Annotated in this window: 39 protein-coding genes; 23 read left to right on the top strand and 16 right to left on the bottom strand. The window is 41.3% G+C overall.

Annotated elements, in window-relative coordinates:
- The first annotated feature begins 38 nt into the window (after positions 1-38).
- Complete coding sequence (locus tag EYW48_RS16230) at positions 39-6,212, top strand: cadherin-like domain-containing protein (RefSeq protein WP_277432676.1); 6,174 nt, start codon at positions 39-41, stop codon at positions 6,210-6,212.
- A gap of 97 nt (positions 6,213-6,309) precedes the next feature.
- Here EYW48_RS16230 and EYW48_RS16225 read toward each other — a convergent pair whose 3' ends face one another.
- Entirely contained in the window at positions 6,310-7,503 is a 1,194-nt protein-coding gene (locus EYW48_RS16225; RefSeq protein WP_171981816.1) for a class I SAM-dependent methyltransferase, read from the bottom strand.
- A 267-nt stretch (positions 7,504-7,770) separates the two neighbouring features.
- Here EYW48_RS16225 and yccX point away from each other — a divergent pair, with 267 nt between their 5' ends.
- Positions 7,771-8,046: an acylphosphatase gene (gene yccX, locus EYW48_RS16220; protein ID WP_277432675.1), complete on the top strand. Its 276-nt coding sequence runs from the start codon at positions 7,771-7,773 to the stop codon at positions 8,044-8,046.
- A 30-nt stretch (positions 8,047-8,076) separates the two neighbouring features.
- Here the strand turns inward: yccX and EYW48_RS16215 are convergent, their stop codons facing one another.
- The 6 genes from EYW48_RS16215 to EYW48_RS16190 all read right to left on the bottom strand — a co-directional run bounded on the left by EYW48_RS16215 (position 8,077) and on the right by EYW48_RS16190 (position 13,605).
- Positions 8,077-8,406: a TusE/DsrC/DsvC family sulfur relay protein gene (locus EYW48_RS16215; protein ID WP_053311585.1), complete on the bottom strand. Its 330-nt coding sequence runs from the start codon at positions 8,404-8,406 to the stop codon at positions 8,077-8,079.
- Positions 8,407-8,524: 118 nt separating this feature from the next.
- Entirely contained in the window at positions 8,525-9,193 is a 669-nt protein-coding gene (locus tag EYW48_RS16210; protein WP_053311584.1) for a Bax inhibitor-1/YccA family protein, read from the bottom strand.
- A 220-nt stretch (positions 9,194-9,413) separates the two neighbouring features.
- On the bottom strand, positions 9,414-10,181 hold the full coding sequence (locus EYW48_RS16205) for an amino acid ABC transporter ATP-binding protein (protein WP_053311583.1): 768 nt from the start codon (positions 10,179-10,181) through the stop codon (positions 9,414-9,416).
- Between the two features lie 21 nt (positions 10,182-10,202).
- Positions 10,203-11,300, bottom strand: coding sequence for an amino acid ABC transporter permease (locus tag EYW48_RS16200; RefSeq protein ID WP_277432674.1), 1,098 nt, complete (start codon positions 11,298-11,300; stop codon positions 10,203-10,205).
- 1 nt (position 11,301) lies between these two features.
- Positions 11,302-12,507 carry an amino acid ABC transporter permease gene (locus EYW48_RS16195; RefSeq protein ID WP_053311581.1) on the bottom strand — a complete coding sequence of 402 codons (1,206 nt, stop codon included), beginning with the start codon at positions 12,505-12,507 and terminating at the stop codon, positions 11,302-11,304.
- A 69-nt stretch (positions 12,508-12,576) separates the two neighbouring features.
- Positions 12,577-13,605 (bottom strand): amino acid ABC transporter substrate-binding protein, encoded by a 1,029-nt coding sequence (locus EYW48_RS16190; protein WP_053311580.1) that lies wholly within the window; start codon positions 13,603-13,605, stop codon positions 12,577-12,579.
- Positions 13,606-14,063: 458 nt separating this feature from the next.
- Here EYW48_RS16190 and EYW48_RS16185 point away from each other — a divergent pair, with 458 nt between their 5' ends.
- Complete coding sequence (locus EYW48_RS16185; RefSeq protein WP_277432673.1) at positions 14,064-14,984, top strand: NAD(P)-dependent oxidoreductase; 921 nt, start codon at positions 14,064-14,066, stop codon at positions 14,982-14,984.
- A gap of 92 nt (positions 14,985-15,076) precedes the next feature.
- Positions 15,077-17,032 (top strand): diguanylate cyclase, encoded by a 1,956-nt coding sequence (locus tag EYW48_RS16180; protein WP_277432672.1) that lies wholly within the window; start codon positions 15,077-15,079, stop codon positions 17,030-17,032.
- 31 nt (positions 17,033-17,063) lie between these two features.
- On the opposite strand, the gene EYW48_RS16175 is transcribed toward EYW48_RS16180, so the two are convergent.
- Together EYW48_RS16175 and EYW48_RS16170 are read right to left on the bottom strand one after the other, a co-directional pair.
- Positions 17,064-17,546, bottom strand: a complete 483-nt coding sequence (locus tag EYW48_RS16175; protein WP_176313115.1) for a YajQ family cyclic di-GMP-binding protein — start codon at positions 17,544-17,546, stop codon at positions 17,064-17,066.
- 15 nt (positions 17,547-17,561) lie between these two features.
- Positions 17,562-18,623 (bottom strand): 3-deoxy-7-phosphoheptulonate synthase, encoded by a 1,062-nt coding sequence (locus EYW48_RS16170; protein ID WP_274683633.1) that lies wholly within the window; start codon positions 18,621-18,623, stop codon positions 17,562-17,564.
- Positions 18,624-18,831: 208 nt separating this feature from the next.
- Here EYW48_RS16170 and EYW48_RS16165 point away from each other — a divergent pair, with 208 nt between their 5' ends.
- Together EYW48_RS16165 and EYW48_RS16160 are read left to right on the top strand one after the other, a co-directional pair.
- Complete coding sequence (locus EYW48_RS16165; RefSeq protein WP_168522256.1) at positions 18,832-19,722, top strand: putative PEP-binding protein; 891 nt, start codon at positions 18,832-18,834, stop codon at positions 19,720-19,722.
- Positions 19,723-19,839: 117 nt separating this feature from the next.
- Complete coding sequence (locus tag EYW48_RS16160; RefSeq protein WP_053311574.1) at positions 19,840-20,319, top strand: DUF4442 domain-containing protein; 480 nt, start codon at positions 19,840-19,842, stop codon at positions 20,317-20,319.
- Between the two features lie 22 nt (positions 20,320-20,341).
- Here EYW48_RS16160 and EYW48_RS16155 read toward each other — a convergent pair whose 3' ends face one another.
- Positions 20,342-21,694 carry a hypothetical protein gene (locus tag EYW48_RS16155; protein ID WP_168522254.1) on the bottom strand — a complete coding sequence of 451 codons (1,353 nt, stop codon included), beginning with the start codon at positions 21,692-21,694 and terminating at the stop codon, positions 20,342-20,344.
- A gap of 100 nt (positions 21,695-21,794) precedes the next feature.
- Between EYW48_RS16155 and EYW48_RS16150 the strand changes: the two genes are divergently transcribed.
- Positions 21,795-22,628 carry a S1-like domain-containing RNA-binding protein gene (locus tag EYW48_RS16150; RefSeq protein WP_053311572.1) on the top strand — a complete coding sequence of 278 codons (834 nt, stop codon included), beginning with the start codon at positions 21,795-21,797 and terminating at the stop codon, positions 22,626-22,628.
- 175 nt (positions 22,629-22,803) lie between these two features.
- Here the strand turns inward: EYW48_RS16150 and rsmF are convergent, their stop codons facing one another.
- From rsmF to EYW48_RS16130, 4 genes are all read right to left on the bottom strand, one after another.
- A complete protein-coding gene (gene rsmF / locus EYW48_RS16145; RefSeq protein WP_277432671.1) occupies positions 22,804-24,228 on the bottom strand; it encodes a 16S rRNA (cytosine(1407)-C(5))-methyltransferase RsmF in 1,425 nt (474 codons plus the stop codon).
- 105 nt (positions 24,229-24,333) lie between these two features.
- The gene (locus EYW48_RS16140; RefSeq protein WP_277432670.1) at positions 24,334-26,973 is read right to left on the bottom strand and encodes an MlaD family protein; all 2,640 of its coding nucleotides are present in this window, start codon (positions 26,971-26,973) and stop codon (positions 24,334-24,336) included.
- Entirely contained in the window at positions 26,966-28,222 is a 1,257-nt protein-coding gene (locus tag EYW48_RS16135; protein ID WP_176313112.1) for a paraquat-inducible protein A, read from the bottom strand. Before EYW48_RS16135 ends, EYW48_RS16140 begins: the two co-directional genes overlap by 8 nt.
- A 27-nt stretch (positions 28,223-28,249) precedes the next feature.
- Positions 28,250-30,052 carry an ABC transporter ATP-binding protein gene (locus EYW48_RS16130; protein WP_176313111.1) on the bottom strand — a complete coding sequence of 601 codons (1,803 nt, stop codon included), beginning with the start codon at positions 30,050-30,052 and terminating at the stop codon, positions 28,250-28,252.
- 92 nt (positions 30,053-30,144) lie between these two features.
- Here EYW48_RS16130 and EYW48_RS16125 point away from each other — a divergent pair, with 92 nt between their 5' ends.
- The 14 genes from EYW48_RS16125 (at position 30,145) to rmf (ending at position 51,065) form a co-directional block, all read left to right on the top strand.
- Positions 30,145-30,618 carry a GAF domain-containing protein gene (locus tag EYW48_RS16125; protein ID WP_176313110.1) on the top strand — a complete coding sequence of 158 codons (474 nt, stop codon included), beginning with the start codon at positions 30,145-30,147 and terminating at the stop codon, positions 30,616-30,618.
- 99 nt (positions 30,619-30,717) lie between these two features.
- The gene (proQ, locus tag EYW48_RS16120) at positions 30,718-31,341 is read left to right on the top strand and encodes an RNA chaperone ProQ (protein ID WP_053311566.1); all 624 of its coding nucleotides are present in this window, start codon (positions 30,718-30,720) and stop codon (positions 31,339-31,341) included.
- 17 nt (positions 31,342-31,358) lie between these two features.
- On the top strand, positions 31,359-33,353 hold the full coding sequence (prc, locus tag EYW48_RS16115) for a carboxy terminal-processing peptidase (RefSeq protein ID WP_171979905.1): 1,995 nt from the start codon (positions 31,359-31,361) through the stop codon (positions 33,351-33,353).
- Between the two features lie 141 nt (positions 33,354-33,494).
- A complete protein-coding gene (locus tag EYW48_RS16110) occupies positions 33,495-34,169 on the top strand; it encodes a hypothetical protein (RefSeq protein WP_176313109.1) in 675 nt (224 codons plus the stop codon).
- A gap of 185 nt (positions 34,170-34,354) precedes the next feature.
- On the top strand, positions 34,355-36,961 hold the full coding sequence (gene pepN, locus EYW48_RS16105; RefSeq protein ID WP_277432669.1) for an aminopeptidase N: 2,607 nt from the start codon (positions 34,355-34,357) through the stop codon (positions 36,959-36,961).
- Between the two features lie 48 nt (positions 36,962-37,009).
- Complete coding sequence (locus EYW48_RS16100) at positions 37,010-37,228, top strand: DUF2835 domain-containing protein (RefSeq protein ID WP_053311562.1); 219 nt, start codon at positions 37,010-37,012, stop codon at positions 37,226-37,228.
- Positions 37,229-37,410: 182 nt separating this feature from the next.
- Complete coding sequence (locus tag EYW48_RS16095) at positions 37,411-42,252, top strand: NAD-glutamate dehydrogenase (RefSeq protein WP_274683642.1); 4,842 nt, start codon at positions 37,411-37,413, stop codon at positions 42,250-42,252.
- A gap of 46 nt (positions 42,253-42,298) precedes the next feature.
- Complete coding sequence (pyrD, locus tag EYW48_RS16090) at positions 42,299-43,309, top strand: quinone-dependent dihydroorotate dehydrogenase (RefSeq protein WP_171979908.1); 1,011 nt, start codon at positions 42,299-42,301, stop codon at positions 43,307-43,309.
- A gap of 179 nt (positions 43,310-43,488) precedes the next feature.
- Positions 43,489-44,034, top strand: a complete 546-nt coding sequence (locus EYW48_RS16085; protein WP_261917772.1) for a cell division protein ZapC — start codon at positions 43,489-43,491, stop codon at positions 44,032-44,034.
- A gap of 499 nt (positions 44,035-44,533) precedes the next feature.
- Positions 44,534-46,663: a bifunctional 23S rRNA (guanine(2069)-N(7))-methyltransferase RlmK/23S rRNA (guanine(2445)-N(2))-methyltransferase RlmL gene (rlmKL, locus tag EYW48_RS16080; RefSeq protein WP_277432668.1), complete on the top strand. Its 2,130-nt coding sequence runs from the start codon at positions 44,534-44,536 to the stop codon at positions 46,661-46,663.
- A gap of 9 nt (positions 46,664-46,672) precedes the next feature.
- Positions 46,673-46,915, top strand: coding sequence for a glutaredoxin family protein (locus EYW48_RS16075; RefSeq protein ID WP_141652889.1), 243 nt, complete (start codon positions 46,673-46,675; stop codon positions 46,913-46,915).
- On the top strand, positions 46,893-48,809 hold the full coding sequence (locus EYW48_RS16070) for an ABC transporter ATP-binding protein (RefSeq protein ID WP_053311556.1): 1,917 nt from the start codon (positions 46,893-46,895) through the stop codon (positions 48,807-48,809). The genes EYW48_RS16075 and EYW48_RS16070 overlap by 23 nt, the downstream gene beginning before the upstream one ends.
- Positions 48,810-48,815: 6 nt before the next feature.
- A complete protein-coding gene (locus tag EYW48_RS16065) occupies positions 48,816-50,723 on the top strand; it encodes a DUF3466 family protein (RefSeq protein ID WP_277432667.1) in 1,908 nt (635 codons plus the stop codon).
- 168 nt (positions 50,724-50,891) lie between these two features.
- Positions 50,892-51,065 (top strand): ribosome modulation factor, encoded by a 174-nt coding sequence (gene rmf, locus EYW48_RS16060; RefSeq protein ID WP_010320553.1) that lies wholly within the window; start codon positions 50,892-50,894, stop codon positions 51,063-51,065.
- A 132-nt stretch (positions 51,066-51,197) separates the two neighbouring features.
- Here rmf and fabA read toward each other — a convergent pair whose 3' ends face one another.
- Positions 51,198-51,716, bottom strand: a complete 519-nt coding sequence (fabA, locus tag EYW48_RS16055) for a bifunctional 3-hydroxydecanoyl-ACP dehydratase/trans-2-decenoyl-ACP isomerase (protein WP_053311554.1) — start codon at positions 51,714-51,716, stop codon at positions 51,198-51,200.
- A gap of 71 nt (positions 51,717-51,787) precedes the next feature.
- Entirely contained in the window at positions 51,788-53,431 is a 1,644-nt protein-coding gene (locus tag EYW48_RS16050; protein ID WP_261926821.1) for a Lon protease family protein, read from the bottom strand.
- 163 nt (positions 53,432-53,594) lie between these two features.
- Between EYW48_RS16050 and matP the strand changes: the two genes are divergently transcribed.
- Together matP and EYW48_RS16040 are read left to right on the top strand one after the other, a co-directional pair.
- Positions 53,595-54,044, top strand: coding sequence for a macrodomain Ter protein MatP (matP, locus tag EYW48_RS16045; protein WP_053311553.1), 450 nt, complete (start codon positions 53,595-53,597; stop codon positions 54,042-54,044).
- Positions 54,045-54,053: 9 nt separating this feature from the next.
- A complete protein-coding gene (locus tag EYW48_RS16040) occupies positions 54,054-54,371 on the top strand; it encodes a DUF3634 family protein (RefSeq protein ID WP_274672123.1) in 318 nt (105 codons plus the stop codon).
- Positions 54,372-54,552: the final 181 nt, after the last annotated feature.

Here is a 54,552-nt window from a genome sequence, read left to right as displayed (position 1 = left end):
TGACACTGACCATCAGCAATGGTGGCAGCGCAAGCACAGTGACGCTGAGCCTGAATGAAGACGGCGAGATAAGCGACAGCAACTACAGCTACAACAATGGCACCATCACGTGGACAGAAACCGTGGCAGAGGGCGCAAGCATCAAGGTCGATGCAACGCAGACCGACCGCGACGGCAACGTGTCGAAGGAAGGCAGCGACGAAGCGAAAGTGGATACCATTGTCCTAGCTGAAATCGATATTCTCAATATTGCAGAAGATCATAGAATTAGTGCTTCAGAGGCAAATGGTGATGTTTTAGTTGTGGGTTTTGCGAATAAAGATGCTCAACCAGGTGACAAAATTGATTTTTACATCGGTAATAAATTGATCGGTTCTGGTGTTGTGTCAAACGTCCCACATTTAGATAGTAGTAATAACCAAATTGGTTACAAGTTTGAATCTATAGTCAAAGGTTCAGATCTCATTCCAGAAAATATCACTGAAGGTAGTGCAATTCTAACAGCCAAACTAACGGTTACAGATACTGCAGGTAACACTACTGTAGCGACTACAACTGAGCCGTACTTCTTTGATGTCATTGCACCTGATTCACCGACGATAACTAAGGTGACGGATGACTCTGTCGCTTCAGATTACTCGACTGTCACTTTACATGGTACTGGTAGTGAGCCGGGCAATACCATTGAAGTGTTTGCTAAAGATGCCAACGGCAATTATGTTTCTATTGGAACTGCGCAAGTTGTTGATGGAAATCCTGAACCTACTTGGACTTTGGATATTTCGAATGAAGCTGCGATTCCATTGAATGATAACGAGTTCCTGTATGCTAAAGAAACCGACACCTTTGGTAATACCAGTGAAGCATCGAAAATTGTTCATTACTACCATGGTACTTATGATCCGGCTCTTTCAGAGGTGACGGATGACTTCGTTTTACTTGGTAAGGGTGATGATTTACTGAAAGTCGACCAAGATGATGCTAACGATATGTTAGTGGCTGATGGTGGTGCAGGGACTGATACCGCTCAGTTTAATTTCGCTTCTGATGCAGCAACATTTATGCTTAACAGCGACGGCTCTGTGACTATTACTGAAAATAATGGTGACGTTAATACCTTTATCGAGTTTGAGCAGTTTAAATTTACAGACGGTACTAAGAGCTTCTCTGAACTCTTCGCTCCAATAGTCACTCTCGAAAGAGACAATGACGAGATTATTGACAGTAATAGAGACAGCGTTGGATTCACTGTCAAACTTCCGATTGGTGCGATTGTTGGTGCTACTTTATTACTTGTTATCGAAGGGAATCAAACGTCTATAGAACTTAATGCTTCACATATTGCCGCAGGAGTAATCACTCAGAGCATTTTAACTTCGGATATTGAAGGTGATGAATTAACGATTTCTGCCGAACTTCAATATCCGGGTCAAGATAGTGGTATTGAGTTTAAAGATAGTGATGCACTTGGTGTCAATACATTACCAGTGGCAAAAAATGATGATGTTGCGACTGATGAAGATAAGACGATCACGATTAATGTTTTAGGTAATGACAGCGATGCGGATAATGATGCATTAACCGTTACTGCGATAGTCCCGGCTGAACAAGGTTCGGTTAGTATTGTTAATAATCAAGTTGTGTTTACGCCAGCAGAAAACTTCACAGGTAAAGCGACGATCAGTTACACCATTACGGATAGCCAAAAAGGTTCCTCTGCTGCTGTTGTGGAAGTGGCTGTAAATTCTATTAACGATGCACCTGAGCTTACTGGTGATCTGAGTGCAAGCATGGATGAGGCGGGGACATATACTCTTACTGCTGCTGATTTAGGCTTTAAAGATGTCGACGACAATGCAGATGGCGTTGTATTTACCATTAGTAATTTAAGCAGCGGCTTGGTTTATGTTGATGGTGTGGAAGCTACTATTTTCACGGGAACCCAGCTTCAAGCCGGTTTAGTGACCTTTGTTCATGATGGTTCTGAAACCTTAACTGCTTCGTTTAGTGTGAATGTTGAAGATGGTAATGAAGACAACAGTGAACCAGTAAATAGTACGTTTGAGTTTACCGTTAATCCGGTTAACGATGCACCTACAGCTGCGGGTGGAAATGTTGATGCTCTAGAAGATTCAGTTACCAATATTCAGTGGGCGTCTCTTGGTGTATCAGATGTTGATTCTGCAGAAGCTGCTCTTGGTGTAATAATCACGTCGCTACCAATTAACGGTATTCTCGAATATAAAGATGGTGATAATGGTTGGAAGCCAGTACAGGAAGAGCAAACCCTCGATAAAGCGACGTTCGATTCGAATCAAGTAAGGTTCATTCCTGCTGCTAATGAATCAGGTAGTGATGTCTACAATGAATCAGGCATTGGAGATCAGAATAATGATTATGTGCATATTGGTTTTAAAGCAACAGATGGTCAGATTAATAGCATTACAGAATCAACCTTAATCATTGATATTAAACCAGTGGCGGATGCTCCCAACTTAGATATTGTTGAACCTGATCTTGTGTTACCGCAACAGGTATTTAACGTATCAACTTGGGATAATGTCGTAATTGCTGCTAAGTATGATCTTGGTAATGGAGTCTCTGGAGCTGAGCTTATCGCACACTTATCTGCCCTAGACGCATCGGTAGCTAGTCAGAGTACCACTGCAAATGCGGAAGATAGTGCAAGTAATGCAACATCACCTAACCAAGCCGTTCTCCTAACAGGTCTAGTTTATCTTGAAGCTGGTACCAGTTATGATTTCGTGGGACGAGGTGATGATAGCCTTGCGATTACCATTGGTGGGCAGTTGGTTGATCAGGCTCGTTGGGGCGTTTCTAGCGGGCAGATCATCGGTAGTGAATTTACTCCACAAATATCCGGTTATTATCCAATTTCTATCTATCACCATAATCAGAATGGACAAGGTAATTTTGATGTTAATGTCTCTATTGATAATCAATCTGCTGTAAATTTAAGTAATAGTAACCTTTCTATAGTTACTAATGTTGATGCTTTAGAAGCTTCTGAGCTAAGAATTTCAGGACTGCAAGTCGATGAAAATGGCGTAGAGTACTACGATGTTTACCAGGTTAATGAAGGTCGACAAGATAGCGCAATACCTCTCTCAGAGATTGATGCTTCACTGAGTGATATTGATGGTTCAGAGTCTCTGGCTATCTTACTCAGTGGTTTACCGCAAGGAGCAATAATCAGTGATGGTACACATAGTGTTACGATCAGTACTCAAGGTAATGTTGATGTCTCAAATTGGTCTCTTGACTCATTAGTGGTAACACCGCCACTGGGTAGCCATGATGATTTTACCATCACAGTTACTGCGACCAGCACAGAAAAAGCGAATGGTGATCAAGCTCAGTCGACACAAGATATCCATGTGGTTGTACATGAACAGTCTCCGACGGTTACACAGAGCGATCATTATAGTGGCAACGAAGATCAAGTTATCACGGGTAATGTACTTCTCAATGATAGTGATGAAGATGATGCGTTGAGTATCACTAAAATCTCCGTTGAAGGTCAAGAGCATCAGGCTGGTCAGTTTATAGAGATTGATGAAGGTATTTTGGTCGTTAGTGTTAACGGTAACTTTAGCTTTGAGCCAACGCAGAATTGGTCTGGAACAGTACCGACGATTGTATATACAACGAATACAGGTAAAACAGATACCTTAACGATAGAGGTTAAGCCTGTTGCTGACGCGCCAAATGTTACGGCAGTATTCGGGGATACAATTAACAATAATGTATCTTTGAGTAGCGAATTACATCTAAAGTTGGTTAATGCAGACTCTTCTACGACATTTACAGCAGAAGAGTTAAATGAGCTTGGGCAGTCTTTAAATGGTTCATTTATGGGGGCCAATATCGTTGGTTCCGGCTTAAATGACATTATTATTGGTACTAATGATGGTGATTCATTATCCGGTGAACAAGCTTATTGGAATGGTAAAGATTGGGTAACAACAGGTAATGATATCTTTATCGGTGGGGCTGGCAATGATGCTATTTTTGGCGGAAACGGCTCTGCAACTGATTTAGGGCTAGATACGGTCGTATATAGCGGTAATCTCGCTGACTACACTCTTGATTTTTACACTAATCACGGGAATTCATCAAAACCGTATTGGCATGTTAGTGACAGTAATGAACATGATACTCAGAATACCAACAATCCATATTCAGAAGGCGAGCATCTTTACGAAATTGAACGCCTTATCTTTGCTGATGCCATAGTCGAGCTTAATCAAGATGGTACCTATACCGTTGTTCAAGAAGCAGAAACTGAATTTAATCTTGCAGCATCTTTGGCAGATAGAGATAGCAGTGAATTCCTCGATGAAATTCAAATCAACGGTCTTCCTGATGATGCAAAAATTATCAACAAAGATACAGGTGAAGTGCTAGGTCGTTTCCAGGAGGTTGATGGGGAGCACATTTGGATTATTGATGTTCAAGGTATAGCAACTCAACATATCAATTACGATAACCTCGTAGTGCGTTATTCATCAGCAGACCCACTGGATGTTGATGTTACTGTAGTGGCGAAAGAGACTGCTCTTGCCGATTCTGATTTAGGTGCAAGCACAACAGTTAATGTAGCATCAAGCAGTGATGTCAATGCCGATCAGGGAGGAGCTGCTCCTACAACTCTTATTACACTGGCTCTTGATTCATCAGGAAGTATGAATACAAAACCACTAGTCAGTGACTTAGATCAAGATGACCCGGATAGACACAAAACTCGAATGGAGTTGGTACTTGAAGCATCTATTTCGCTATTGGAAAATGTTCAATCTCAACAAGGCTCAGATAAAGCACTAGTCCAGTTAGTGGACTTTGATAACCAATATACTGAAAAATCTGATAGTCACGCTGTTTCATTAGGTTGGTATACGGTGGACAATGCACTTGCTTTGCTACGGGATGTCATAAAAGGAATGGATAAGGCAAACGGTAATAGCTACTCAGGCTTGTTTGACCCTGAAGGTGGTACTGATTATGAAGAAGCTGTATATGCCATCATGAATGGATATAAAGATAGTCAATTCCCTTCAAATATAATTGGTCAAACTAATGACGTAATTTACGTCATTAGTGATGGAGAAAATAACAGTGGTTGGAGTTCTCAGGTTAACCAACTATGGAATGAGTTTATTGAAGGCAAGCTAGTAACAGCGGTTGGTGTCGGAAGTGAAGATAGTATCCCTAAATCGGGTCTAAACGAGTTGGCAGGTGCAAATGGGGAAGTGGTATTCATCCCAGACTCTGAAATAAAAGCGACACTACCACAACTGCGCCCAACTATCGGCCACATAGGTTCACTATTACTTGCAATATCTGGTATGGATGCAAATGAAGTTGTGATTGATGCGACTAAGGCTCAGATACTTCAGACAATAGACAGTAATGGTAACGTAGAAAATCAACCGTCTGGGTTAGATTTTCTTGTTGATAATATAGGTAAAGAGCTTGTTGTTGAGACTCAATATGGTGATTTCCGAATTGGACAAGATGGTTCTTACTTCTTCCAACCAAATCAAGGTGCACCAACCATTGAATCTGGTAAGTCAGTTGCATTTGAAGTATTAATTACTGTGAAAAATGCAGCGGGTATTGAATCAGAACAACTCGTTACGCTTAACGTTAACCATAATGGAGAAATCAATCCATCAACAACTTCATCATTTAATGCATCTACTGGGGATGACCAATTTCGAGGAACAGATAATCATGACATTATCCTTGGTCATGAAGGAAACGACGTATTGGATGGTAGTTTAGGTGACGATATTCTATTTGGTGGAGCCGGTGATGATATCTTAATTGGAGGCTATGGTAACGACATCCTAACTGGTGATGAAGGTGCTGATATCTTCAAATGGGTTGATATGGATACGGCGACTGATAGAGTGACGGATTTCAATGCCGCGGAAGGTGATCAGTTAGATCTGTCTGATTTGTTTTCTGATATGGAAAAAGACGATATTACGGCTTTGCTTAACGATTTGAGTTCTGGAGATAATGAAGGCCATGTAAATGGTGTCGACGTGATTATTACCCAAGATAGCTCGGCTGCGACCTTGAGCATCAGTAAAGGTGGTGAAAAACTCACTATTGATTTCGATGGAGCATCCGCCGTCGACATTACTTCTAATTTGATGGATAACTTAAATCATTTAAAGGATTAAAATAAGAAAACCGGAGCTTGAAAGGGCTCCGGTTTTTTATGTTGTCTGGATATCTTTGGTTACTGCTAGAGTGAATAGTTGTTTGCTGTGCTTGGTATTATAAAACCTTACAAGCAAACCCTTTCAAATAAAAACCTTCAGGATAGGCTGAATCTGTAAGGTGGTCGGCAGCTTGCTCGAATCTCTCTACAAACTTAACGCTGCGGCCTGCATCCAAGGCGGCATCAGCAATTATTTTTTGAAATAGGTCGGTTCCCATTAAGCCAGAGCATGAGTAGGTAAGCAGTGTTCCGCCTGGCTTTAAAATTTGCATGGCGAGCATGTTAATATCTTTATAACCATTTGCCCCTGATGTTAAGTTATTTTTGCTCGATACAAATTTTGGTGGGTCCATGATGACCACATCAAATTGTGTACCTTGATCACGGTACTCACGTAGCAATTTAAAAACATCGGCATTCAGGAAAACGGCTCGTTTTTTAGAAATATCAAAATTGTTAATTTCAGCATTATATTTAGCGGTATCTAGTGCTGGCTGAGATACGTCGGCATTGATAACACGCTGTGCACCACCTTTTAGGGCGTATAGGCCAAAACCTCCCGTGTAGGAAAAGCAGTTAAGAACCTCTTTATTTTTAACATATTTTAAAGATTTTTGGCGGCTATCTCGTTGATCAAGGTAGAAACCAGTTTTGTGTCCACCAATAATATCGACGCTTATTTTTACCCCATTTTCTTCAATGATGATTGATTTTGGCGGTTCTTGACCGTGAAGCACACCGGTTGTTTCATCAAGACCTTCTTTTTTACGCACCGCGACATCTGAGCGCTCGTAGATACTGCATTCAGGGAAAACTTGGATAAGAGCATCAACGAGCGAGGATTTGTGGAACTCGGCACCAGCACTAAGTAGTTGGCAAACTAGGTAGTCTTGATATTTATCGATGGTTATCCCAGGTAAGCCATCTGACTCAGCAGCAATAAGTCTAAAACCTGTCAAGCCATCTCGCGCGATAATATCTTCACGTACTAGTAAAGCGTCTTTGATTCGTTGAACAAAGAAATCCGTATCAATTTCTCTTTTGTCAAAGCTCCACACGCGCGCTCTAATTTGAGAGGTGGGGGAATAGGCTGCTTTAGCTAACCACTGGCCGTCATGGGTAAGTACATCTACCGTTTCACCGAGGCCAGGTTCACCTTCAACCTTATTGATTCCTCTCGAGAAAATCCAAGGATGTTTACGGCGTAAAGACTTTTCTCGGCCTTTTACTAGATAAATTGCAGGTGTCATAGGTTACTCGATGAAATATTCAAAATGGGGGCGTATTTTCATAGAAAAGGTTATGGAAAGCAAATAAAGAAACAGAGATACGCTATATGTTGGATTGCTAATTACTTGATCTTTAAAAGTCATCATTCATTACGATTTTTAATCAATGGGATATCCATCAATTCAACAAGCATTTATCTATTCCATAATATTAAATAAATGGTAGGTTTGTTGGGTTTAGGTTCAAATTACCAATGTATATGGTTTAGATGAGATAGCGAGGTATTCATGGCGACGCAATGCGATAAATTTGTAGTCTCAGGAATAGTGCAAGGGGTTGGTTTTCGTTACCACACAGCACATTATGCCTTGAAACTAGGTTTAACAGGGTACGCTAAAAATTTAAATAATGGTGATGTAGAAGTGATAGCCGTTGGAGATAGCGACAACATAGAACAGCTTTACCAATGGATTAAACAAGGACCAAAGACTGCGCAGGTTAAGTTTGTGATGCGTGAAAGTGGTTTTGCTTCTGAAAGTTTTAAAGGTTTTGAAATACGATAAGGCTATTTAGTGAGCCTTATCGTATATATCTTATAAGCACTTCGCGGGTTTAGGCAGGCCTGCAAGTTTGGTTGCTTGTTTAGCTGGGCCTTGTTTAAATAGCTTAAACAAATACTTACTATTACCTTTTTCTGGTCCATGTGCTTTTTCCATGGCTTTTACAAGCATGCGTACAGCAGGGGACGTATTAAATTCTTCATAAAATTGGCGAACAAAGTGAATGACTTCTAAATGCGCATCCGTCAATTCGATCTCTTCATGATTAGCTAAAATTTGGATCATGCCTTCTTCCCACTGAGTGTGGTCAAGCAGGTAACCTTGAGCGTCAGTTTCGATGATTTTACCGTTGTATTCGAACATGTGAGTTCCTCAAATAACGATTTGCCGCTAGGGTATATCACGGTATGGCTGATCTCAACTATTTAGAAAGTAAAAAGCCCGAAAGCGTTCGCTTCCGGGCTTTTTCTAAACGGCTAGATTAGTCGTCGTTCATGATACCTAGAATGCTCAGTAAGCTGATAAACAGGTTCAAAATATTCAAATACATTGAGATAGTTGCATTGATGTAGTTAGTTTCTTCACCTCGCACGATACGGCTTGTATCAAACAAAATAAAGCCAGAAAATACGAGCGCTGAAATGCTACTAATAGCAAGTTGAGCTACTGTTGAGCCAACAAAGATATTAATAAGTGCCGCAACAATAACGATGATAAGGCCAGCCATTAAGAAACTTCTCATGAATGAAAAGTCTTTTTTAGTCGTTATGGTATAAGCGGATAGACCCATAAAAACTAGGCCAGTCAAACCTAAAGCTTGAGCAATAATGCTTGGACCATTTGGAATCGCCACATAATGGTTCAGCATTGGCCCCAAGGCACCACCCATTAATGTAGTAAATACAAACGTCCAAACGATACCTGAAGAAGAGTTAACTGCTTTAGGCATCACAAAGAAAAGGATTCCGATGGCGGCTAGTTGCATAACTAACGCCATCATTGATGATATTTGCATAGCCATGGTAGCCATTGCTGCAATAGCACTGGTCATTAGCGTCATTGAAAGTAAGAAGTATGTATTCTTCAATACTTTATTCGTTTGTAATGTGCTCTCTAAACTTGCTGAGCGAGTAAACATAGGGCTGTTCATAATCTTCCTCGTAAGGGTTTATGTCTTTAAGTACATTTATGGGGCTGAAAGTTCCATAAATCAAGCCCGATGTACCATTTCTTTCGTTCCATAATAGTAAAAATAGTCACGGACATGTAAATGAATGTGTAACATGATGTGTCGGTTAACATAAAAGAAAAAGAGGTGAAAAACACCTCTTTTATCAATTGGTTAGTAATTAACAATCAAAGCTTGTTAATTAATGATGCAGAATTTGAGAAAGGAAGTTTCGTGTTCTGTCTGATTGCGGGTTTTCAAAGAACTCAACTGGGTTGTTTTCTTCAATGATTTCACCCGCATCCATAAAGATAACTCTATCGGCGACTTCTTTAGCAAAGCCCATTTCATGCGTCACACAAAGCATAGTCATGCCTTCTTCAGCCAACTCGACCATTACATCCAGTACTTCCCTAACCATCTCTGGGTCAAGCGCCGATGTTGGTTCATCAAATAACATGACTTGTGGGTTCATACATAATGAGCGAGCAATGGCAACACGTTGCTGCTGACCACCAGAAAGTTGACCTGGATATTTGTCCGCTTGATCTGGGATCTTCACCCTTTCTAAATACTTCATTGCGATAGCTTCGGCTTCGCCCTTAGGCATTTTCTTGACCCAAATAGGAGCTAGGGTGCAGTTTTCCAATACAGTTAGGTGAGGGAATAAATTAAAGTGTTGAAAACACATGCCGACTTCGCGGCGAACGGCTTCGATATTTTTTAAATCTTCAGTTAACTCATTGCCTGCAACGATAATTTGACCTTTTTGATGCTCTTCAAGTCGATTAATACAGCGAATCATGGTCGATTTACCTGAGCCGGAAGGGCCACAAATAACGATTTTTTCGCCTTTTTTCACCGTTAGATTGATGTTTTTCAGTACGTGAAACTCTCCGTACCATTTATTCATATCATTAATCTGAATCATGACTTCTTCAGAGGGAGCTAGTTTGTGTTGTTGCGTCATAATACGTCCTTGAATTCTTGATTATCGTTTGTGACCAGTGTGGAGTTTATTTTCGAGCCATATCGAGTATCTCGACATACCAAAACAAAACACCCAGAACACTAACGCGACAAATATATAACTTTCGGTCGCAAAGCCTAACCATTCAGGGTCAGTATTTGCTGCTTGTCCAATGCCTAAAACGTCGAACATACCGATAATGAGTACCAAACTGGTATCTTTAAATAAACCAATGAAAGTATTCACAATTGATGGAATGGTGATTTTTAGCGCCTGAGGCAAAATAATTAAACTGATTTTTTTCCAGTAGCTCAAGCCAAGCGCATCTGCTGCTTCATATTGACCTTTTGGTATCGCTTGTAGGCCACCACGAATCACTTCAGCCATATAAGCCGCACTGAACATCACGACCCCAATCAGTGCGCGGATCAGCTTGTCTGTTTCTGAGCCTTCGGAAAGGAACAGCGGTAGCATAACCGACGCCATAAACAGTACAGTAATCAGAGGAACGCCACGCCAAACTTCAATATATACAGTACATAAGCTACGTATAATTGGCATGTCTGAACGACGACCTAAAGCCAAGGCAACACCGATTGGTAATGACACCACAATACCGACTAAAGCGATGATCAATGTTACGAGTAGGCCACCCCACTTATGCGTATCAACAACTTCTAATCCAAAAAAACCACCGTACAGCAAAGCTGCAACCATAAATGGATAGATATTGACAAAGAATAACCATATCCATGTTTTTTTAGGCGTTTTTTCATACGCAAGTAGTACAGTGAAAATCGCTAGTGTGAAATAGAAAAGGCGAGGGCGCCAAAGTTCAGCTTCAGGGTAAAAGCCGTACATGAACTGATCCCATCTAACACTGATAAACACCCAACAAGCACCGTCACGAGTGCAATCATTACGTGTACTGCCTATCCAATCGGCATTGAATATTGCCCAATTAAAGACATACCAAATCAAGGATAGAGCTATATAACCGAGGACTAATGTAAGAATCGAGTTTACGGCGTTGTTAAAAAGGTTTTTTCGTAACCAACCGACCAGACCAACAGTATTAGCAGGAGGCGGAAGGCTAGGCTGAAATTGATGTACTTTCATCTTATCTCTCCACCAAAGCAACTTTACGGTTATAAATGTTCATTAACGCTGAGGTAACCAAGCTTAGTGTCAGGTAAACCCCCATCGTCATCGCGATAATTTCAATGGCTTGCCCAGTCTGGTTGAGTGTTGTTCCTGCAAAAACAGATACTAAATCTGGATAACCTATTGCCATAGCTAACGATGAGTTTTTCGTTAAGTTTAAGTACTGGCTGGTTAACGGTGGGATGATGATGCGTAGTGCCTGTGGAATCACAACCAGTTTCAATGTTTTTGATCTTGGTAAGCCAAGAGACATGGCTGCTTCTGATTGACCGTGATTGACGGCATTGATACCAGAACGAACGATCTCAGCGATGAAGGCGGCTGTATAAATACTAAGTGCGACAAGTAAAGCGGCCAATTCGGGGATAATACTTATACCACCCTGGAAGTTGAACCCTTTTAGTGCGGGATATTCCGCAGAGATAGGTCGACCCATAATAAAATAAACAACGACTGGTAAAATGACACACAGAGCGAAAATTATCCTGCCCATTGGTGTTTGTTGGCCGGTTAAACTTTGTCTGTTTTTAGCCCATATACCAATAATGATTGAAGTTATCAACCCGGCGATGAAGGTAAAAAATATCGCTGAACTGCCTGCTTCAAAAACTGGTGAGGGAAAGAATAGGCCTCGAACGTTAAGGAAAATTGAATCTCCTAACTGCATGCTTTGTCTTGGTGAAGGCAGTGCTTGTAAAACGGCAAAATACCAAAAGAAAATTTGTAACAGCAAAGGAATATTACGGAATGTTTCAATGTATACAGCAGCTAATCGACTCACCAGCCAGTTCGATGACAAACGAGCAATCCCAATAAAGAAACCAAGGATGGTTGCTAGAATAACACCAAGCAATGAAACCAAAGCCGTATTTAAAAGACCAACAACAAAGGTGCGTCCATAAGAGAATGTTTCATCATATTCAACAAGAGTTAGGCCAATCCCAAAGCCAGCCTCTTGATCTAAAAAATCAAAGCCGGTCGCGATACCGCGAGCGTCTAAGTTGGAAAGTGCGTTTGACACAATGGTATAAAAGAAAAAGATCAATGCCGATACTGCAATGACTTGAAATACGACTGATCGAAAGGTGGGATTATAGAACAGGTTTGCGCTTTTCGCCGAGGGAGCCTCAGACTTAGCCGCAATAGTATTAGTAGGTTTCATACAACTATAACCTCAAATCCATTTTCTAAAAAAGGCGGCCGAAACCGCCCATTTGGGTTTGTTTCACTATTAACGGAGTGGTGGAGCGTACATAAAGCCGCCAGCGTTCCACAAAGCATTTACACCACGTGAGATTTGCAGTGGTGAGCCAGTACCAACGGTGCGCTCAAAACTTTCACCGTAGTTACCAACTTGTTTCACGATTTGGTAACCCCAGTCATCACGAATACCTAAACCTTTACCTTTAGGTCCATCAAGGCCAAGGATACGTTTGATGTTTGGATCATTTGACTTGAGCATTTCATCAGCATTTTTAGACGTGATGCCGTATTCTTCAGCGTTAATCATTGCATTCAACGTCCATTTTGCAACGTTGAACCATTTGTCATCGTCTTGACGTACTACTGGACCAAGAGGCTCTTTAGAAATAATTTCCGGAAGTACAACCGCTACATTAGGGTCTTGTAAATTTAGGCGAAGGGCGTATAGGCCTGATTGGTCAGTTGTTAACACATCACAGCGACCAGCATCGAAACCTTTCGAAGTTTGAGCGGCAGTATCAAATACAACTGGCTTATAGCTCATACCGGTATTACGGAAGTAATCGGCTAAGTTAAGCTCTGTTGTGGTACCTGACTGAACACAAACAGATGCACCATCAAGTTCTTTGGCACTCTTGATACCAAGATCTTTCTTGACCATAAAGCCTTGACCGTCGTAGTAGTTTACGCCAACGAAGTTAAGACCTAGGGCGCTATCACGTTGTAAAGTCCATGTTGTGTTACGTGAAAGAACATCGATTTCACCAGACTGAAGTGCTGTAAAACGTTCTTTAGCGGTTAGTGGCACATATTTTACTTTTGACTTGTCACCAAGAACTGCAGCTGCAAGTGCTTGACAATATTCAACATCAATTCCTTCCCATTCACCTTTAGAGTTTGGGTTTGAGAAGCCCGGCAGACCAGTACTTACGCCACAAGTCAAAACGCCTTGTGAAAGAACTTTATCTAGGGTGCTGTCTGCAGCAGAAGCTGTTGTCGCCATCATGGCAGTAGAAGCCGCTACAACTGAAGCAAGAAGTGTTAGTTTATTCGCCATTTGTATCCTTCCTGTATGATCCATGTTAAACCAGGTGACACCTGATACAACGTAGTAAAAATGTTGTGTTTCTTATTTAATTTGGCTGTATTTGCACACAAGAGCACATTTATAAATCAACCAGTTATAAGCGTAGATAAGGATTTGTATTTTCTCAAATGCATAATTTGAAAAGATTTTTGATTAGAGTCACAAACCTAAGCTGTGGTTAGAATGACTAAATGTTAAGTGAATGTAAATAGTGCAACAGTGATCAAGAGTAGGGCAACAGATGGAAGCAGTATCTTTATCTTTTAATATGAAATTAACATTTGTATCATTAGTTGGTTGTGGAGTTTTTCACTGGAAACTGTTGAAAATTTAGTCAATAATTATTTTGCAGTGGATATTTGGTGTCGTCGTTGCCCTATTTTTGGTAGCATCTAGCGAATAGTTATTTACTTTATTCATGGAATGAAATGCAGTATTTTCCCCTGTTTCTAAATTTGAACGATAAACCGGTGTTGGTTGTTGGTGGTGGTGAAGTTGCGTGTCGAAAAGTCGATGCTTTAATCCGAGCTGGCGCTCTTGTCACGATTGTATCGCCTAAAATAGAGCCATACTTGTTAGAACTCGTTGAGCAAAAGCGTTGTCAATGGGTGCAAAATTTCTACTCATCCGAGTTACTCACTAACGATTATTTGCAAGTATGGGCAACGACGGATAACCCTTCGCTGAATCATCAAGTGCATAAAGATGCGAAAAATTCTCGAATTTTAGTCAATGTAGTTGACGATCAACCGTATTGTGATTTCATTACCCCTTCGATGATCGAGCGTGGGCGAATTCAAATTGCGATCTCAAGTGGGGGAGCATCTCCAGTTTTAGTTCGTAATATCCGAGAAACACTAGAGGCAGTGTTACCACAAAACTTATCATTATTGGCAGATTTTGGCTCATCTAAGCGAAATTCGATCAAACAGTCGTTAGCTTCTGTGTCGGAACGACGTAAGTTTTGGGAAGAGTTTCTCGGTGAGCCTAAAGTTGAAAATGCAAAAAATAGAGAGGATTTGGAGGCTCTATACCAGCAAGCTCTGAAACAACCCATTGATAATGAAGGGCAATGTACATGGATAGGTTTTGGTGATGATGTAGAGTTATTACCAATTAAAGCGCTTCGCTATATGCAGCGAGCAGAGATCGTATTTTTTGAAGAAAACTGTCCATTTGAGTTTATTGACCTCGTCCGTCGGGATGCGGAAAGGAAAAGTTTCCAAGATGCAGCGCAGCTTGCAGAAAAATTAAACCAAGCAAGAGCAGAAAAACGACGAATTTGTGTGTTGATGCCTAAGCAGGCAACAGATTACACACTGTTAATAGGGGCAGATTTAACCTTATAGTTGGCGAATTGTAAAAAAACATAGGCATTGGTCGGTAATTTTGTTCAGTTTTTTGTAATATAGTTGATGACGATAACGAAAGAAGATATTTGATGGCAAAACTAATACCACATCCATACACGACGTTTATGAGCGCTATTTTTCTTATCGCGTCATTCCTTTTTATTACATTACAAAGCCATGCTAAAGATATAAAAGTTGTTGAGTGCGATGATTTTTTAGCCTGTACTATCAATAACGCGGATCAAATCTATCTTCAGCTTTATCAAAATTCATTTGAATTTCCGGAGAAAATTAAAGACAATTTTCCTGTTTGGCCAAGTAATGCTTCTCCTCGAGCGCAAGCATTGTACATTTTTGCACAGAAGAATTTACAGAAATTTTCAGGGATTGAGCCACAGTTTTTTCATAGTGCCCTCGATCTTGGTAAAGAGCATGAAGTAGATTGGATCATTGCTGAATCCTATTTATTTGAAGCTCAAGCTCTTTTGTACTCACAACGATTAATACAAGCTGAAGCAATGATTAATGAAGTTATTGAGATGGCGGAAGGTATTGGTTACAAAGCATTGATAGCAAAGTCGTATAATATTTTAGGAAATATTGCTTTTGATCGTGGTAATTTTACACAGGCATTAAAGAACTATCAATTTTCTTACCAAATATTTCAGGATATAGCGGATGAATTTCAAATCACCATCATCTTGAATAATATATCTACGATCTATATACAGTTGGAAGATTGGAAAAATGCAGATTTTTACTTAAAAAAAGCTCTTTCACTTTATCAAGATAATGAGTTTTCTAATATTTTAACTGAGGCGATTCTTTATACGAATGCCAGTGTCATCGATAGTGCCGTAGGTCGAATGAAATCACAGCAGCGCAATGTAGAATTTGCATTTTCTCGTGCTATGAATACGGGTTCTAAACCATTAAAGTTTAAGTCAATGATGAACTTGGCTGACAGCTTGTTGAACCAAGGACAAGTTGAAGATGCACTTGATATTGCAGAACGTTGCTTATCTCTTGCAAAAGAAGAGTCAGAGGCAATATATGTCGCATATTGTCATGAGGTCTTAGCTGAAGTTTATCTGGTGCAAGAAAGATTAGAATTAGCACTCTTGAGCAGTAAGTTGGCTCTAACGATCTTCGAGCAATTTGATGATATACGTAGAATTATTTACACCACTGAAATCTTATCTCGTATTTTTGAGAGTCAAGGTGACTATCCTAAAGCGTTATCTGAATACAAGAAAATGGCAATGCTTGAAAAAGACTTATTGCTTAAATCTAGAGATAAAGAAGCATTAAGTCTCAAAGTGCAATTTAATAATAAACTGAACGAGCAAGAATTGTTACTTTTGAGCGCAAATAACAATATTCAAAAATTGCAATTGGAAACTCAAAATACTAGAGAGTGGTTGTATAGATTACTATTTGTAATAGTTGTCATCTTATCATACTTATCTTATCGGAAATATAGATACATAAAATCAAAGCATTTAATCCTTGAAAAATCACACGCTCAATTAGAGGTTGATTCAACACGCGATCCTTTAACCAATTTATATAATCGTCGCTACCTGAGTACATGGTTCTTAAAGCAAAAGGGAACTGAAACTTCATCGTGTGTTTTAGCCATTATTGACATTGATTTTTTTAAGAAGATTAATGATAAATATGGTCACGAAGGGGGGGATGAAGTATTAAGAAAGCTCTCAAAAATATTACACGAACAAGTTCGCCCTGATGACTTAGTAATGAGGTGGGGTGGTGAAGAGTTTGTTATGATCATTAAGAGCCCTGATACCAACGTCAAACAACTCTTAGAACGAATTCGAACTCAAGTGGAAAAGACTATTTTTATTGCCAATGAGTGCTCTGTATCTGTCACGGTATCTATCGGTGCTAAAAACGAAGAGTCTATTGAACAGTTGGAGTTGTCATGGAAAGAAGCTATTGATAAAGCCGACCAAGCATTATATCAAGCAAAATCTGAGGGGCGAAACCGCTGTATTATAGCTGTTTCTTCCGATGTGGATTAAAAATGCCACCGGTATGCGGTGGCATTTTAAGTTAGTCTCGGAAATTCTCGTATTGGAAGGGTTGCCCCATATCCGATTCACGCATAAGTGCGATTACCGACTGTAAGTCGTCTCTCTTCTTACCTGTGACTCGCACTTTATCACCTTGGATTGATGCTTGAACTTTTAGCTTTGCATCTTTAATCGCTTTCACTACTTTCTTCGCTGTTAAGGTATCCACTCCTTGCTTAAACTGGACATCTTTGTGCCAGCGTCTGCCTGTACCAACGGCTTCTTTAGCATCTAAAGAGTTTGCATCTACACCTCGTTTTGCAAGGTTTCCGCGTAAGATATCCATCATCTGGTTCAGTTGGAAATCATGCTCTGCAGAGAGTTTCACGGTTTCATCTTTGAGTTCAAAACTGGCATCAACATTTCTAAAGTCAAAGCGAGTAGCCAGTTCACGGTTTGCATTGTCGACAGCGTTACGAATTTCAACATTATCGACTTCTGAAACGATATCAAAAGAAGGCATGGTAGTTCCTTATGTTTATTTTAAGTTGCGGCGGTCTGCGATTGCTTTAGCAAGCATATCAAGCATAGTCACTGTTTCATCCCAGCCTAAGCAAGGGTCAGTGATGGATTGGCCGTAAGTTAGGTTATCTAGGTCGTGCATTGGTTGATTGCCTTCAATAATAAAGCTCTCTGCCATAATGCCTGCGACAAAATCTTGTCCTGTTCTAATTTGCGTACAAATATCAGCGGCAACCTCGATTTGTTTGCTGTGCTGCTTCTGGCAATTGGCGTGACTAAAGTCGACAACAAGTCGTTGCGGTAAACCAAATTCGGCCAATTGCTGACAGGCGTGTGCTACGGAATCTGCATCAAAATTAGGTCCAGTATCGCCACCGCGTAAAATGACATGACCATAAGGATTACCAGTGGTGCGATATACTGTCATACGGCCATTTTTATCTGGTGAGTAAAAATAGTGCGAAGCCTGTGCTGCACGAATAGCATCAATAGCAATTTTGATATTACCATTGGTACCATTTTTAAAACCAACCGGACACGAAAGCGCAGAGGCCATTTCACGGTGAATTTGAGATTCAGTTGTACGCGCACCTATCGCTCCCCAAGTGATGAGGTCTGCAATATATTGACCGGTGATCATATCGAGAAATTCAGTGGCTGTTGCTAAGCCTAGCTTATTGATATCAAGTAATAGCTGGCGTGCTTTATTAAGACCGGTTTCTAGTGCGTATGAACCATCTAAGTTTGGATCGGTAATTAAGCCTTTCCACCCAATTACAGTTCTTGGTTTTTCAAAATAGGTACGCATAACAATGAAAAGCTCATTATCGTATTGAGCTTGAATTGAACTTAAACGGCGTGCGTAATCTAAAGCGGCTTCAGTATCATGAACTGAGCATGGTCCAACGATAACGAGTAGACGATCATCTTGACCTGTGAGGATGTTTTCAATTTGACGACGTGAGTTGGCAATACGCTCAGCAACATCATTTGTGATCGGATGCGCATTTCCAAGCTCTGCTGGTGTTGGCATTGGACCCATTGCTTGAGTTCTTAATTCATCTGTTTTTAATGGCATACTAAAGCCTGTACTCTTATTGCGAAGCGCTAAAGATAGCGGAATTGGCAAGAGGAATAAACTGTAAAACGGAAAACTTATTATCGACAATGCGTAAAGTGAAAATTTATTCAGTATATTTTCATAAATATTTACTTTTATTCTTGTATTCGATCCTCGCTATAGGTATTTTCCAGATTAAGATAATAAAAAGTGTTAGGGAGCAGTAATGAGTTTGACACAAAACAGCACGATGCATGCACAGTTAGTTCTTGGTGATGCTCTTCCAGCGGCCATTGAAACGAGTGGAAACGCTCAACATCTTTATGTCTCACTGTCAGATATTATATTGGATTCGCTATTTTATCACCCATCGATTGAGCAACATTTTGCGAACTTATCAGAACTAGAACAAGAATCGGCGCAGTCGATTCTCAATGATAAAGAGGTTTCTGAGCACTTTACCGCGACGATAGTGGATAAGGTATTGTCAGCGGTGCAAGAATCACATCAAACGATTCGAGTTTGCTTAAGTGATGCTGATAGCTATGCATACAAAGCATTGCTTGGTGGCTCGGTTGAACCCGAGGAAGTCAACCCAGCGATGGGAGTGAGAGGCGTCTCTCGCTTTGCTTCTCAACAGTACGCAAAAGCATTCTCCTATGAGTGCTCGGTGGTTAAAGCTCTACGCAATGCGGGTGTGAATGTAGAAATTGTCGTGCCTTTTGTTAGAACATTGAGCGATGCGGCTACGATCATCGACCGTCTTGCAGAGCAAGGATTACCGCGTGGTTTGCAAGGTTTGAAAGTACATTACTCTTGTGATGTGCCTTCGGCGGCGTTGTTAGCAGAGCGTTTAATGCACTATTTCGATGGCATCACAATTAATATTGATAATCTAACGCAATACACTTTGGGCATCGATAAGAACAATGCTGCACTTGCGCATCTATTTAATCCTGAAAGTGAAGCCGTTGTTGCACTATTAGACTTAGCCGTCAAAGCTGCTTGCCAAGCCAAAAAGCCGATTCTAGTGGTTACGCAATCTCTAGCCGACTATCCAAAACTTCAAGAGCATTTAGTGGAAAACACACAAGCAGATGTTGTGGTAAAAATATAATGAATTCAGCTGAGCGTAGAATAGTTACGCTCAGCTCTTACTTTTAGTAACAATTTATTGACATTTATCGCGCTGTAATTTGAACTGGTCCGACAACTATGTAAAAGGTCAGTTTATATGCTCTCCCCACTTACCAAAGCAAACCTCTACTTAAGCCTATTTGGCTTTTTCAAAGTACCACTTATTTGGTCATGCCGTCCCAAAATTTTGCAGTTGAATGATCAGTCGGTTGAGATCAGAATTCCTTTAAAGCGGCGCAATAAAAACCACTTAAATAGTATGTATTTTGGTGTGCTTGCGGTTGGTGCTGATGTAGCAGGTGGTTTTATGGCCATGCATAAAGCTGAACAACGGGGCAGCAAAGTTTCTTTGGCTTTTAAAGCCTTACAGGCTGAATTCTTAAAACGTCCTGAGGCCGATGTGCATTTTCATTGTCATGACGGTCAGCTCATTGACAGCATGCTGGATGAAACAATAGCCACTGGGGAGCGTGTTAATCAGATAGTGAAAATTACCGCAACATGTCCTACTTTACATGGTGATGAAGTTATGGCTGAGTTTCTTTTGACGCTATCTCTAAAGCGAATAGGGAAGTAAAACCATTAGATTGAATTGGACGTTACCCATCCAATTCAATTTGTTCAACATCGACAATTTTGCTGCGATTAAGCACTATTTTCCAACGATAGTAGCGCGCTTTACCTTGGTGGTTATCTTCTTTAATGATCAAGTTTAGTAAGTGCCGTTTTTCAACGGACTCGCGGCTGACTTGTCCACCGTTTAATTGGTAGATTCTGTTTGAGCCTTTGTCTATTAAACGAGTGATGGGGCGAAGATCAACCTGTAACGTTTCACGTGTTTCTTCATAGCCGCTCATAAAACGAGAAGTCGACATTTGCGTTTCGGATCGATAATGCAGTACCTGCTCCTCACGTTGGACTACTCTCTTTTTGCGTATCGCTTTGATTCTATCGGGTAACTTATTGAGGTTCGTATAGTCTAGCCACTCTAGCTTATGTCCTACCGTTTTTCCTGTGGTTGGGTCTATGTAACGGCGTTTCCACTTAGGTTTACCCCGACGAATCCAACGCCATAGTATGTCTCGTAAGTCGTCTTTAAATATTTCGCGAAGCGCATAAACAAATGACATGGCGATGATGAAGGAAGCCGTAATTTCTCCCCAATAATCGCGAGCGGTAATCGCAATGATGGTAACAAAAAGCATGACTAATCCTGTTGCGATGCCTTTTACTGCCCGTTTCATATTGCTACCCAAAGACGTTACTTTCTCATTGAGTACGATTGGGTGCTCAATCAACCGTCTAAGCAGACGCATTTTATTGCTTAACCGAGTGATGTCATCGCCAGCTTTTGCTGAATTGTAGTTATTTAGCTTACGGTGTGCTTGTTCTTTCTCGACTAAAGTAATTAAACGCTCTTTGATGGTTTTATAATCGCCATCACGATTCATATGTGCCACCAGCGAGAGAAACTTTTGTTCTGTGTACCAAGATAGGTAGTTATCGATGTTGGCGTAATAGCGCTTTAAGTTTTCTTCGTAAGGAATGCTTCGACGTAACTTTTTAAGGATGTCCAAAGAGAGCTCAATGACGCTATCCACCTCATCCTCTGTGACGCTGTCACTCGTTGTGGTCAAATGAACCACTGCTTTGTCCAATGCAATCACATATTGATAAGCGAATAGGCTTAAACTGACACGGTATTGAGTCGAGGAGAGCCGACCGCGCTGAGCAAGGCGGCTATGTACCAAAGGCAGTAAAGTTTTATCACTGTAATAGGCACGTTTTTGATGGATAGAGCTATAGTAGAATTCTGACTCAGGCAGAATTTCGGGAGTTAAACCTAAATCACCAGGAATGAATAGATAAATGTCCAGATCAACCTCTTTGCTCTGGGACGTGGCATGTGAAATTTTAAGCGTAATCGCGTCTTGTTTATCTACATTAACCAAAGAAAGCTCCTGAAAAAATTACTTATTTTTCTCCTTCAATGGGGGAAAGGATAACAGAGATCACGTATAATCTCTGTAAAATTGAGGTGAGACAAAGTAAATGATTAATGTTGGTCAAATAAACAGTTTAGAAGTCGTAAAAATTGCCGATTTCGGCGTGTTTTTAGATGCAAGTGATTTTGGTACGACGTTACTACCGAATCGATTTGTACCCGAAGGTGTTGAGTTAGGGCAACAAATTGATGTGTTTTTGTATTTTGATTCAGATAATCAGCTAGCTGCGACAACCGAGACTCCCATTGCTAAAGTGGGCGAATGGGGTTTAATGAAAGTCGAAGGTGTGAACAGTACTGGTGTTTTTGTTGATTGGGGAGTCAAGGATAAAGACCTATTGGTTCCTTACAGTGAACAACGAGCGCGCTTTACTGAAGGGCAGACCATTCTGGTTTATGTTTATACCGATAAGGCTTCTGGTCGTATTGTAGGGACAACAAAGTTCAATAAAGTATTGGATAAGACTCCGGCTAATTACACGAAGAACCAACAAGTGGATCTGCTTATCGCTGAGCGTTCAGATTTAGGCTATAAAGCGATCATCAATGGTCAACATTGGGGGATGATTTTCCCATCGGATGTGTTTGGCAAACTATTTATCGGCAAATCGTTGAAGGGGTACATTAAGAACGTTCGCGAAGATGGAAAAATTGACCTTGCTTTGCAAAAAGTTGGTGTCGAAAAAATGGATGAAATGAGCGCGAAAATCCTTGAACTTCTGGAGAAAAAAGGTGGATTCTTACCGTTAAGTGATAAGTCAACGCCTGACGCTATTTTTGCTACCTTCCGTACTAGTAAAGGCACGTTTAAGAAAAGCATTGGTGGTCTCTATAAGCAGGGCAAAATTACCATCGAACCTGACGGTATTCGTTTAGTTTAATTATTGTTGGAAGAAAAAAAAGGCCCAAAACTCAACCGTCTTTGGGCCCAGGGGAATGGCTCTTACAGAGCCTACGCTAATCACTAAAGAGTCGTGTCGTGCTTTCCTTATAAGTGTAGTCGGTATGCACGCGTTAGCGATGATTTTTTAGAATTTCATTCTATAGTTTATCCGTTTAGAATAGGTTTTTGTCTTTAACTAGCTCTCTTGGCAGGCCATTTTTAACGCGGTTACCGACCCATTTCCCTAACCCAATTACATCATTCCCGAGCTTTACGATGACTTCACCTTGGCTCGATGGTTGTTCTGGTCTGACATCTCTGCCCATGTACCAATCTCTTGCTTCATCAACCGAAAGTATGACGCAATTGGTTTCATTGCCAGTAGCTAGCGCTGTCGCGACTTGGTGTTGCCAGCGATAACCTTTCTTATGCGCTTCAGCAATTTTTATCCCCATTCGAGAAAAACGTAGTTCACCCAACATCGGCTCTAATGCATTGGGAAATAACCATACATCGTTATCGCGCAACCATACGCTGGCGTCGCTAGGCAGCACAATATCCAGTGATTTTTTAAGCTGTAGTGCAATATCTTGCTGTACTTTGGTGCTGGCTTTTTCAAATGGGAATTTACCCAAACGCTTTTTAACTTCAGGGCTCGGTACGGAACTTAATTTACGGATTTTCGCGACAAAGAAACCTTCACAATCGTAAACTTGCGGGAAGATATGCAAAAAGCCATCTTCAGTTAATGAAGCACTGGCATTCTCAAATAAATCACCTAGAGAAACAAATTCTAACGCTTCACCGAAGGTGGCCTTTAGATGGTGACAAACTTGTTGGTTTTCTTCTGTACTTAATGTGCAGGTAGAGTAAACCATTACGCCACCAGGTTTGAGAGCATGAAAAGCACTTTCGATTAAGTCTTTCTGTGTTTCAGCAATGGAAAGTACCGACGCTTTACTCCAGTTTTTCATTGCATCTGGATCTTTACGGATCGTGCCTTCACCAGAACAAGGCGCATCAATAAGTACTGCGTCAAATTGTTCTGGTAACCACCCTCCAAACACTCGACCATCAAAATTGCTAAGTGCACTATTGCGCACGCCACAACGCTCTATGTTGGCGTGCAGTACTTTGACGCGACTGGCTGAAAATTCATTGGCGACTAAAACACCTAAATTACCCATTTGAGCGGCTATTTGTGTGGTTTTAGAGCCGGGCGCTGCCGCCATATCTAATACAGAGTTAAAGGGGGCGCTTTCATCCATAAATAGAGCTGAAACTGGCATCATGGAGCTGGCTTCTTGAATATAAAAAAGCCCCGCCATGTGTTCAGCTGTGTTGCCGAGAGGAACTTGCGACTCATCAGCTTCAATCCAAAACCCCGTATCACACCAAGGCACTGGAGACAATTGCCATCCTTTTTCTGCTGCTCGCTGGCAAAAGTGTTCGGTAGAGATCTTGAGTGTATTGACTCGAATACTTTTACGAAGAGGGCGCTGACAAGCTGCAATAAAATCACTCATAGTGAGTTCATCGGGTAATATTGCTTCAATTGTCGTAAGAAATGCTTCTGGCAGTGTTATGTTGGCGTGCAAGGTTCTGTCTCATCTGGAAGTTTGGCTGCGAATTATATAAGAATCGAGATGAGATAAGAACCGTAAAAAATGCAGCTCGGAGGCTGCATTTTTTAAAGAGGCGGATTAAGGTTTGGGAATCGCTGTTCTCCACTGAGTCCACTCTGGTGTTGCCGCAGGGTACAAGTAAAACGCTTGCCCTTGTTTTGCGATAGGTTGTAACTGCTTTTGTTCGGGAGTCGCAAAGGTAATCCCTCCACGCACAATACTGTCTATGGTTCCAGCCTTTATGTTGGCGCCTGATAACCCGATAGAGACATCAACCCCAGAAACATTCCAAAACACACTGTTATTACGTACTAAATAAGCGAACTGTTTTTGAATTTCTACCGTGAAAATAACTCGGTCAGCGAAGTCGCCTAATTTTACATGGGTGACGACGCCCACTTCCATTTCTCGGTAAAGGACTGGTGTTCCTTCAGTCACTGAGCCTCGTCTTTCACTTTGCAGTGTAAACTCAACACCTGTTTCTTGCTTCGGCTGCTTTTCTAACTTGAATTGATAATTCGGCTTGCCAGTGCCTGGCCGTACTTCAATACTACTGGTGATTAAGTTTTGTAAGTTTTCGATACCATCTAGACCGATTTTAGTTTTAGCAACCCAGAAATGCGTGTCAACTCTTGCAACATCAGTGGCGTAATTAGGATCAATACGGGCTTTAAGAGTTATGATGCCGGTCTGAAAGTCGGGAGTTACAGATGTGACTTCACCGACAACAATATTATTGTATTTAATCGATGTCCCCTCTGTGATACCAAGAGAACTATCAGCAATCAAGGTCACTTCTTGTCCATATTTTCTCGCTTGCTCATAGCTGTCATATAATTTCCACAAGCTATTATTTTTATTATCGATACCTTGCAAGGAATCAAACGCAATACCACCTTGTAGCAATGTTTTGAGTGGTGCTGCTTTAACACTAACGCCGGCCAGTGATGCCTCGACTTCAACACCAGAACGATTCCAAAATACAGTTTGGTTCGTAATCAGGTGACGGTATTGATTCTCAATTTTCACCTCGATTTTTACACCGTCTTTCGTAAGCTTAAATCCAGAGACGCTACCGACTTGCAAATTACGGTACAGAAGAGGGCTACCTTGGCTGATTGGTGGTAATTCATCAGCTAAAAGAGTCAGCATTTGCGAACCGCTTTGGTTGTATTTTGCAAGTTCCGCCAAAGACTGACTCGGGTATAAATGATATTCGGGATAAACTTTCTCGCTCCCTTCACTGACAAAACTAATTGAACCGGTTAATAATTGTTTGGCTGGAGGGATTGATACATTGAGTCCTGACTCCGTGAGCTCTGCGGTTGCCGACCCTGTAATATAAAAGCGACTTTGAGAGCGAATCAGGGATGAGTACTGCTCATCAATTAAGGTGTTTAAGGCTACGTGGTCTTGCTCTAACACGACACCAATAACTGAACCGACAGCAATGCCTCGATATAGAATTTGAGTGCCAACATCTAACCCATATGAGCTGTCTGCAATAAGTTTAATCGCAATGGATTTAGCTTGTGACTGGTTGAACTCAAATTGTCGGATAGCGGTGAAGCTCCTTGCCTTGCTGCCTTCTCCTGGAACCAGAGTCAAATAATTACCTTTGATTAAGTTACCAATGTTTTCAACGCCCGAGAGTGAAACTTTTGCCTCTTCTAACACAAAGCGACTACCAGAATTTAGCATGTCACTGAAGGCAGGTTGAATGGCAGCAGAGGCAACGACTTGTTTTCGTCCTTGGCTTAATTGTAAGTCTGTCACTTGGCCAACTTCAATTCCGCGATACATGATAGGAGCTCCAGTTGAACCAATATTATGTTGATCGGGTAGGGTTATCTTGACGGGGATACCACGACCTGCTGTTTTTAAATCTCTATAGAGTCTAAACTGGGTATTCTGTTTGACGGGTTCTCCACCATCAGGGGAATCGACCGCGATGGACCCGCCAATAAGAGCGCTGAGGCTTTCTAATCGAACATCAACTCCCTCAAAACCAATACTGGCACCAATGCCACTGACATTCCAAAAACGGCTTTCATTCGTAATGATGTGTCGATATTCATCATCGACAGAGGCTTGGATGATGACTGATTTTGCGTCTTTATCGAGTTGATAGTTAAAGACTTCGCCTATAGGTATTTTCTTATAGACAATTTGAGAGCCAATAGAAAGCCCCCCTAAATCACGTGCTTTCAAAGAAATAATCAACCCTTGATCGGGTTGTAAATCTGAAGGGGCATTATCTAAAGCGCGAAAGATATTATTGTGATCCGTCGAGGTACCTTCATTGCCCGGTTGAATCGCAATATAGTTACCTGACACTAGCGCATCCAACCCAGAAATACCTGAAAGGCTAGCGGTTGGTTTGACTAACCAGAAACGCGTTTGATCATTGAGCAGTTGGGTTGCTTCTGGATAAATATCTGCATCCACGTAAATGCTTTCTAACCCTTCAGATAAGTTGATATCACGTACCATACCGACTTCTAAGCCCTGGTAGCGAATGGTTGTTCTACCAGCAACTAAACCTTGAGCATCCGAAAAATAAATTTGAATTCTTTCTCCTGCATCGTGAATTGCTTTTGTAACCAACCATCCGGCAAGCAACATGGTTAGTATCGGTAAAATCCATAGAGGAGAAATACCTTTATTTCTTTTCACATCAGGGGTGTAAGAATTCTGGGTTGAAGCTGATTTACTCATTTGAAAGCTCATTTTTTTCTGATGTATCTGGGTAGTTATCCCAGATGAGTCGAGGGTCCATGCTTTCAGCCGCTAACATGGTCAATACGACGACCATGCCAAAGGCGACAGCACCATAACCCGGTGTAAAATCGAGAATTTGCCCTCGATCGACTAATGTCAGCATAATTGAAATTACGAACAGATCCATAACAGACCATTTACCTATCCATTTAATAGCAAAGAAAATCGTCATGCGCTGTCGATGGTACACTTGCCGTTTGAATTTGATTGCAAGAAGCAAATAGGTCAGGCCAAAAATTTTGATAATAGGTACGACAATACTTGCGACAAAAATAATGATGGCGATTCCGACCATGTCGCTATTAATTAATGATGCAACACCAGAAAAAATGGTGTCTTCCAATCGTTGTCCATTGGTGATCAAGATTGATATTGGGATAAGGTTTGCAGGGAAAATAGCAATGCTTGCAGCGATTAAATAGGCCCAGGTACGCTGTATTGAATTAGGCTTGCGGTGATAGAGCTTTTGCTCGCAGCGGACACAATGGTGGCTTTCGGGTTGCGATAAATGACAATGATGGCAGTGGACATCTTTATGTTCAAATGTGTATTGATTTTCTGGTTTCCATGCTTCCCAATAACGTCTCACGCTGACGCGAGTAGCAAGTAGAACCGTAGCCAATTGTAGTAACACCAGACCATACAGCCCAACGCCAATATGAATATCTGAATAATCTTGAAGTTTAAAGCAAGAAACCGCTACGCTGACCAAAAAAACATCGATCATCACCCAAGGTTTTAGTTTGTGAATGATAATAAGCGAATAGTTGAGTACAGAAAACCAGCGAAAGCGCAGTGCCATATGCGCTGTGACCACTGAAGAACACACTAAAAATGGGGCAATCGAACTGCAAAACAAAACCAGTAATGCAATCAGAGAAAAGCCTTCATCCATCAAAGCCAATACCCCTGAGGGTAGGGTGGCGGGAATCATTACGCCAACCAAACGAATACTAATAAAATCGAAAAAATGCGAAGGAATGAACAGTAATAAGCAGGTTACCGCTATCGCAAGGTCACCAGATAAAGATGGTTTACCCCCGCGGTACAGTTGAGTACCGCAGCGAGGACAATAAGCACTTTTACCTTGTGCGACTTCAACTATATCAACCGCCAGTTCGCAGCCTTGGCAGAGTCTGATAGCATTTGACGCACTAGGATGCTGTTCAAGAACTTTCACAGGCAAACAAGAGCCTCATTCTTAGTGACGTTGTCACTGAGTGGCGTGTGACTGTATATTTCCATATAACGTTTGATATAAACCATCTTGTGTTACTAATTCCCGATGCGTACCAGTCTGGCTTACTTGGCCATCTTCAAGCACGTAAATGATGTCTGCCTGTTTCACGGCTGAAAGGCGATGCGCAACAATTAATGTGGTTCGGCCACTCAAAAAATCGTTTAAAGCATCATGCAGCGCTGCTTCAGTGGCTGTGTCTAAGGCTGAAGTGGCTTCATCCAAAATAACGAACATAGGATCACTAAGCACCATACGAGCAATCGCTAAACGTTGACGCTGTCCACCTGATAGCCGAATGCCGTTTCGCCCAATTAAAGTATCCAGTCCGTCACTCAAATTAGCAATAACATCTTGCATTTGGGCAATTTGTAGCGCCTGCCAAAGTTGGGTTTCATCGTAATGCTCACCCAAAGTCAAATTATGCCTCAAAGTATCGTTAAATAGTATAGGTTGCTGTAATACAACGGCTATATTATCTCTAATAATATCAAAACTGATCTCTTCGGTTGTGGCGCCATTAAAACGAATTTCTCCAGATTTGGGTTGATACATACCAATCAACAGCTGAATCAGTGTTGATTTACCACCACCACTAGCGCCGACTAAGGCGACTTTTTTACCGCGAGGAATACTCAGTGACAGATCTGTTAGCACATTTTGGTCATTATCGTAGGCAAAATTTATGTGTGATATTTCTACATCAACCTGCTTTTGCTGCGTAAATGGGTTGATTTTACTTATCGGTCTTGGCTCTTCATCAAGCGATAGTAGAGCGTTGATGCGAATAAAGGCGGCTTTGGCACTGTACCAAGAAAATTGAATGCCTAGCAGCTCTTGAACCGGACCTAGCATAAACCACAAATAGCCAAATACAGCAAAAATTTGACCAATGGTTAAATCACTAAACAGAACCATCAACATTGCTACGGCTCTGAAAAGCTCAAAACCGAGTAGGAAGAGAAGAAAAGAAACGCGCCCAGCTGCTTCAGATTGCCAAGCATACTTATCAGCATCGATTCGCACTTGGTTCGCTTGCATTTTTAATTGATTTAGAAATACACGTTCTTTATTAGCAGCACGAAGTTGGTAAATACCGTCTAAAGTTTCTACCAGCCGATTTTGAAAACGCTCATAAGATTGGTTTTCGCGTTTCTTGAGGTGCTTTACTTTACTGCCCAGTTTACGTGAAAAGTAAATGACAATTGGATTCACTAATAAAATGAACAACCCAAGTCGCCATTCAAGCCATAGCAGCACGGCTGCAGTACCAATAACAGTAAAGAGGCTAATGATAAATTTGCTCAGCGTACTACCAATGAACTGATCGATAGTTTCGATGTCTGTAATCAAGTGAGCATTGATACCGCCACTACCTCTTGTCTCGTATTGTTGAATACTAATTCGACCTAATTTATCGATCATTTTAGCGCGCATATGATAGGTGATGGTCTTAGAAACAAGAGTGAATTGGCGGCTTTGAAGAATATTCAGAGCCTGGCTTACGCTGCGCATCAACACGACCAGCAATAAGGTTAACCCAATATAGCCTGTTGGGGTTTGCCATGCTGTCGGTAAGACGGCATTCATCATTGCCAAACCGGATGCGGGTTTATTGAGAAGTACTTCATCGACCATCAATGGCATAAGCAAGGGGATAGGGACACTGATTAAAGTGGCAGCTATTGCAATGGCGTTGGCAAACAGCAAAGTTGCTCGATGTTTTTTTACTTGTTTTATCAACCAAGAACGGCTAATAGTGTCACTTGAATTAATCATTGTAATGAGAATGCATCCTATTTATATTGTGGCGAAATTGTACGTCGTTCAAAAACGGATGTCTTTAGTTTTCAATTGGAAGTTTAGCTAATATGAACATAGAACATTACCAGCGCTTAACCAAACAAGCCTTAGCGCTATTGGAATCTGAAACGGATCTAATTGCGAACCTTTCGAATTTAAGTGCGTTACTTAATATGGAATTAGAGGATCTCAATTGGGTTGGCTTTTATTTGATCAAAGATGGTGAACTAGTGCTTGGCCCATTTCAAGGTCAACCTGCCTGTGTTCGCATTCCGTTAGGGCGAGGCGTGTGTGGTACGGCAGCCGCTAGCAATACTGTTCAACGTATTTACGATGTCCACGCATTTGAAGGGCATATCGCTTGTGATGCGGCGAGTAATTCTGAGCTTGTTATTCCATTTTCAATCAATGGTAATGTAGCAGGGGTATTAGATATTGATAGCCCAAGTATTGGCCGTTTTTCGGAAATTGATGAAAAAGGACTAACAGAATTGATGGTTGAGATAGAAAAGCTGTTCAATTCACACGCTAACAAGGCATAAATTGGTCATTGCCTGTGGTTTTTCGCATTTAGGTCACTATAATACCGAACATATTTATATTAATGCCTCGCGGAAAAGCCGCATAAACCAGGAATCCTCATGGAAAACACTGAAAAGTTAAAAAACAGCAAAGAAGTGATTGCGTACATTGCTGAATGTTTCCCAAAGTGCTTTACTTTAGAAGGTGAAGCCAAACCTCTAAAAATTGGTATTTTTCAAGATCTTGCTGAACGTCTAAGCGAAGATGAAAAAGTGAGCAAAACTCAGCTACGTGCTGCGTTAAGACAGTACACGTCATCTTGGCGTTACCTACATGGTGTTAAAGCGGGTGCGACTCGCGTTGACCTTGATGGTAACCCATGTGGTGAGTTAGAAGAAGAACATGTAGAGCATGCACAAGCTGCCTTGGCAGAGAGCAAAGCTCGTGTGCAAGCGCGTCGTAAAGAACAAGCACAGAAAGCACGTGAAGAAGCGAAAGCGAAGCAGCCAAAAGCGAAGAAGCCTCAAGCTCGTCGTCCTCAAGCTAAAGCTCAGAAAGTTGAAAAACCTGTAGAGACACGCGCTTTAAATGCCGATGAAATGATCACTGGTAAGCAAGTGAACGTAAACATGGGTAAAGGAAACATGGCTGCGACCATTGTTGAAATTAATAAGGAAGATGTGCGCGTTCAACTTGTTAACGGCCTACAAATGGTTGTAAAAGTGGAGCACTTGCGCGCTTAAAGGAGAAATTCCTACGCATGAAATGCCGTTCAAAATTAACGTTGATTGCTGCTAGCCTATGGCTAGCAGTTTCATCAGCTCAGGCTTTAGAAGCCAAGTTGAGTCAAGAGGATCTTCCTCTTCTCACTCCTGAAGTTCAACATGAAACGGCGAGTAAACGTGTTACTTCCCGTTTCACCCGTTCTCATTACAAGCACTTCAATCTTGATGACAGCTTTTCTCAAGCAATATTCAATCGTTATCTAGAACTGCTTGATTATAATCGTAATATCTTTACTCAAACTGATATCGATTCTTTCAAAGCATGGTCAACTCAACTTGATGATCAACTTAAAGCGGGTAACAACCAAATTGCATTTGATGTGTACAATTTATCAATGCATAAACGTTTTGAACGCTTTCAATATGCTCTTTCTCTTTTAGATCAAGAAATTACTTTTGATACTGATGAATCAATGGAGCTTGATCGCTCAAAGGCTTCGTGGCCGAAAGATAAAGCAGAGCTGGATGAACTGTGGCGTAAACGCGTTAAATACGATGCGTTAAACCTTAAGTTAACGGGTAAAGAGTGGCCAGAGATTAAGGAAACGCTAGGTAAACGTTACAACAATGCCATTAAACGTTTGTCTCAGACTCATAGTGAAGATGTTTTCCAGCTTTACATGAATGCCTTTGCTAGAGAAGTGGATCCGCACACCAGCTATTTGTCTCCGCGCAATGCTGAACAGTTCCAATCAGAAATGAACCTCTCATTGGAAGGTATTGGTGCGGTATTGCAGATGACAGATGACTACACGGTTATTCGTTCGCTGGTGGTTGGTGGTCCTGCATCGACTAGCAAGCAGTTAGCTGAAGGTGACCGGATTATTGGTGTTGGCCAAGATGGTAAAGATATCGTTGACGTTATTGGTTGGCGATTAGACGACGTTGTACAACTGATAAAAGGCCCGAAAGGAACCAAGGTTCAGTTGCAAATTTTGCCGGAAGGTAAAGATGCCAAAAGTCACGTTGTAACTATTGTGCGCGATAAAATTCGCTTAGAAGACCGAGCGGTTAAGTCTGAAATCATTGAAAAAAATGGCAAGAAAATCGGTGTGTTAGAAGTACCGAGTTTCTACGTCGGTTTATCAAAAGATACAGACAAACTTATTGCGGAGCTTAAACAAAAAAATGTTGATGGCATCATCGTCGATTTACGAAACAATGGTGGTGGAGCTCTCACTGAAGCTACAGCGCTTTCTGGTCTGTTTATCGAAAGTGGTCCTGTCGTTCAAGTTCGTGATAGTTATGGTCGTGTCAACGTCAACAGCGATACCGATGGCAAAATCAGTTATCAAGGTCCAATGACGGTACTGATTAATCGCTACAGTGCTTCTGCATCTGAAATTTTTGCAGCGGCAATGCAAGACTATGGTCGAGCGATTATCTTAGGAGAGAACTCCTTCGGCAAGGGTACGGTTCAACAGCATCGTTCGCTTAATCATATTTATGATTTATTTGATAAAGAGTTAGGCTACGTTCAATACACGATTCAGAAGTTTTACCGAATTGATGGTGGTAGTACGCAAAATAAAGGGGTTGTGCCTGATATAGCGTTCCCAACCGCGATTGAAGCGAGTGACACGGGGGAAAGTGTTGAGCCAAACGCTCTACCTTGGGATCATATTGATAAAGCGAAATATGATAAGTTACAGGGTAATGAAAGCCTAATTGTTAGCTTGTCGACTAAACATCAAGCTCGTATCGCAACAGACAGAGAGTTTGGTTTTATTCGCGAGGATATTGCTAAGTACAAAGCAGAGAAAGATGACAATACCATCTCTCTTAATGAGCAAGTACGTAAGCAAGAAAGCGATAAAGCCGATCAGTTACGTTTGACTCGTATCAACTTGCGACAAACCGAGAGTGGTGATAAACCATTCAAGACATTGCAGGACATACCAAAAGATTACGAAGCCCCAGATGTTTATTTAGATGAAGCCGTTGCAATTACGGTCGATATGCTAAATTAATTGAGCTATCCAATCTAAAGCGAGCCCTACGGCTCGCTTTTTTGATCTTATTTAGACCAAATAAATAACGTGATATAGATCAAATACCGTCGCGCCATCGTAAAACTGGTCCTAAGCTTAATGAAAAGTGAGGGACGTGCTATGAAATGGATTACTCTAATTGTTGCCTGTATTACCGTTTTAATTACGCACAGTGTTTACAGCAGTGAAAGTACTAAACATACTGATTTAACCCAGTTTGACCTTCCATTTTTGCTTGGTGATTGGTATCTACTCAATGCTAACCCTGACTCATCTTCTGAAAATTTTCTAGCTATTAAATTGACCTTGAAATCGAATTACCGTTTTACAATTAATATCCAGAAGAAAGATTTAAGTGTTGATCAGTGGCAAGGTGATTTTGATGCTAATAGCAACACATTGATACTTGGAGTGACATCATCTCAGCCACAAGTTTACGAGTATGAAAGCAATCATAATTTACTTAATCTAAACGGCGTGACTTTTACTAAGGTTTTACCGAACGCCTTAGCAGGCGTTTGGTTAAGTGAACAAATATCAGGTGAAGATTTATCCTCTAGTAATATCAGCCAGTTAGACTTGGTATTACAACCTGATTTTGTCTTTATGTTACGAGTAAGTGGCATTAATGGCAACGAGTCAGTTCATAAAGGTGTTTATTATACAGAAGGTGATCACCTAGTCCTGCTCTATAAAGATGGAGAGCATGATACACGCTACACTTTAGCCCGTGATACCTTGACGTTAGAGGTTGAAGGCGGGTCTATGTTTGCAGTCTTAACACGTGTTCGTTAGCTAAATTGGATCCACTGTTTTGGCTCTTATAGGTAGTCATTTCTGTTTTATATGTTTAAATTGTCAGCAATTTAATGGGGTATTTGTATAAAATACCTCGTTTTTTGATATGAGGGGTTGTTATTAATGATAACAAGCCTTAGATATAGGCAGTCACATTTCATTTCGTCAAAAAGGATTCCGACATGGCTCATACTCCGCAAGCCAAGTACCGCAAAGATTATCAAGCGCTGTCACACAGCATCACAGAACTTGAACTTACCTTCGATCTCTTTGATAGCAGTACATTGGTGACAGCTGTCTCTCAAGTTCAGCAAAAGAACGAAAGCAACCAGCTACTACTTGATGGTGAAGGCCTTGAACTAAAGTCATTGAAAGTCAATGGAGTAGAGTGGCACGATTTTCAATTGCTGGAAACTGGTTTGTCGATCTCTTCACTACCTCAACAATTTGAATTAGAAATCATCACTCAAATTAACCCTGAAGCTAACACAGCATTAGAAGGTTTATACAAATCGGGTGGTGCGTTCTGTACCCAATGTGAAGCGGAAGGTTTTCGTCGTATTACCTATTACCTCGACCGTCCGGACGTATTGGCGAAATACACCACCACCGTAATTGCAGACAAATTACAATATCCATATTTATTAAGTAATGGTAACCGTATTGACCAAGGCGATTTGTCGGAAGGGCGTCACTGGGTTAAATGGCAGGACCCACATCCGAAGCCTGCCTATTTATTTGCCCTTGTTGCTGGCGATTTTGACGTATTGCGTGATCAATATAAAACCAAGTCAGGTCGTGATGTCGCCCTCGAGATCTTTGTAGATAAAGGTAATTTAGATCGTGCTGGACATGCGATGACTTCTTTGATTAATTCAATGAAGTGGGATGAAGAGCGCTTTGACCTTGAATACGATTTAGACATTTACATGATCGTTGCAGTTGATTTCTTCAATATGGGGGCAATGGAAAACAAAGGCTTAAATGTTTTTAATTCCAAATTTGTACTGGCAAACGAGAAAACGGCAACCGATACCGATTACTTAGGTATTGAAGCCGTGATTGGTCACGAGTATTTCCATAACTGGACTGGAAACCGAGTCACTTGTCGTGATTGGTTCCAGTTGAGTTTAAAAGAAGGACTGACCGTTTTTCGTGATCAAGAGTTTTCATCCGATCTTGGTTCCCGTGCAGTGAACCGAATCAGCAATGTGCGTACCATTCGTGGGCCACAATTTGCTGAAGATGCCAGCCCTATGTCACACCCAATTCGCCCTGATAAAGTGATAGAAATGAATAACTTCTATACTTTGACGGTTTACGAGAAGGGCAGTGAAGTTATTCGAATGATGCACACCTTATTAGGTGAAGCTGCATTCCAAAAAGGGATGAAGCTCTATTTTAAACGTCACGATGGCACGGCGGCAACTTGTGAAGATTTTGTTTCCGCGATGGAAGATGCATCAGGTGTTGATCTTGCGCAGTTCCGTTTGTGGTATAGCCAGTCGGGAACACCGACTGTTTCAGTTAACAGTGAATACAATGCACAACAGCAAACTTATTCGTTAACCATTGAGCAAGTGACTGAAGAAACTCATGAACAAAAAGAAAAAGCGCCACTGCATATTCCGTTTGATATAGAGTTGTATGCTAAAAATGGCGATGTGATTCCGTTACAGTGTAATGGAAAACCTATTGCCAATGTGCTAAATGTGAAGGATGCGAAGCAAACCTTCGTATTCGAGAATGTTACGGAAAAACCAGTACCTTCTTTGCTGCGTGAATTTTCTGCGCCAGTTAAACTTGAATACGAATACAGCGATGATGAACTCACATTCCTTATGGTGAATGCACGTAATGAATTCGCCCGCTGGGATGCAGGACAAATGCTACTGGCGAAATATATCCGTAGTAATGTACTTGGGGTTCAAGCCGGTAAAGATGTTGACCTAGCTGAATCGGTAATTGATGCATTTCGTGGTGTTTTGCTTAGTGATTCACTTGAACCAGCGTTCATTGCTGAAATGCTATCTCTACCAAGTCATAACGAAGTGTCTGGGTGGTATAAGCGTGTTGATGTTGATGCCATTGCCATGGTACTTAAAGCAATAAAAGTCCAGTTGTCGAATGCTCTCGAAGATGAGCTTACTGCGGTATACAACAGCTTAAAACAAGCACACTATTCCATTGATCACCAATCGATTGGTAAAAGAGCATTGCGCAATACTTGCTTGGCATATCTAGCTTACACCACTAAAGGTAATGATTTGGTGGTAACGCAATACAATACGGCTAATAACATGACCGATACCATGGCGGCCATGAGTGTGGCGAACAGTGCGCAACTTGCTTGTCGTGAATCGCTAATGGCTGACTACAGCGATAAGTGGAAACACGACGGTTTAGTCATGGATAAATGGTTTATCCTGCAAGGCACGAACCCTGCACAAAACGTGCTAGATGTAATTAAACAAACCATGAATCATGAAGCGTTCAGTCTAAAAAATCCTAATCGTATTCGTAGCTTAGTCGGCTCATTCCTGAATGCGAACCCCGTTAACTTCCATGCTAAATCTGGAGAGGGTTATCGATTTGCAGGTGAAATTCTACGTGAATTAAACAACAGTAACCCACAAGTTGCTTCGCGCCTTATCGACCCATTACTGAAATTTAGATTGTACGATGAAGAGCGTCAAGCGCTGATCAAAGCAGAGCTTGAAATGCTGAAATCGATGGATGATTTAGCTCGGGATCTATTTGAAAAAGTGACAAAAGCACTTGAATCTTAACTAGTATGAGGCGGCAGTAATGTGTCGCCTCACTTTTCATTGAACGCTATGAATCAATATTACTTCTCGTTAAACATTTCCTACCAAGCGTACTTAGCGCACTATTCTGGTGTTGCTAGTAGTGTGCAAGTGATCACCGATCAAGGTTTACGTCTACAACTGCCTGCAGCTAAATTTCGTCCATTTATTAGTCAAATTGGAGTAAAAGGTCGATTTAGATTGATAACTGACCAAAATAATAAGTTTGTAAAGTTAGAAATGCTGTGACCGACTGATTTCCTAGATATTTAAATAGGAATCTCAATCACATTCTCAAACATTTCACCTCAGACCACCCTCAAAATCATTAACTATTTATCAATAAAACTTTTACAATATAGCCATGCACTGCACAGTGTAAGCGCTATGCTTACATCATCCCTACAAAAATAATAATCTTGGAGTCTGCCATGACTGCGCGTGAAACTTTAGTGCCAGTTTTACTTGAAAAGGTGTATCAACTGATTCAAGACAAACTCGACCTTGCTCATCAACCCTTAGTGACTCAACTTGCTCAACATTTGTTTAGTAATATTTCCAATGACGATCTCACTGAACGTAATGAATCGGATCTTTATGGTGCGGTGGTTAGCCTTTGGCATCATATCAACGAAAAAAATCCAGAAGAACGTTCGGTACGTGTCTTCAACCCAACAGTAAGCCGCCAAGGTTGGCAATCAACTCATACAATTGTTGAGATTGTTATTCCAGATAGTCCATTCCTTGTGGACTCAGTCAAAATGGCATTAAGCCGTTTAGATCTTTCATCGCATTTAATGCTTAATGGTCCCACTCAAATTGCCCGTTCAGAAAATGGTGATATTACATCGATTAACCAAGGTGAAGGGGCATTGCAGTCACTTTTCCATATTGAGGTTGATCGCCTGAGCAGTAAAGACACAATGACAGTGTTGAAAAATGAGTTATTAAGTATCTTAAGTGATACCAGTTTAGTGGTGCAAGATTGGCGACCAATGGTTGAAAAGCTAGATCAAGTCATTGCTCAGCTCGAAACCCAAAAAGAATTTATCCCAGTGGAAAGCGATCGTTATGAAGAGACGATAAAGTTTTTGCGTTGGCTTGGTAACCATAACTTTACCTTTATGGGCTACAAAGAGTTTGATTTGGTTTCCATTGAAGGGGACACCGAATTAAGACCTACACCCGACCAAGGCTTGGGATTATTTGCGGATGCTAAGCGAGTTCGCAGTGTTAAATTATCTGATTTTCCGGATTCAGCGCGCCTTGAGGCAAAAAAGCCATTTTTGCTTATTGTGACAAAAGGCAACACTCAGTCTCGTATTCATCGCCCAGCTTATACCGATTACATTGGCATTAAGAAGTTTGATAAATCGGGAAAAGTGATTGGTGAACATCGCTTTAGTGGTTTGTATACTTCTGCGGTGTATAACCAGAGTGTAGAAACGATCCCGCTTATTCGTGAAAAAGTTGAACGTATTTTAAAATCCAGCCGTTATCGTGAAGGTTCTTACTCATACAAAGCACTGCAAAATATTCTAGAAAACTACCCACGTGATGAACTACTACAAGCGCGTGAAGAAGAGATGCTTGAAGTTGGAATGGGTGTTGTACAAATGCAAGATCGGGATCTGCTGCGCTTATTTGTGCGAAAAGACCCGTTTGGACGTTTCTTCAGCTGTATGGTGTATGTTACCAAAGAGCGTTACAACACAGAACTTCGTCGTCAAACTCAAAGAATTTTCCAACAATATTTTGGTTGTGAACAAGAAGTCGAATTCACTACGTATTTTTCTGAAAGCCCACTTGCGAGAACACATTACATTGTTCGTGTTGATAACAACAACATGGATGTCGATGTTAAAACAGTAGAGCAAAATTTAATGGAAGCATCATCAACTTGGGACGACCGCTTGTCTGACGCGATAGTGTCTAATTTTGGCGAAAGTAAAGGTTTGCCATTATCAAAAGACTACATGCGTGCATTCCCTCGTTCGTATAAAGAAGACATGATGCCCGGTTCCGCTGTCGATGATATTCAAAGACTCGAAGCGCTAAATGAAGAGAACAAACTGGGCATGTTGTTTTATCGACCTCAAGAAGAGGCGGTAGATTCCAAAGCGGTTCGCTTGAAACTGTATCATCGAGATCAACCGATCCATCTATCTGATGTGATGCCCATGCTTGAAAACTTGGGGTTAAGAGTGATTGGTGAGTCACCTTATGAAGTGCGAAAACTCAATGGCCAAACGTATTGGATCCTTGATTTTTCTATGCTGCATAAAAGCGAGAAAAGTGTCGATCTTCGTGAGGCACGAGATCGTTTCCAACAAGCGTTTGCGGCAATTTGGGCTGGTGAATTAGAAAGTGATGGCTTCAACCGATTAGTGCTGGGTGCATCACTTACTGGTCGTGAAGTGTCTATTCTTAGAGCTTACGCTCGTTATATGCGCCAAGTGGGTTTCCCATTCAGTCAGCAATATATTGAAGATACGCTTAGCCATTATCCTGATGTAGCAAAAGGGCTGGTGGAGCTGTTCTTAAAACGTTTTGATCCTAAATATAAAGGCGCTCAAAAAGGTCAAACCGATCTTATTAATACCATCACAGAAGAGTTAGATCGTGTTGATAGTTTGGATGATGATCGTATTATTCGTCGTTATATGGAAATGATCACGGCCACCATTCGTACTAACTATTTCCAGTTGGATGAAAATAAACAGATCAAACCTTGGTTGTCGTTAAAAATGAAACCAAGTGAAATTTCTGAAATCCCAGCACCAGTACCAGCTTTTGAAATCTTCGTTTATGCACCTGATATCGAGGGTGTACATCTACGTGGTGGTAAGGTCGCGCGTGGTGGTCTACGTTGGTCTGACCGTCAAGAAGATTTCCGTACAGAAATTTTGGGCCTAGTTAAAGCGCAGCAAGTGAAAAACACCGTTATCGTACCAGTTGGTGCAAAAGGTGGCTTTGTGTGTAAGAAACAACATATGTTTACGACACGCGATGAGATTTTTGCAGAAGGCCAGCGCTGCTATAAACGCTTCATTCGTGCATTGCTTGATGTATCAGACAACATTATTGAAGGTGAAGTTATACCGCCTAAAAATGTGGTTCGCCACGATGACGATGATCCGTATTTGGTTGTCGCAGCAGACAAAGGTACTGCAACATTCTCAGATCTTGCCAACTCAGTATCGGCTGAATATAACTTCTGGTTAGGTGATGCTTTTGCCTCTGGTGGTTCGAATGGCTACGATCATAAGGCAATGGGGATCACCGCAAAAGGTGGTTGGGAATCCGTCAAACGCCATTTCCGTGAAATGGGCATTGATTGTCAAACCACCGATTTCACTGCGATTGGTATTGGTGATATGGCCGGTGATGTGTTTGGTAATGGCATGCTGTTATCCAAACATATTCGTATGCAGGCCGCATTTAACCATTTACACATCTTCATTGACCCAACGCCTGACTCAGCGAAAAGCTGGGAAGAGCGTAATCGACTATTTAATTTACCGCGCTCTAGTTGGGAAGATTACAACCCAAAATTGATTTCAAAAGGTGGTGGTATATTTTCTCGCAAAGCGAAATCAATCACGCTAACGTCTGAAATTCAGAAAATGTTGGGCACGAAGAAAGCGACAGTAGCACCAAATGATCTGATTAAATTGATCTTAAAAATGGAAGTCGATCTTCTTTGGAACGGTGGGATCGGTACTTACGTTAAGTCATCAAAAGAAACACATAGTGATGTGGGTGATCGCGCAAATGACGCATTGCGTATTGATGGTCGAGAGCTACGAGCCAAAGTGATTGGCGAAGGTGGTAATTTAGGTATGACTCAGCTTGGCCGAATCGAATACGCTTTGGCTGGTGGTCGTGTGAATACCGACTTTGTTGATAACGTCGGTGGTGTTGATTGTTCAGACAATGAAGTCAATATTAAGATCTTCCTTAATGGCTTAGTCGCAAACGGTGATCTCACCGTTAAGCAACGCAATCAGATCTTAGAATCGATGGAAGATGAAGTCGGTGAGATTGTTCTTGATGATGCATACGACCAGTCAGAGTCTATTTCGGTGACAGAGCAGCAAGGCGTATCCTTGGTGAAAGAGCAAATTCGTTTTATCCATACCTTGGAAAAAGCTGGCCATCTTGATAGAGCATTGGAATATATTCCAGATGATGAAACGTTGCTTGAACGTGAAAAACAAGGTTTCGCTTTAACGCGTCCAGAGCTTTCTGTGCTGGTTGCCTACGGTAAAATGGTTTTGAAAGAGCAGTTAGCCTGTGAAGAAATTTCACACGATGAATTCCATGCCCAACAACTGATTCGCTATTTCCCGACAGAGTTACGTCGTAACTATTCGCAACACATGCAAAACCACCCATTGCGTGCAGAAATTATTGCCACCGCTTTGGCCAACCAAATGGTTAATGAAATGGGTTGTAATTTTGTCACTCGTCTTCAAGAAGAGACTGGGGCAAATGTGGTTGATATTGCGAACGCTTATACTGCAGCCAGAGAAATTTATGGTTTAGGGCAAGTGCTAGAACAAGTTAGACAACTGGATAATAAAGCAGAGGCGGGTGCGCAATACGAAGTTATTTTCTTAGTGCGCCGAACATTGCGTCGTTTATCTCGTTGGTTATTACGTAATCGCTCTGGTAAACAATCCGTTAAAGAGCTGGTTGCTTTGTACCAAAATGATGTACACGCTGTTGCTGCAGATTTAGACACCATGCTGGTCGCAGATGAAGTAGCCGAACATAACGCGATGGCTCAAGTATGGATCGATAAAGGGATTAATGCTGAACTTGCTAATTATGTTGCTCGTTTGTCTAGCCTTTATTCAGTACTGGATATATCCACAGTGGCTCGTGAAAAAGGTAAAACAGTCGCTAAAACTGCCAAACTTTACTTTAACTTGGGCGATCGTTTGTCGTTGCATTGGTTCTTAAAACAGATCAACGGCCAAAGTGTGGATAATAACTGGCAAGCTTTAGCTCGTGCCGCATTCCGCGAAGATTTAGATTGGCAGCAACGCCAATTAACGGCTCAGGTACTCAATTGTGCCTGCAGTTCGGATGAGTTAGATGTAATCAAAGCGCTAGACGAATGGATAGTGAGTAACGAACTGTCATTAGTTCGTTGGGAGAGCATTTTAAATGAGTTTAAAGTGGGGTCTGTGCATGAATTTGCAAAATTCTCGGTGGCATTAAGGGAATTAGTACTTTTAAATTTGAATTGTGCAGCAAATGAGTAAATAATAACGCCCCGTTTATACGGGGCTTTTTTATTTCGGAGGCACAATGCTTTACCGCTTAGCCAGGACTGGCTTTTTCCAACTTGATGCCGAAAAGGCACATGATCTTGCGATTGAAAACTTTAAACGCTTAACAGGCACTCCTCTCGATCTCTTCTATCGCCAACACTTACCTAATCGTCCAGTAGAATGTATGGGACTGACCTTTAAAAACCCAGTAGGGTTGGCAGCAGGTCTCGATAAAAATGGTGAATGTATCGAAGCATTTGGTGCGATGGGTTTTGGTTTTGTGGAAGTCGGTACGGTAACACCGCGTCCTCAACCAGGTAACGATAAACCACGCCTATTTCGTTTAGTGCAAGCGGAAGGCATTATTAACCGCATGGGCTTTAACAACTTAGGGGTTGATAACCTTGTTGAGAATGTAAAGAAAGCCAAGTACGACGGAATCATTGGTATCAATATTGGTAAAAATAAAGATACGCCGATTGAAAATGGCGCAGATGATTACCTAATTTGTATGGAGAAGGTGTACCAATACGCGGGATATATTGCTGTAAATATTTCGTCTCCCAACACTCCAGGGTTAAGATCTCTTCAGTATGGTGAAGCATTAGATGATCTGCTTGCTGTATTGAAAGCAAAACAGTCTGAACTTGCCAAGCTGCATGATAAATATGTGCCGCTAACATTGAAGATCGCACCGGATCTCAGTGATGATGAAATTAAGCAGATTTGCCAATCGTTGATCAAAAATAACATCGATGGTGTTATTGCAACTAACACCACATTAGATCGCTCGTTAGTGGAAGGAATGAAATTTGCGAACGAGGCGGGTGGGTTAAGTGGACGTCCTGTCCAATCTAGAAGTACTGAAGTGATTAAGTGCCTATACGAACAACTAGGTGACAAACTACCTATTATTGGGGTAGGTGGTATTGACTCTTGTATCGCAGCGAAAGAAAAAATGCTAGCAGGGGCTAAACTTGTTCAGGTTTATTCTGGATTTATCTACCACGGCCCAGGTTTGGTTAGAGATATTGTAAAAAATCTATAAAGCATTTGATTTACCCCGTTTATATAAAAGTGACTGGGTCATAGTAAGAGGAAATGAACTATTCATTTCCTCTTTTTTTTTCTATTTCTATTCTTAAAATTGAAGTTAATGATTAACAAAGGTAATTAAGCGTTTTGCCTAATAGTTTGATAATCCACTAAAATTAAAGAGTTGGAACGATGCTTAAACCAAGTGACAAATGGAATTGGTACTACTCGGATAGCGAAGGCTATTTGATGCTAGACCTTGGCGATGAGATGGTTTTCAAAACCAATCTTTCCCGTAATCTACTTGTAGATTGCGCCTTTGTTAATAATCATTTCTCTGTTGATGACGCATCAGCATTTCAAACCTATAGAGAACAAATTAGTTACCTTGGCTTGAGTGAGCCACGACAAGCGGAGCTGGCACTGTACTGTGTGGCTGCAAAGCGCTTCCATAAGCCAGTTCAACCGAAAAGTTGGTTCTTTGACTATCAAGGCCAAGCGGTCGTACCTTGTGAAGGTGATGTTGTTCGGCTTCTAAATAGTTTCAACCAAGGCTACTTTATAGTTTTAGAAGCAGGGGATTGCGCCAGTCTTTGCGCCCTTGTTGATTTACAACCTTTCGTACTCAATGCAGGTTCAAAACAACTTGAATTTGGCCAGGTTATTAAAGTGATGCATGACAGAATGTCTTGCGCCAACCATATTTTACTTGAAGAGCATATCGCTTTAGTCAGTTAGCACTAGCGAAGTTCTACCTATTTCCGTTCCTTTGTTTCATTTCCTATCGGCTCACTAGCCGATTTTTTTTGCCTTTCTATTACCTTTCTTACTATTAATCTCTCGCAGACACAGCCTCATAGTTAATCTCAAATGTGAGATTTGTACAAAATTAGCACATCTATTTTGCAGAAAGTGACAGTAAGCATATCGATTTAAGATATGAAATGAGGGTGATTCTTCCCATTTTTAATTCATTTGTAGCTAAATTACGCCAATAAATCTCGCCTGGTATAGTCCAGATTTGGTGTGAATAAATACTCACTTCGTGTGTAGGCCTTGATAAACGGTAGATAAGTGATTGGTGTGATTTTTGTGGCGATTTTGCTTCATAGAAGTGGAAAGTGATGAGGAGTTGAGCAGTTGAAGGTTTGAGTAGCCCAAAGAAACACTTTGTTTTACTCAATGAACAGAATGTCAGGTATAATGTTAGGTCATTTTTTACCAGTAAAAGAACAGTATGAATCAATATCTAGCGGTTACCTCAAACGGTCTTGAGAACCTATTAGTTGAAGAACTAACAAAATTAGGGATTGCTGACGCAAAACCCGTACAAGCTGGGGTGAAATTTAAAGCATCTAAAGAGCAGATTTATCGCTGTTGTTTGTGGAGCCGACTAGCATCAAGATTTGTTCTTGTTCTTTCTGAATTTAACTGTCAGAACGACATGGATCTTTACTTGTCCGCAACGGCCGTTAATTGGGTTAATCATTTCCATAGTTCGAAGAAGTTTGTGGTCGACTTTAATGGTACAAACCGTGAAATCCGCAATAGCCAATATGGTGCGATGAAAGTTAAAGATGCCATCGTTGATTGCTTTACTAATAAGAATCTCCCTAGGCCATCGATCGACAAAGATCGTGCCGATCTTCGCGTGCATGTGCGTTTACACAAAGAGAAAGCCATACTCGGTATCGATATGGTTGGTGGTGGCCTTCATCAACGCGGTTATCGTCCAGAAGCGGGTCGTGCACCGCTTCGTGAAACGCTCGCGGCAGCGATTATCTTACGCAGTGGGTGGAATGAGACTAAGCCACTTCTTGATCCTATGTGTGGTTCAGGAACTTTATTGATTGAAGCCGCTATGATGGCCGCAGGAATGGCACCTGGCGTTAAGCGTGCTAAGTGGGGCTTTGAAGCGCTAGAAGATTTCGATGCAGAGCTTTGGGCCCAAATCAAATCAGAAGCGAATGTACAAGCCAGACGTGGTGTCAAAAAAGTTGACTGTAAGTTTTTTGGCTTCGATAACGATGCTCGTGTATTACAAACCGCTAAAGACAACGCACGTCGCGCCGGTGTTGAAGATTTAATTACCTTCCAACTCGGTGATGCTGCACTAATTAAACGTCCAGCCGACTTTGAAGACGGGGTGGTTATTTGTAACCCACCTTATGGTGAGCGTTTAGGCACACATCCTGGCTTAATTGCGTTATACACGGCATTTGGTGGACAATTGAAAGCAGAATTTGGTGGTTGCCAAGCTTCTATCTTCTCAAGTTCAGATGAATTGCTTAGTTGCTTACGTATGCGCGCTGAGAAGCAGTTCAAATTGAATAACGGTGCGTTACCGTGTCACCAAAAGAACTACTCAATTTCAGCTCGTGTGGTTGATACTGTAAATGGCTCTCAACAAGAATCACTAGTGGCGCCTGATTTCTCGAATCGATTGAAGAAAAATATCGCGAAAATAGGCAAGTGGGCAAGACGTGAAGAGCTCGATTGTTACCGTATCTACGATGCGGACTTACCGGAATATAATGTGGCTATTGACGTATACCTTGATCACTTAGTGATCCAAGAATATGCCGCGCCTAAAGATATCCCAGAAGAGAAAGCGAAACGTCGATTAACGGATATTATTCGTGCTGCCATTCAAGTAACTGGCACAGAAGCCAACAAAGTCGTACTTAAAGTGCGTGAGAAGCAAAAAGGGCGCTCTCAGTACCAGAAAATGGCTCAGGTTTCAGAAACCATGCAGGTTAACGAATATGGGGTTAAGTTAATTGTTAATTTACATGACTACCTAGATACTGGGCTTTTTTTAGATCATAAATTGACTCGTCGCCGTTTAGGGCAAATGGCGAAAGGCAAAGATTTCTTAAATCTATTTGCTTATACCGGCTCTGCAACCGTGCATGCCGCTTGTGGTGGAGCTAAATCAACCATGACAGTGGATATGTCGAAAACTTATTTAGAGTGGGCTAAAGAGAATTTGAAGCTAAATGGTCAAATTGGCCGTCAGCATAGCTTTGAACAGGCAGACTGCTTGCAATGGCTAGATAACGCTAAAGAACAATTTGATCTCATTTTTATTGATCCGCCAACCTTTTCGAACTCTAAGCGCATGGAACAGACTTTTGACGTTCAACGAGATCACATCAAACTGATGGAGAACTTGAAACGTATTCTGCGCCCAGATGGCATAATTGTTTTCTCAAACAACAAACGCCACTTTAAAATGGATTTAGAAGCGCTTGCAGAACTAGGGTTGGAAGCCAAAAATATTTCAGCGCAAACACTACCTTTGGACTTTGAGCGTAATAAGCAGATTCATAACTGTTGGACTATTGCACACGCAAGCAACGAATAGGGTATAAAGTTGTTCACTCTTTACAGCACGGAAGGATGCCATCTTTGTGAGATGGCATTTGAGCTAACTCAGCAAGCCAAGATTAGTCATCAAGTCGATATTGTCGATATTGCCTTTGATGACGAGCTCTTTTCGCGTTACGGTGTCACCATTCCTGTATTGAAATATCAACAATCGGAATTGAATTGGCCCTTTGACTTACAAAAATTACTTCATTGGTTAGAAAATAATGGCATTAATCACCATCCATAATGGTCAACTTGCATTTGGTGACCACCCTTTACTTGACCATGCAGATTTCGCATTGCAAGAAAACGAACGCGTCTGTTTAGTTGGCCGAAATGGTGCCGGCAAGTCGACAATGATGAAGGTTCTTGCTGGCGACATCGTAATGGATGACGGCAAAATGCAAGTGACGCAAGATGTTGTCGTTTCCAGATTAGAGCAAGACCCACCTCGTGATGAAGCCGGAACCGTTTTTGACTACGTGGCTGGTGGTTTGGCTGAAGTGGGCGAGTCTCTTAAGATCTACCAAGATCTTCTCGATCTGATTGCGGTAGATCCAAGCGAAAGCAATATTAATAAATTATCTCGAGTGCAAGAACAGCTAGAGCATACTGGTGCATGGCGCTTTGAAGACCGAATTCAAAATGTAATGGCTGCTCTCAAATTAGACGGTCATACTAAGTTGACTGATCTTTCTGGTGGCTGGCAGCGCAAAGCCGCTTTGGCAAGAGCATTGGTTTGCGATCCTGACGTGTTATTGCTAGATGAACCAACGAACCACCTTGATGTGACAACGATTGAATGGTTAGAAGGCTTTTTGAAGGATTTTCGAGGTTCGATTATCTTTGTATCGCATGACCGTGCTTTCATCCACTCCATGTCGACGCGCATTGTTGATCTCGATCGTGGTAAATTAAGTTCTTTTCCGGGTGATTATGATCAATATTTAGTCGCCAAAGAAGAAGCGCTGCGTGTTGAAGAGATGCAAAACGCAGAATTTGATAAAAAGCTCGCCCAAGAAGAAGTCTGGATTCGTCAGGGAATCAAAGCACGTCGAACACGTAACGAAGGGCGTGTTAGAGCTCTGAAGAAGCTGAGAGAAGAACGCAGTGATCGCCGCGAAGTTCAGGGCAAGGCGAATCTACAAATCGATGACGCGGCTCGTTCAGGTAAAATCGTGTTTGAAGCTAAAGATATTAGTTACAGCATAGATGGGAAAAACATTGTTTCTAACTTCAGCTTTAACATTATGCGTGGCGACCGAATTGCGCTTATCGGCCCGAATGGTTGCGGTAAGAGTACTTTGTTAAAACTACTATTAGGCGACCTACAGGTTCAAAGTGGCAAACTACATTGTGGTACCAAGCTCGAAGTCGCTTACTTTGATCAGTATCGTGAAATCCTCGATCCAGAAAAATCGGTGATTGATAATTTGGCCGATGGTAAACAGGAAGTGATGGTTGGTGGTCGTCAACGTCATGCGTTAAGTTATCTGCAAGACTTCCTATTTGCGCCTAAGCGTGCACGAACGCCAGTGAAAGCACTATCGGGTGGTGAAAAGAACCGCTTGCTGTTAGCCCGTATTTTTCTTAAGCCGAATAATTTATTGATTCTAGATGAACCAACTAACGACTTAGATATCGAAACATTGGAACTTTTAGAAGATTTGCTTGCCAACTATCAGGGTACGTTGCTGTTAGTCAGTCATGATCGTCAATTTGTTGATAATACAGTGACAACCAGCTGGATTTTTGAAGGTAATGGTAAAATTGAAGAATTTGTTGGTGGTTACCATGATGCTCAGCAACAAAGGGCGCAGGTTCTTCAAACTCGAGTTGTTGAAAATGTGAGCAAGGTTGAGAAAGTGGTTGAGGAAACTCCCAAAACCGCATCAATTAAAACCAAGCCTAAGAAATTATCTTATAAACTGCAGCGAGAGTTAGAAGGGTTGCCAGCCAAGTTAGAGCAACTAGAAGACGAAATTTCATTGCTTCAAGAACAAGTGAACGATCCTGAGTTTTTCATGCAATCTGTAGAAAAGACACAGCCCGTTTTAGATAAGTTAACTGCAACAGAGCAGGAACTTGAAATTGCGTTTGAGCGCTGGGAAGAGCTCGAAGCGATGCAACAGGAAAGTTAATCATTAATGAGTAGTACAACATTTAAAATGAGCGCAATTGCAGTCAGCATTTTGGCTGCAACGCAAGTACAGGCAGCTTTATATCAAGTTGTAGAAGTATCACCTAACTTTACGGCCAATGAATATTATGGCCGTGCAATACAAAAAAATACGGTTTCATCGCATCCATTAGGCTGTTTTGAAACATCTTGTAGTGAATCATCTTTTCAATTTGCTGGTGATACACTAAATGGTTCAGACGGTATTTCATATCGTGATGAAGTGCCATTTAAAATGGACAATCGTTTTCTTTATCAAGATCGCGATGACTTAGAAGATTATTGTTACAGAGAACAGGGCTATTCAACCTGTGATGCATGGGCTGATAAACAGTGGCACGGTTTTGATTATAATGGCGTGGAAACTGGTGGTTTGAAGCGTGAGCGTGATGCTTGGGATAACGCGAATTACACATCGAATGCCTCTGCTTTTGTAAACACCGCCAAAAAATCGCCAACCATTAATGCTATTGTTGGTTCTAGTGATCCAATTGCAGGAACAATAAATACGATCATTACTGCCATTGATGGATCAACTCCGATAGGTATTACCAGTAGTGGCTATGCCTTGTCAGGTAGTAACTATGCCTTGGGCTATCGCCAACGTGGTTTCTATGGCCAGACAATATTAAACCCACCAACGGATACGTCTATTGTTAGCGATACTAACAATAAAATTGTTGAAAAAATGGGTCGAACATTCGCTTATGATCTATTCGATAATGGCACAAATGAATTTGTAGTCGGCAGTGCATCGGTAAGCTCTTACCTAACTGGAAATAGCGACGACGACAATAAAGATTACAACGGTGATGTTAATTATTGTGTGAATGACAGTGTTGATCCTCAAACGACTCGTCAATGCCAAAACTTTGCTTTTGCAACCCAAGCTTATATGTGGGACGCCACTAGCCCAACAGTTGGTTACCGCGTAACAGGTTGGATTGGCGATGTTACTGCCAATAGGAACGGCTATTCTGCTGAAGCCAGTGTTCGTGGTGCTGCAATCGCTGATTCTGGCAACTATGCGACCAAACCAGTAATGGCTGGTTTTAATACTTCCCGTGATAGTGATGTATTAAGAATGCAAGCAACGGTGTTTTACCCGAATGGTAAGTATGATCCGGCAAATCCAGTTCATGATATGTGGGACAGCAAAGTCATTTCAGGAACTGAATTGAAACAGGGCAGTGATCTTATCTATTCAAATTCGATGGCGACGGATATCAACAAGAATCTAATTGTTGTTGGTGAGTCTAAACGTCGTGGTGATAGACCTGAAAGCGGCGCAGCCGCTAACCGTATTTTCATTGCAGATGCGAATACTGGCAATCCTGTGGCAAACTATTTATCCGGCGGTATTTTCTTTAGCGGTGCTGGTGGTGAGGCTAATGCAATCAACAAGTATAATGAAGTTGTTGGTACCATTGATGCCGAAACCTCTCGTGAATATAACGGTAAGCAACGCCGCCATCGTGGATTTATTTATCCTTATAATGGTACTGGTAGTGAAGTTACCCGCATGGCACTTTTCAAAAACCAAGCGTGGTGGCTCGACGACTTGACCAATGATGGGAATGCTAAGGGTGCCAATAACCAGTATCGGATCTTCGAAGCCTCTGATATCAATGATGATGGTGTGATTGCCGCTACTGCCTTTAAGTGTTCTGGTGGATATGATGACACTTCTCATAACTCATATTGTTCTTCCGGCACAGAAGCTGTAGTTGCCATAAAACTGGTTCCTATTGCTGGCAATACCGCTGACGATATTGTGGTGCGTAATACTGATTTACCCGATGTTGAACGTAAAGGTGGCAGCCTTGGTTGGCTGACTCTGACATTGATTGGGTTGCTTGGGTTCCGTAGAAAATAGTCATTTTATGTAAAGAAGAGCGCAGGTTCACAAATTTGGATCTGCGCTTTTTTGTTGCTTGTGAAAGTTGAAATTTTGAGCAATTATTAATTGTGGCTTAACAAAACTGCCACGTAGATTTAATAGTTGTATGTAAGACACAAGTTACTGTATGAGGACTACACTATGATGAAGAGACAAAAGCGTGATCGCCTTGAAAGAGCACAGTCTCATGGGTACAAAGCTGGCTTAAACGGACGTTCCGTAGAGGCTTGCCCTTATCAACAAACAGACGCTCGTTCATATTGGCTAGGCGGTTGGCGTGATGCCAGAGATGACAAACAAGCTGGTCTCTACAAATAAACCCCACATACATGCAAAAGGATTTGAAGCCCCGGAAGGGGCTTTTTAGAGCCCACCTGAAGCACTATAACTAAATCCATTGGTAACAATAAAGCGACTCAAATGAGTCGCTAGACTTTAGAATTCGTTGAATTAAAAAGCAGAAGTATCTTGGAATAGACCGACTTTTAAGTCTTTTGCCACATAGATCTCTTTACCGTCAACTAGCACTCGGCCATCGGCCAAACCCATCACCAGTTTGCGGTTTACAACACGCTTCATGTTGATTTCATAGGTCACTTTCTTAGCAGTAGGTAGTATTTGACCTGTGAATTTTACTTCGCCAACACCAAGTGCTCTGCCTTTACCTTTTCCGCCAACCCAACCTAGGAAGAAGCCAACGAGTTGCCACATTGCATCTAACCCTAAACAACCAGGCATTACTGGGTCACCAGGGAAATGGCAGTCAAAGAACCAAAGATCAGGAGTGATGTCTAATTCAGCAAGAATAAGGCCTTTACCGTATTCACCTTCAGTTTCTGACATTTTAGGGATACGATCCATCATCAACATATTTGGTGCTGGTAGTTGAGGGTATCCTGGACCAAAAAGCTCACCACGGCTGGAAGCTAAAAGGTCATCACGGTTGTATGAGTCACGTTTATTCTGCATTATTAATTACTCCAATTTTTGATAGGGGGGATATTAGTGAACGCGTGTACGCTAAACAACTCCGATCAGTACTAAACAAACCAGTTTTTGATGCGTTCTACGATCCCTTGCGATAGTTCATGTCTTTCAAAGTTTTCAATACGTTGCGCGATTTTATTGATGATACTATCCTCATCATCGCCTCTAAATGGTGTTCCCATCAAAATTGGTACGGCTTCATCTACAGTTGAGACCGGCCAAATATGAAACTCCCCACGTTTAATGCTATTTACCACATCTTTATGAAGAGCAAGATGGTTCAAGTTGGTTGTCGGTAAAATAACACCTTGTTCACCAGTAAAACCCTGATACTTACAAACGTGATAAAAACCTTCAATTTTTTCATTTAGACCACCAACCGCTTGAACCCGACCAAATTGGTCGACAGCACCAGTAACAGCGATCTGTTGGTTAATTGGATGTTCAGCGAGTGCGCTGACCAATGAGCAAAGCTCGGCAAGCGAAGCGCTATCACCATCAACTTCACTGTACGACTGTTCGAATACAACAGATGCTGAGTAAGGGAGCGGGGCATCTAAATTCATCGAACTGCTCAAGAAAGCTTGCATGATCATCATGCCTTTCGCATGCAAATTACCGCCAAGCTCCGCTTTACGTTCAACATCAGCGATGTCACCATCACCAAAGTGTATGACACATGAAATGCGCGCTGGTTCACCATAGGCTAGTGGGTGGCCTGCTACATCAATGACCGTTAAACCATTTACCTGACCAACTTGTTCACCTTGTGTTTCAATGATCACTTGTCCGTCAATAATGTCGTCAAGCGCACGTTGTGGCAGATAGGATTCACGGAAGTATCGTTTATCAAGAGCAAGTTCTATATGTTCATCAGCGATTGTTTTAAAATTAGATTCTAGGGCTGCTTCTTCAAGTAGAGCGCGATGCCACATAACACATAAAGGTGCATAATGTTGGTCTTCAGTAAAACGGGCTCCCGCGGTCATTAGCGTAGTGATCGCATTTTCTGTTAATGCCGGCAAACCATAAGTTTCTGATATCCAACGTAAGTAGGCTAAATAAATAGAAATAGTTTGCTCATCAATCTTCAAATCTAACTCCAATTCGCTATAAAAGCACAAACTAGAGTGGATATCAGCATCCATATAATCGACATCACCTAATTGATTACGATCTCCGAGAATGACAAGTTTAATGTCGTAGGCTTTTGTTATAGGAGATTGAATAGGGGATTTAGGATCACAGTTTATTGGGCTGACATACTCTCCCAGAATTGCTGCTTTCAGCATTGGCCAACAAGTAGGATTCGCCAGTAATAAGTTTGCAGAGACCAGTAAAAAACCACCATCAGCTTTATCGAGCAACCCTGGAACTTCATTAATAATATGACCATCTTCGGCTTTAAATTGTCCGAAAATCGTCTTTACATCAATAGATTCAGTACAGATGACTGGAGCAGACTTTATTAGCGATTGAATTTTATTGCCTACTAAGTGGCGATAAATTGAGTTATCTGGCGCATTGATCAGCATCATGCGAGTGAAGCCTTTAAGTTGCACAAACTGCGCAATAGCACTCGTTAGTCTTGGTTGAGTTTCAAATAAATCTAAAGGGGGAAGACTAGGGTATTGGGCTAGTTGTGAATTAAATTGATCATACTGAGGTGTGACAGAACGCCAGATATTTTGAGTCATTGAAATACAATATTGATTAAAAGAATCCAGATTATATAGAAAAAGCGTAGTGTCTAACAGCATCATTATTATGATTGATCTTGTTCTCTTTTTTGCATCCAAAAATTGAACAAATTGAAAGCCTGGGTTACGCTGTCACCCTAACTTTGAATGGATTGATGACATGAAATATCAGCAGCTCGAAAACTTGGAATCTGGTTGGAAGTGGCAGTACTTAATCAAAAAATGGAAAGATGGTGATGCCATTACTCGCTATATAGACAAAAGTGAAGCCAAGGTTGCTATTGAACAATTACAACAGATTGAGCACGAGCCAACCTTAGTATTGAAATGGATAGAGCAACACATGGCTCTTGATCTTGACAACAAGCTTAAACAGGCAATCAGAGCGAAGCGAAAACGTCATTTTAATGCTGAGCAGCTTCACACAAGAAAAAAATCCATTGATCTTGATTATCGTGTCTGGGAGAAGCTTTCTTACCGCGCAAATGAGTTAGGTTGTACATTGTCTGATGCCATCGAGTATTTGCTCAGTGAAGCTTCACGTAGCGAAAAAGCAAGCAGAACTGTTACTAGCTTGAAAGAAGACTTAAGTAAATTGTTGTCTGAATAAGGAATGAATATGTTGTATGTGATTATTATTGCTGCCGTTGTCATATTTTGGTTGGTTGCTGTAGATAGACCTGTATTGAAGGTGAAATTTAAAGATGGAGCAATTATCCAGTCAAAAGGTCATTTTCCACCAAGTTTTAAGCATAATGTTTCTGAGATCGGTGATGTGACTGCATTTGATGGTGAGTTGAAGGTGTATCAACAACGTACTGGTATGAAGCTTGTTTTTTCAAAGCAAGTACCAAAGAAAATTCAACAACGTATTCGCAATGTTTTTCCTCACCAGGGATTTACTAGTAAAGAATCACGGACGAAGAAATCACATTGAGTATGTTTCAAGTTTATGAACAAGAGATTCTAGTAAACATGAGCATTAGCGAATTGATCCGCCCCAGCAGTTTTGGACACTGAGTTAAGTGAGTACAATCACTAACGAGGTGAACAATGACTACTAAGAAAACTAGAATTAAACATTCCCCTGAATTTAAAGCAGAAACTCTGAAGCTAGC

It is taken from the genome of Vibrio sp. 1180_3, assembly GCF_029478545.1.
GTDB lineage: Bacteria > Pseudomonadota > Gammaproteobacteria > Enterobacterales > Vibrionaceae > Vibrio > Vibrio aestuarianus.
This window is presented reverse-complemented; position numbering and strand designations above follow the sequence as displayed.

Excerpts from the sequence above, each read along its gene's own strand:
- EYW48_RS16170 (WP_274683633.1), bottom strand. The coding sequence starts at position 18,623 with ATGCCATTAAAAACAGATGAATTAAGAACTCAAGCAATGGGTCCAATG.
- EYW48_RS16110 (WP_176313109.1), top strand. The coding sequence starts at position 33,495 with ATGAAATGGATTACTCTAATTGTTGCCTGTATTACCGTTTTAATTACG.
- EYW48_RS16140 (WP_277432670.1), bottom strand. The coding sequence starts at position 26,973 with ATGAGTAAATCAGCTTCAACCCAGAATTCTTACACCCCTGATGTGAAA.
- matP (WP_053311553.1), top strand. The coding sequence starts at position 53,595 with ATGAAATATCAGCAGCTCGAAAACTTGGAATCTGGTTGGAAGTGGCAG.
- EYW48_RS16185 (WP_277432673.1), top strand. The coding sequence starts at position 14,064 with ATGCAGTATTTTCCCCTGTTTCTAAATTTGAACGATAAACCGGTGTTG.
- rlmKL (WP_277432668.1), top strand. The coding sequence starts at position 44,534 with ATGAATCAATATCTAGCGGTTACCTCAAACGGTCTTGAGAACCTATTA.
- yccX (WP_277432675.1), top strand. The coding sequence starts at position 7,771 with ATGGCGACGCAATGCGATAAATTTGTAGTCTCAGGAATAGTGCAAGGG.
- EYW48_RS16165 (WP_168522256.1), top strand. The coding sequence starts at position 18,832 with ATGAGTTTGACACAAAACAGCACGATGCATGCACAGTTAGTTCTTGGT.
- EYW48_RS16160 (WP_053311574.1), top strand. The coding sequence starts at position 19,840 with ATGCTCTCCCCACTTACCAAAGCAAACCTCTACTTAAGCCTATTTGGC.
- EYW48_RS16195 (WP_053311581.1), bottom strand. The coding sequence starts at position 12,507 with ATGAAACCTACTAATACTATTGCGGCTAAGTCTGAGGCTCCCTCGGCG.
- proQ (WP_053311566.1), top strand. The coding sequence starts at position 30,718 with ATGGAAAACACTGAAAAGTTAAAAAACAGCAAAGAAGTGATTGCGTAC.
- EYW48_RS16070 (WP_053311556.1), top strand. The coding sequence starts at position 46,893 with ATGGCATTAATCACCATCCATAATGGTCAACTTGCATTTGGTGACCAC.
- EYW48_RS16050 (WP_261926821.1), bottom strand. The coding sequence starts at position 53,431 with ATGACTCAAAATATCTGGCGTTCTGTCACACCTCAGTATGATCAATTT.
- EYW48_RS16190 (WP_053311580.1), bottom strand. The coding sequence starts at position 13,605 with ATGGCGAATAAACTAACACTTCTTGCTTCAGTTGTAGCGGCTTCTACT.
- rmf (WP_010320553.1), top strand. The coding sequence starts at position 50,892 with ATGAAGAGACAAAAGCGTGATCGCCTTGAAAGAGCACAGTCTCATGGG.
- EYW48_RS16210 (WP_053311584.1), bottom strand. The coding sequence starts at position 9,193 with ATGAACAGCCCTATGTTTACTCGCTCAGCAAGTTTAGAGAGCACATTA.
- EYW48_RS16095 (WP_274683642.1), top strand. The coding sequence starts at position 37,411 with ATGACTGCGCGTGAAACTTTAGTGCCAGTTTTACTTGAAAAGGTGTAT.
- EYW48_RS16100 (WP_053311562.1), top strand. The coding sequence starts at position 37,010 with ATGAATCAATATTACTTCTCGTTAAACATTTCCTACCAAGCGTACTTA.
- EYW48_RS16205 (WP_053311583.1), bottom strand. The coding sequence starts at position 10,181 with ATGACGCAACAACACAAACTAGCTCCCTCTGAAGAAGTCATGATTCAG.
- fabA (WP_053311554.1), bottom strand. The coding sequence starts at position 51,716 with ATGCAGAATAAACGTGACTCATACAACCGTGATGACCTTTTAGCTTCC.
- EYW48_RS16130 (WP_176313111.1), bottom strand. The coding sequence starts at position 30,052 with ATGATTAATTCAAGTGACACTATTAGCCGTTCTTGGTTGATAAAACAA.
- pyrD (WP_171979908.1), top strand. The coding sequence starts at position 42,299 with ATGCTTTACCGCTTAGCCAGGACTGGCTTTTTCCAACTTGATGCCGAA.
- EYW48_RS16065 (WP_277432667.1), top strand. The coding sequence starts at position 48,816 with ATGAGTAGTACAACATTTAAAATGAGCGCAATTGCAGTCAGCATTTTG.
- EYW48_RS16175 (WP_176313115.1), bottom strand. The coding sequence starts at position 17,546 with ATGCCTTCTTTTGATATCGTTTCAGAAGTCGATAATGTTGAAATTCGT.
- EYW48_RS16125 (WP_176313110.1), top strand. The coding sequence starts at position 30,145 with ATGAACATAGAACATTACCAGCGCTTAACCAAACAAGCCTTAGCGCTA.
- EYW48_RS16215 (WP_053311585.1), bottom strand. The coding sequence starts at position 8,406 with ATGTTCGAATACAACGGTAAAATCATCGAAACTGACGCTCAAGGTTAC.
- EYW48_RS16085 (WP_261917772.1), top strand. The coding sequence starts at position 43,489 with ATGCTTAAACCAAGTGACAAATGGAATTGGTACTACTCGGATAGCGAA.
- EYW48_RS16040 (WP_274672123.1), top strand. The coding sequence starts at position 54,054 with ATGTTGTATGTGATTATTATTGCTGCCGTTGTCATATTTTGGTTGGTT.
- EYW48_RS16225 (WP_171981816.1), bottom strand. The coding sequence starts at position 7,503 with ATGACACCTGCAATTTATCTAGTAAAAGGCCGAGAAAAGTCTTTACGC.
- EYW48_RS16150 (WP_053311572.1), top strand. The coding sequence starts at position 21,795 with ATGATTAATGTTGGTCAAATAAACAGTTTAGAAGTCGTAAAAATTGCC.
- pepN (WP_277432669.1), top strand. The coding sequence starts at position 34,355 with ATGGCTCATACTCCGCAAGCCAAGTACCGCAAAGATTATCAAGCGCTG.
- prc (WP_171979905.1), top strand. The coding sequence starts at position 31,359 with ATGAAATGCCGTTCAAAATTAACGTTGATTGCTGCTAGCCTATGGCTA.
- EYW48_RS16180 (WP_277432672.1), top strand. The coding sequence starts at position 15,077 with ATGGCAAAACTAATACCACATCCATACACGACGTTTATGAGCGCTATT.
- EYW48_RS16200 (WP_277432674.1), bottom strand. The coding sequence starts at position 11,300 with ATGAAAGTACATCAATTTCAGCCTAGCCTTCCGCCTCCTGCTAATACT.